Annotated in this window: 41 protein-coding genes; 16 read left to right on the top strand and 25 right to left on the bottom strand. The window is 51.3% G+C overall.

Going from position 1 to position 43,277, the window contains the following annotated elements; all coding sequences use genetic code 11:
- Positions 1 to 269: 269 nt before the first annotated feature.
- The 4 genes from AC5JLP_RS21665 to AC5JLP_RS21680 form a co-directional block, all read right to left on the bottom strand.
- A complete protein-coding gene (locus AC5JLP_RS21665) occupies positions 270 to 2,396 on the bottom strand; it encodes a hypothetical protein (protein ID WP_496070032.1) in 2,127 nt (708 codons plus the stop codon).
- Positions 2,397 to 2,459: 63 nt separating this feature from the next.
- Complete coding sequence (locus tag AC5JLP_RS21670; RefSeq protein WP_496070033.1) at positions 2,460 to 2,780, bottom strand: hypothetical protein; 321 nt, start codon at positions 2,778 to 2,780, stop codon at positions 2,460 to 2,462.
- Positions 2,777 to 3,055: a ribbon-helix-helix protein, CopG family gene (locus AC5JLP_RS21675; protein WP_496070034.1), complete on the bottom strand. Its 279-nt coding sequence runs from the start codon at positions 3,053 to 3,055 to the stop codon at positions 2,777 to 2,779. The genes AC5JLP_RS21670 and AC5JLP_RS21675 overlap by 4 nt, the downstream gene beginning before the upstream one ends.
- Before the next feature lie 580 nt (positions 3,056 to 3,635).
- A complete protein-coding gene (locus tag AC5JLP_RS21680; RefSeq protein WP_496070035.1) occupies positions 3,636 to 4,259 on the bottom strand; it encodes a hypothetical protein in 624 nt (207 codons plus the stop codon).
- A gap of 724 nt (positions 4,260 to 4,983) precedes the next feature.
- Between AC5JLP_RS21680 and AC5JLP_RS21685 the strand changes: the two genes are divergently transcribed.
- The gene (locus AC5JLP_RS21685) at positions 4,984 to 6,828 is read left to right on the top strand and encodes a bifunctional DNA primase/polymerase (RefSeq protein ID WP_496070036.1); all 1,845 of its coding nucleotides are present in this window, start codon (positions 4,984 to 4,986) and stop codon (positions 6,826 to 6,828) included.
- Here AC5JLP_RS21685 and AC5JLP_RS21690 read toward each other — a convergent pair.
- Both AC5JLP_RS21690 and AC5JLP_RS21695 read right to left on the bottom strand, forming a co-directional pair.
- On the bottom strand, positions 6,825 to 7,601 hold the full coding sequence (locus AC5JLP_RS21690; RefSeq protein WP_496070037.1) for a Uma2 family endonuclease: 777 nt from the start codon (positions 7,599 to 7,601) through the stop codon (positions 6,825 to 6,827). The genes AC5JLP_RS21685 and AC5JLP_RS21690 overlap by 4 nt on opposite strands.
- A 63-nt stretch (positions 7,602 to 7,664) precedes the next feature.
- Entirely contained in the window at positions 7,665 to 7,874 is a 210-nt protein-coding gene (locus tag AC5JLP_RS21695; protein ID WP_496070038.1) for a ribbon-helix-helix domain-containing protein, read from the bottom strand.
- 146 nt (positions 7,875 to 8,020) lie between these two features.
- Between AC5JLP_RS21695 and AC5JLP_RS21700 the strand changes: the two genes are divergently transcribed.
- The 8 genes from AC5JLP_RS21700 (at position 8,021) to AC5JLP_RS21735 (ending at position 14,691) form a co-directional block, all read left to right on the top strand.
- Positions 8,021 to 8,824 carry a hypothetical protein gene (locus tag AC5JLP_RS21700; RefSeq protein WP_496070039.1) on the top strand — a complete coding sequence of 268 codons (804 nt, stop codon included), beginning with the start codon at positions 8,021 to 8,023 and terminating at the stop codon, positions 8,822 to 8,824.
- A 167-nt stretch (positions 8,825 to 8,991) separates the two neighbouring features.
- Complete coding sequence (locus AC5JLP_RS21705) at positions 8,992 to 9,555, top strand: SH3 domain-containing protein (protein ID WP_496070040.1); 564 nt, start codon at positions 8,992 to 8,994, stop codon at positions 9,553 to 9,555.
- Entirely contained in the window at positions 9,539 to 9,919 is a 381-nt protein-coding gene (locus tag AC5JLP_RS21710; RefSeq protein ID WP_496070041.1) for a hypothetical protein, read from the top strand. Before AC5JLP_RS21705 ends, AC5JLP_RS21710 begins: the two co-directional genes overlap by 17 nt.
- Positions 9,919 to 10,572, top strand: a complete 654-nt coding sequence (locus tag AC5JLP_RS21715) for a hypothetical protein (protein ID WP_496070042.1) — start codon at positions 9,919 to 9,921, stop codon at positions 10,570 to 10,572. Before AC5JLP_RS21710 ends, AC5JLP_RS21715 begins: the two co-directional genes overlap by 1 nt.
- Positions 10,573 to 10,580: 8 nt before the next feature.
- Complete coding sequence (locus tag AC5JLP_RS21720) at positions 10,581 to 10,958, top strand: hypothetical protein (RefSeq protein WP_496070043.1); 378 nt, start codon at positions 10,581 to 10,583, stop codon at positions 10,956 to 10,958.
- A complete protein-coding gene (locus AC5JLP_RS21725; RefSeq protein WP_496070044.1) occupies positions 10,955 to 12,484 on the top strand; it encodes a P-loop NTPase family protein in 1,530 nt (509 codons plus the stop codon). Before AC5JLP_RS21720 ends, AC5JLP_RS21725 begins: the two co-directional genes overlap by 4 nt.
- 127 nt (positions 12,485 to 12,611) lie before the next feature.
- The gene (locus AC5JLP_RS21730) at positions 12,612 to 12,890 is read left to right on the top strand and encodes a hypothetical protein (protein WP_496070045.1); all 279 of its coding nucleotides are present in this window, start codon (positions 12,612 to 12,614) and stop codon (positions 12,888 to 12,890) included.
- 142 nt (positions 12,891 to 13,032) lie between these two features.
- Positions 13,033 to 14,691, top strand: a complete 1,659-nt coding sequence (locus tag AC5JLP_RS21735) for a tetratricopeptide repeat protein (protein ID WP_496070046.1) — start codon at positions 13,033 to 13,035, stop codon at positions 14,689 to 14,691.
- Between the two features lie 381 nt (positions 14,692 to 15,072).
- On the opposite strand, the gene AC5JLP_RS21740 is transcribed toward AC5JLP_RS21735, so the two are convergent.
- The 4 genes from AC5JLP_RS21740 to AC5JLP_RS21755 form a co-directional block, all read right to left on the bottom strand.
- Positions 15,073 to 15,402, bottom strand: coding sequence for a type IV secretory system conjugative DNA transfer family protein (locus AC5JLP_RS21740; RefSeq protein WP_496070047.1), 330 nt, complete (start codon positions 15,400 to 15,402; stop codon positions 15,073 to 15,075).
- A gap of 193 nt (positions 15,403 to 15,595) precedes the next feature.
- Positions 15,596 to 17,623, bottom strand: coding sequence for a glycoside hydrolase family protein (locus AC5JLP_RS21745; protein WP_496070048.1), 2,028 nt, complete (start codon positions 17,621 to 17,623; stop codon positions 15,596 to 15,598).
- 112 nt (positions 17,624 to 17,735) lie between these two features.
- Positions 17,736 to 19,346 carry an SPFH domain-containing protein gene (locus AC5JLP_RS21750; protein WP_496070049.1) on the bottom strand — a complete coding sequence of 537 codons (1,611 nt, stop codon included), beginning with the start codon at positions 19,344 to 19,346 and terminating at the stop codon, positions 17,736 to 17,738.
- A gap of 882 nt (positions 19,347 to 20,228) precedes the next feature.
- Positions 20,229 to 20,897 carry a recombinase family protein gene (locus tag AC5JLP_RS21755; protein ID WP_496070050.1) on the bottom strand — a complete coding sequence of 223 codons (669 nt, stop codon included), beginning with the start codon at positions 20,895 to 20,897 and terminating at the stop codon, positions 20,229 to 20,231.
- Between the two features lie 770 nt (positions 20,898 to 21,667).
- Between AC5JLP_RS21755 and AC5JLP_RS21760 the strand changes: the two genes are divergently transcribed.
- Both AC5JLP_RS21760 and AC5JLP_RS21765 read left to right on the top strand, forming a co-directional pair.
- On the top strand, positions 21,668 to 22,261 hold the full coding sequence (locus AC5JLP_RS21760) for a nucleotide-binding protein (RefSeq protein ID WP_496070051.1): 594 nt from the start codon (positions 21,668 to 21,670) through the stop codon (positions 22,259 to 22,261).
- Complete coding sequence (locus AC5JLP_RS21765) at positions 22,258 to 22,548, top strand: ribbon-helix-helix domain-containing protein (RefSeq protein ID WP_496070052.1); 291 nt, start codon at positions 22,258 to 22,260, stop codon at positions 22,546 to 22,548. Before AC5JLP_RS21760 ends, AC5JLP_RS21765 begins: the two co-directional genes overlap by 4 nt.
- A 214-nt stretch (positions 22,549 to 22,762) precedes the next feature.
- Here the strand turns inward: AC5JLP_RS21765 and AC5JLP_RS21770 are convergent, their stop codons facing one another.
- Positions 22,763 to 23,569 carry an Rpn family recombination-promoting nuclease/putative transposase gene (locus AC5JLP_RS21770; protein ID WP_496070053.1) on the bottom strand — a complete coding sequence of 269 codons (807 nt, stop codon included), beginning with the start codon at positions 23,567 to 23,569 and terminating at the stop codon, positions 22,763 to 22,765.
- Positions 23,570 to 23,609: 40 nt separating this feature from the next.
- Here AC5JLP_RS21770 and AC5JLP_RS21775 point away from each other — a divergent pair, with 40 nt between their 5' ends.
- The 4 genes from AC5JLP_RS21775 to AC5JLP_RS21790 all read left to right on the top strand — a co-directional run bounded on the left by AC5JLP_RS21775 (position 23,610) and on the right by AC5JLP_RS21790 (position 26,697).
- Positions 23,610 to 23,759, top strand: coding sequence for a hypothetical protein (locus AC5JLP_RS21775; RefSeq protein ID WP_496070054.1), 150 nt, complete (start codon positions 23,610 to 23,612; stop codon positions 23,757 to 23,759).
- Positions 23,760 to 23,859: 100 nt separating this feature from the next.
- A complete protein-coding gene (locus tag AC5JLP_RS21780) occupies positions 23,860 to 24,144 on the top strand; it encodes a hypothetical protein (protein WP_496070055.1) in 285 nt (94 codons plus the stop codon).
- Between the two features lie 822 nt (positions 24,145 to 24,966).
- Positions 24,967 to 26,286 carry a group II intron reverse transcriptase/maturase gene (gene ltrA, locus AC5JLP_RS21785; protein ID WP_496070056.1) on the top strand — a complete coding sequence of 440 codons (1,320 nt, stop codon included), beginning with the start codon at positions 24,967 to 24,969 and terminating at the stop codon, positions 26,284 to 26,286.
- Between the two features lie 15 nt (positions 26,287 to 26,301).
- Positions 26,302 to 26,697, top strand: a complete 396-nt coding sequence (locus AC5JLP_RS21790) for an HNH endonuclease (RefSeq protein WP_496070057.1) — start codon at positions 26,302 to 26,304, stop codon at positions 26,695 to 26,697.
- A gap of 36 nt (positions 26,698 to 26,733) precedes the next feature.
- On the opposite strand, the gene AC5JLP_RS21795 is transcribed toward AC5JLP_RS21790, so the two are convergent.
- The 5 genes from AC5JLP_RS21795 to AC5JLP_RS21815 are packed head-to-tail and all read right to left on the bottom strand — an operon-like array spanning position 26,734 to position 30,389.
- Positions 26,734 to 27,906: a hypothetical protein gene (locus tag AC5JLP_RS21795; RefSeq protein WP_496070058.1), complete on the bottom strand. Its 1,173-nt coding sequence runs from the start codon at positions 27,904 to 27,906 to the stop codon at positions 26,734 to 26,736.
- A gap of 33 nt (positions 27,907 to 27,939) precedes the next feature.
- Positions 27,940 to 28,572 (bottom strand): hypothetical protein, encoded by a 633-nt coding sequence (locus AC5JLP_RS21800; RefSeq protein ID WP_496070059.1) that lies wholly within the window; start codon positions 28,570 to 28,572, stop codon positions 27,940 to 27,942.
- Between the two features lie 4 nt (positions 28,573 to 28,576).
- Positions 28,577 to 29,548, bottom strand: coding sequence for an ImmA/IrrE family metallo-endopeptidase (locus tag AC5JLP_RS21805; RefSeq protein WP_496070060.1), 972 nt, complete (start codon positions 29,546 to 29,548; stop codon positions 28,577 to 28,579).
- On the bottom strand, positions 29,545 to 30,174 hold the full coding sequence (locus AC5JLP_RS21810; RefSeq protein WP_496070061.1) for a GNAT family N-acetyltransferase: 630 nt from the start codon (positions 30,172 to 30,174) through the stop codon (positions 29,545 to 29,547). The genes AC5JLP_RS21805 and AC5JLP_RS21810 overlap by 4 nt, the downstream gene beginning before the upstream one ends.
- The gene (locus AC5JLP_RS21815) at positions 30,171 to 30,389 is read right to left on the bottom strand and encodes a transcriptional regulator (protein WP_496070062.1); all 219 of its coding nucleotides are present in this window, start codon (positions 30,387 to 30,389) and stop codon (positions 30,171 to 30,173) included. Before AC5JLP_RS21815 ends, AC5JLP_RS21810 begins: the two co-directional genes overlap by 4 nt.
- Before the next feature lie 246 nt (positions 30,390 to 30,635).
- On the opposite strand from AC5JLP_RS21815, the gene AC5JLP_RS21820 reads away from it, so the two are divergent.
- Entirely contained in the window at positions 30,636 to 30,887 is a 252-nt protein-coding gene (locus AC5JLP_RS21820; protein ID WP_496070063.1) for a hypothetical protein, read from the top strand.
- A gap of 43 nt (positions 30,888 to 30,930) precedes the next feature.
- Here AC5JLP_RS21820 and AC5JLP_RS21825 read toward each other — a convergent pair whose 3' ends face one another.
- The 9 genes from AC5JLP_RS21825 to AC5JLP_RS21865 all read right to left on the bottom strand — a co-directional run bounded on the left by AC5JLP_RS21825 (position 30,931) and on the right by AC5JLP_RS21865 (position 43,103).
- Positions 30,931 to 31,464 carry a tyrosine-type recombinase/integrase gene (locus tag AC5JLP_RS21825; protein WP_496070064.1) on the bottom strand — a complete coding sequence of 178 codons (534 nt, stop codon included), beginning with the start codon at positions 31,462 to 31,464 and terminating at the stop codon, positions 30,931 to 30,933.
- Between the two features lie 1,041 nt (positions 31,465 to 32,505).
- Positions 32,506 to 33,780, bottom strand: a complete 1,275-nt coding sequence (locus AC5JLP_RS21830; RefSeq protein ID WP_496070065.1) for a pentapeptide repeat-containing protein — start codon at positions 33,778 to 33,780, stop codon at positions 32,506 to 32,508.
- Positions 33,781 to 34,189: 409 nt separating this feature from the next.
- Entirely contained in the window at positions 34,190 to 34,573 is a 384-nt protein-coding gene (locus tag AC5JLP_RS21835; protein WP_496070066.1) for a nuclear transport factor 2 family protein, read from the bottom strand.
- Between the two features lie 151 nt (positions 34,574 to 34,724).
- Complete coding sequence (locus AC5JLP_RS21840; RefSeq protein WP_496070067.1) at positions 34,725 to 35,246, bottom strand: hypothetical protein; 522 nt, start codon at positions 35,244 to 35,246, stop codon at positions 34,725 to 34,727.
- Positions 35,247 to 35,289: 43 nt separating this feature from the next.
- The gene (locus AC5JLP_RS21845) at positions 35,290 to 35,928 is read right to left on the bottom strand and encodes a hypothetical protein (protein ID WP_496070068.1); all 639 of its coding nucleotides are present in this window, start codon (positions 35,926 to 35,928) and stop codon (positions 35,290 to 35,292) included.
- A 321-nt stretch (positions 35,929 to 36,249) separates the two neighbouring features.
- Entirely contained in the window at positions 36,250 to 38,097 is a 1,848-nt protein-coding gene (locus AC5JLP_RS21850; protein WP_496070069.1) for an NACHT domain-containing protein, read from the bottom strand.
- Positions 38,098 to 38,178: 81 nt separating this feature from the next.
- On the bottom strand, positions 38,179 to 38,604 hold the full coding sequence (locus AC5JLP_RS21855) for a hypothetical protein (protein WP_496070070.1): 426 nt from the start codon (positions 38,602 to 38,604) through the stop codon (positions 38,179 to 38,181).
- A 597-nt stretch (positions 38,605 to 39,201) separates the two neighbouring features.
- The gene (locus AC5JLP_RS21860; RefSeq protein ID WP_496070071.1) at positions 39,202 to 39,966 is read right to left on the bottom strand and encodes a hypothetical protein; all 765 of its coding nucleotides are present in this window, start codon (positions 39,964 to 39,966) and stop codon (positions 39,202 to 39,204) included.
- Between the two features lie 353 nt (positions 39,967 to 40,319).
- A complete protein-coding gene (locus tag AC5JLP_RS21865; protein WP_496070072.1) occupies positions 40,320 to 43,103 on the bottom strand; it encodes a tetratricopeptide repeat protein in 2,784 nt (927 codons plus the stop codon).
- Positions 43,104 to 43,277 lie beyond the last annotated feature (174 nt).

Raw genomic sequence — 43,277 nt, forward strand, 5'->3', positions numbered from 1 at the left:
CTTGGTACGTACTATATTACACCGTCCGTACCCAATCCGCCTAAAAACTGCTGCCCGCGACATAGAGACTGGGGCAGCATTTTCTGAGCAGCATTTCTGCTGAACTTTTGCAAAAAAGGGTGCTATTAGCCAGTTGAACCGCTTCCTGCTGATTCGGGTAGCACTCCCAAACCCGGATCACCAAAAGTAGAAAAGAACCTGAACTTTGGGAGAAAGGGGCAATCACCTCCAATGCTGAAACACCAGCGACGATTGCCCCTACAAGGGCGTTAAGCGGCAGGATCGTCTCCTAGAAACTTTCGGAGTTCCTGTAACTCTTCCGCACTCAGTTGAGACAGATTGTCCTTGACCCGCGACAAGCGATCACCTTGCGCTGGCGATGGCGTCTGCTCGCTGAACCAAGGGAACAACTTCCGCATCGCTTTGTTGATGGGCCGGTTTTTCTCGGTCAGTGAGACTCGTTCATACATCTGCTGCATCGTCTTGACCGTGAAGCCCATACCATGGGCTAAAGACCCTAACTCGGCATAAGAGAGTTCCATCTGGAAGGCCCAGGTCGCCCACATGTAGCGGAAGGTATGCGGCGTAATGCGCTTACCCAGAATGCGATAGGAGTTACGAGCAAACAATTCAGACATTTGCACATCGGTCAACGGTGCTCCAGATCTAGGATTGAGGAACAAATAGCTCGATACCCACACCTCAGACTTTCCCTCTTGGATGACCACGGGGGTGTGCTCAGAAGCAAATGCCGCTCGCCCCTGACTCAACCATCTGCCGTAGCTGCCTCGGAGCTTAGCATCCCACCAAGCATAGCGCTGCCCCTCGCGGAAGTGACCCACATACCATTGCCCACATAAATACCGTTCGATGTAGTCATACAGGCAATGGCCGTCTTCAAACACAATATTGTCAATCACACCCGCCCGCTTGCCGTGATACCGGTGGGTCTTGTATTTGCACTTTTCCCTTACCCAAACGCCCTGGTCGTAAAACTGCCCATCATAGTGATAGACCTTGTAGAGATAGTTGTCTGCCAGTGACCCGTCGCGCCGTCGTTTTTCACGGCTCCAGTCCGGGGGTAAGGGCCAATATAAGCCATCAAGGGGGACGGTTTCGGGACGTTCTAGCGGACAACTGAGGGCAATACGGTAGGTGCGCGGCTCCTGTTGGCGACCTGGCGGTAGTAACCCGACATCAACAAACAGCAAGTAAAGCAGATGACTCTTGGCGATCGTGTGCCCCTTACAGAAATCCCCGGTGCTGTGGCGGGGACGGCACTCCAAGCGCAGGATCTCAATCAGCTGAGACTGAACGTATTCCAGTACTGTTTGTCCAGCCAAGGGTTCAGGCCACTTGCGGGCTTGATTCGCGACATAGCGGCGGTCCTTCTCCCAAACCTTCACCGCTTTTTGCTCTTTGTCCATGAGCTTGAGGAGCGTGCGAATGATGGGAATGACTTTGTAGTCCTCCTTCTGTTCGACTTCTGAAGCATACAAAAACTTTGCCAGCATCAGCAGAGCAGCCAGTTTGAGCAGGCGAGTGCGGGGGCTATCTGCCTTTTGCTTCGTCCGCAAGAACTCAAAGTAGCGATTGACACGGGCTTCTAACTCTCGCTGAGCCTTCTTCCAAACCGTTTTACAGTCCTTGACTGACAGCCCTTCCAAGTCATCCTGGGTGATTTTAGGAATGAGATGCTCCAAGGTTAAGTCGTGCGGGTTTAAGGCTGGGTTGTCGTGATAAAGATCCCACCCAAGCCACAAGTGTATGCCACTGTCATAGCCTGAAGCGGTTGATGCTTCCAGTTCATCAAAGCTGCGATCCAAATTATCAGGGTCAGACATGAAGAAACCAAGCGCCTCTAATTGCTGTTGCAAGGTGGGAGACATATCCTTCGCTTGAATCCGATACTTGAGTTGTTTGCCCTTTTCATCCATGAGGGAAAACTCTCTCCAATCCCCTCGCCCCTGCCGCATTTTCGGGCGACATTCATCCGGCGAGCGACGATTGAGCACCGCATTACCGGGGAACCAGGTCTCTGTCTCGATCAAGGTCAGCACGGATCGCAACCGCGCGCCGTAGGTAGAGCGAGAAGACTGGGGCGCATCGGCTAGATTAAAGCCTTTTTCCAAGGCCTCTGGAAATTGCAGCAAGACCTTGACTGGCAGAGTGGCTGCAAAAGCGTCGGCTGCAAGCTTTTCAGCCGCTGTCAACCTGGCTGCGTAATCAGCACGCTTCCAGCCCAAGCCAGGCAAAATATAGCGGTAGTACGCCGTCATCAGTTCATTGAGCAAGCGCTCGCGCTGGTCACGCTCATGCTTGTTTTTTGGAGCAGAGAGATTAACTTTCTCGACGAGAGCGGTAACAACTTCCGCCAAGTTTCTTGGACAATTCATGATTCAGATTCCTCTTAGAAAAAATAAAGATGTGGAAAGCATGTACAGGGTTAACCCAGCGATTCATTCAGCAATCAAATAAGGGCTAGAATAGGCAACAGCTAGCATTACGGGAATTAGGAAGTGAGCCTTCCTTTTATTGAAAAAACTTAGAAAAAGCATGGTTACATGACCTATCCATGTTGTTAAAGCGGTTGGTCTTATGAAGAGCTGAAAAGCTGTTAGAAAGCGGCTTTTAATGCTTTTTGGATTGCTCAAGTTAATAAAAAAACCACTCAGTTTCAATAAAGCGGCGCTATGCAATAAAAGCTGCGCTGGTGCAGATTCAGCTTTATTGAAACCGGGTAAAACTTGCTTTCGTAGCCGTTTGCTGAGGTGACTCATAGCTCTACCTCTTGTGTAAGAGGCAAAGCCTCTAAGTCAGCCACTGTTAGAAGTTTTCGTCCAATGCGCTCAACTAATTCGCTGCGCGAAAGTTGCATGGCTGCACTCAATTCGTCGAGACCTCGGACCGCCGTTGGAGTGAGCGCTACTGTCGTCGGTTGCTTGAGTTCGTCGTAGAGTTCGGGGCAGCCACGGCGTGATTTAACACCCTTAACAGCGCGTTTTCGCTGATGTGATTGGCGCGGTTTGTGAGCTTTGGAACGATTGCTTACCATGAGACCTCCCGGATAAAAAACAAAAAAAGGGAGGCCAAGCTTTATAAGCTTGGCCTCCCTACGAGGGTTAACCCAATAAATTTTAGGTGGCTGACAGACGTAGCTAATTCAGCATTAACTAGTCACATACCTGTCAGTCTAGAATAGCAATCATTTCGTCAAGTAATGACAGTCTAATTACATAGAGTGTCATGAGTTTTGATGACATTCAAACCAGATGTCTCCTTTTTTCCACTTTAGTAGAACTTATCAATGGCTGTTTACGAATATCTAATCTGCTTAATGCACGCCCAGATTGCCATCCTTCTTGATGGTTTATGGTGTCTTGATCACCGCTCAACTCTTGTCAGGTAAATCATTCTGGTGGAAAATCGATTGCTGAAGCTGCTTCTTAGAGGAGGTTCTAGGAGATGTGATACTTAATTTCTAGGAGCGGTTCCATACTCCGACTAGGGAAGGCTGAAGAGATTAGGCCGGATAAGGACGTGTCCTTGAATGCAAGCGTAATTGCCTGATGCGTCGCTGACAAAGTTGGATGTGGCTTAGTATATTTCAACTCCATTACCCACCCATGCTATCGTCATTCCATGGGTGAACCATCGTCAGGAAGCGCGCTTCTGGACACGAGACAACTTACGGCCCACTTACTGCGAAGCTCTAGAAAGACTACTCCACCATCATCATCAACATACAGAGAGATCGCTTCTTGTGGTGGAACCGGTAAGTCAACGACAAGCTTACCATTCTGTTTTAAGAGTACCAATTCGTGTCCAAGGTTGGATGTTGCTACTAGCGCTGGGACGGGATCCGCTACGGCACGAATCTCCAGCCTTACCTCAAACTCTTCACCCGCAGTTAAAACCTGTTCGGCATCTTCTTCGGAATCTGCAAGATTAAACGGTTGAGACTTAACCTGTGTCCTTAAGACCTCAATTTCCCCCTGAGCACCCTCCAATGTAGACCGAGAAGACTCTGGGAGTGTTTCAATCCACTCGCTCCTATTTTCTAGAGGGATATGCACTAATTCCTGTAATAGAGTTATTAACTGTCTTTGCTGCGATTCGGTCATTCGCCGCCTATCCAGTTGCTGAGCATACGCCGTCACCTCTGTGGCTAAATACTCAGGAATACGGATATTGACAGTCTTACTATTACTCCATTTGGATTTTCGACCCGCTCCAGTTCTGGCTCCACCCTTAGACATTCTCTGAATTTGATACAAAATCAATACAGCTATATTAGCCTGATTTCGGGGTTTCTAGTAGATTTTTTCAGAATTCTGCACCAAATTCAAAAAAAGCTGATACCCTTTTACTAGTATCGCTTTGGGGCTTGAAGACTATATACCCGCTCAATAACGTCACTTGCCACTAACTTGCGCAAGCTGCTTTGACACTTTCAATAGTACGCGAGGTTGAAGATTCTATAGGAATTTTTGAGAGCTATGCGTACATCAAAGTTCTCTCTTAAGTCATAACCTTATCGATAGAGTGGGCTAGATAAGGCAAATCTCCTTAAAACTGCGTCAAACTCCAGGATCTACGCTTAGATCTCAAATAGCCACTACAGCAAAGTTGCTGACCACAGCATCAGTCGCAGATGAACCACAAGTTTCCACGTTTGCACGTTACAGGAGGTAACTGGATGATGTAGAAACCCTCTAAAAGTCAGAACCCCTACTGCTGGACACAGAAGGGGCAAAAGACTTTATTCATTTTAGATAGGATTTGGGGACGCTAACAGGCTCAGGAAAAGCAAAAGTTAGGTCGCCTAGATTTGCTATGCCAATTTTAGTGGCAATTTGTCAAATGGTGCAACCTCTTGGACAAATTGCTCTAGTTTTTGCATGGCTTCCTATCCGCTGTTATTTCAGCCATAGGGAGTTAACTTGTGCATCGAAATTTTTATGAAGGTCGGGAGGTTTGCCCATGCAGCTAGCTCCTGACAAACGGGCTAAGCGCTCACAGCGAAGCCCTCAATTCCAATCCGTGCAGGAGGCGAACACCTTCTTCGTCATCTTCTCCCACCGCTATGACTTCTTGTGGGCTGAGCACCCCGACCCAGGCAATCACCCTGACTGGAAGACCGAAAGCAAATATCTACTGAGCGATCGTCACCTGCAGCAGGGTAATTCTCTGTATGGTGTTCGCTTCGGCAAACTCACGCGATACTTGGTGCTAGACATCGATCGCCACAGTGCCTACCATCCCTGTAACGATCCATTTGCTATTCAACGAATGCTGGCGGCACTAGAAGTGATCGGACTGGTTGCTTACGTCGCAGTCACGAGTAGTTACAGTGGCGGACTGCACCTCTACTTTCCCTTTGCACAAGAGCAGAAGTCATGGGCAATCGCGCAAGTGGTCAGCACGTTACTAGCGCAGGCTGGGTTTAAGCTCATGCCAGGGCAGCTTGAAAGCTTTCCCAACCCCAGACCCTATACTGTCGGCACACCGAGCCTCTACAACGGGCACAGAGTGCCCTTACAAGCTGGTTCCTACTTGCTTAATGAGCACTGGGAACCGATCTACAGCGACCAAGCAGCGTTCGTTGAACAGTGGCGCTGGGCCGAACGCCGGAATGACTTGGACCACAAGACCATTGAGCGTGTGTTGAAACAGACGCAACGCCAGCAATACAAAGCCGTCAAAGGCGGCGGTCAGAAATTTCTCAACGATTTGCACATGGAAATCGAACTCGGCTGGACGGGGGCTGGTCAAACTAATCGGCTGCTCGGTCGGATTGCCATGCGTGAATATATCTTTGGTCACATCCAACGTGGTAGCGCACCTTTAACGGGACCAGCGCTCGTAGACGCGATCGTTGAAGTGGCGGTGGCACTACCTGGCTATGAAGAGTGGTGTCGGCACCGGCACGAGATCCATAAGCTTGCTGGATATTGGGCACGCGACATTGAGGCGACATCCAAATACTACCCCTACGACCCCAGTAAGCGGGTGGCTCCCTTGGCACCACAGTCTGAATTGGAGCCAGTCAACAACATTGTGTCCTTCAACCAGCAGCAAGCACTAGACGCGAAACGACGCATCAAAGCCGCGATCGCCACACTCCAAGCAGCAAACAACCTTCCCACTGGTGTGACCGCTAGAGCGGATGCGATTGTTGGGATCGCCCGGTGCAGTAAACAAACCCTCAACAAGCACAAAGCGCTGTGGCACCCGGCGGAGCCTAATGAAACGACTGTACTAACCCTTGTAGAGCCAGCGACAGCGCCTTCAGAATCTACCTTACTGAAAACGCCAGAACCTTTACCAGAAGCGGATGTACACCCATTACACCCTAATAAGCTTGTGCCGCATCCTGCTGCCCCTTCCGGGCAAGCAGAAAGGCATCAAGAAGCTGGGGGGGCTGGGGGGTTTTCCACAGGTCAAACCTCAAAACTTGCTTTCTCAGCTATAGAGCCACATGATTCAGTCTTCAAGCCAAAGGTTTTAACTACAAGTCGAGCTGGTTTCTTGCCCACAGAGCAGACCATCGTAGTGGCACCTAGTGACTGTAACCAGCCACTCTCACCGTCTCAGAGCAGTAGTGCAGGGTGTTCAAGCCCTGTGATAGATGTTGCAACGAATATGATACCAGCGACCACTCAGGTTCAGACGGAGCAGCAACGCGAGCGACAGCGGCGACAGGAAGAGACGCTTGCCAAAAATCAGAAGTGGTTAAAGTCAGGTGATCCAGTTCTAGAGAAGGAAGCCCAGTTATGGTTTCAGGCTCAGGTGGAAAGACAGAACACCGACCGATCTGAGTCCTAGATTGTGTCTGGGTCTACGCCCATTGCCCGTAGCCGTTCTGCTAAGCGATCGGCTCGTTGTTGAGCCACTGTCTGACCTTCTGCACCAGTCGGAATCACCTGCCCTGACTGGTCACACCAGCGGAGCCAGAGCCGGGTAACGCTGTCCTCAAACTGACCTTCCCACAGAGTCAAGCCAAGCCCAATGGCTGCTAACCAAACCGACTGACCCACTGCGTTAAGGCCCTGAAATGGTGTCAGCTCGGTGTAGCCCTCTGCTGAGAAGCCCCAGACCCGAAGTAGTGCCCCATTCATTTCCTGTTGGCCTTGAATTTGTTGCAGTGGGTCAAACACCACGTAGTAGGGTATGTGGATTTGGGCATACAGGTCTTTCTTTGCGATCGTCTTGCCCTTCTGTTGTGATTTGCGGCTCAACGTCAACTCGTCGCCTTCCTGGTTCGAGACGATTTCAAGGCAAACGTCTGGCAGCTTCCCAATTTCCCAGGTCAGGTACGAACGGTTCTGTTTTTGCAAGAAGTCGTCGGGACGCTGGACTCCCAAACTCAACATGACATCGGGGACCACTGGATCACCCTTGAGTTTGTAGAACAGTCCCACGTTGGCGTCAGCAAAGAAAGGAGCAGGCAGCGCTTTCGCACTGTAAAGCGGCTCGACCAGTAGCCGTTGTTGTTGCGCCGATTGCAAATTGTCCACAGGGGTGTCGTCCTCAAGCACCAGGTGATCAATGTTGGGGGCGACGATTGCTTCGCTGTCTAGGAGCTGCTGCGGAGTCATAGGCAGAACTGGAAAGACTTGTCACGATCGTACTCTGAACGGCAGGCGAACGTCTTGGCAAAGTTATTTATTTGCTTTGCCATTTAACTCTCCTGCTTCTTTCGCCTTCTCGATCTCTTGTTGGATCAGTGTCTCAACTAAGTTGCTCACAGAACGATTACGGCGTTCTGCTAACTGCTCGAGGTCTTCTTTTAACTCTGGGTCAATATAGGCAAAGACTTTTGCCTTGTTTGTGGCCACAGACCCCAGTCCTTCAGTCGTTTCAACATTCATAAGGTTACACCCTTCGACATTTATAGTCTTTAAGTGGTAGCACTCTACTACTACTGTGCTAGTATACTCCCCAGAGCAGAAACCGGACTGATTGGCAGCAGTACCCGCACTGTCTACGGACTCAAATATTCGTCAGAGGACAACCTATGGAAACCAAAGCTGGTGCAGGTTTAGAGCCTGTGCAGGAATCGTGTGTGCAAAAAACAGAGGACTGCTTGGACACGTCACAGGACACTCATTGGCGCGAACTCGTACAACTAACGGACGTGCCCCGGACGTACACCTTTACTGAGTTGTCCGTTTTGCTCGAAGTCAACGAATCGACTCTTCGCAAGCGCTGGTGGGAGAAGCTGGAAGCGGCCTACCAACACTGCCCTGAAGTCCTCAGAGTCGAAGTGCGCACCACAAAAGCAGGTAGTCCAGTGTTTGCGTTTACTGAGTTCGGGCTACAAGCTTTTCGAGAGTTCAAAGCAGCAAACGAAGAAGGGTGTGGTGATCGCTATCTTCAAGCCGTGTCGTTGCAATATCCGCCTTCGATAGACCCAGTGCCCGCACCTGGCAGCAATCCACCTGTGACTGTTGAGGTCGGCAATCACCAGATTGTCCTGTCCCAGCCAGAGCTACCCCAGACCTATAGCCTGGAGTCGCTCCGGCAAAGCGAAGTCATTGCCTTTGATGACCCGTTAGCGATCGCCGCCCAATTCTTGCAAACGGCCGATGCACTGACCGCAGAGATGCAGCGCGATATCCGAGTGCGAGAACAGAAGTTACAGCAGACGCAGCAGGCGAAGACCGCGATCGCCGAGAAAGCCACCGAATTCAAGCTAGAAGCGCGTCTCTACCGCGAACGAACCGAGATGCTAGCCACAGCACAAAGCCAGGAGACGCAAAGTCTACAGCAGTCTCTCACCACACTGCAAAACCTGGGAAAGCCTCCAGCGGACGCCTGATACGCCTGCTGCTATCAATCATGCTCCTGGTGCTCGCCTGGGCGCTCTTAAGAGCTGACACACCGACGACTGACCCCAGCCCCTCAACAACAGAAGCCAGCGTTCACCGTCCAAAGTAAACCGCTGGCTCTGGACTCCCAACCTTCCAATCAGGAGTGACTTCGATTATGCCAAAACCCGTACCCGGTGAAGGACAGTACTTCACCCTCAATCCGGTGCCACCGCCCCAGCCGCCAAGCTCTAAAAGTTGGGGCTTGCCGATCGCGTTGGGCTTGCTGGCTATTCCACTACTCATGTTTGGCTTCGGCTTCTCGCAACAGCAGCAGCCAGCCACAACTGCCGCTACACCTTCTGTCTCGCCGCTGCCGACCCCGTCACTAGCATCCCAGCAGGATGCTATCACACAACAGCCAGAAACCTTTGCAAAACCGCCTTTAGAGCCTTTACCGCTGGTAACAGCGACACCCGTTGCAGCGTCGCCTAGCGATCCGGCTACCTTCCCGATCGCCCACATCCAGAGCCCTGGCGTGGCCGCCAACTTCCGCGCCGCGCCCAGTCTGCAGAGTCCAGTCTTAGGTGTGCTGATGCACGGTGACTTGGTGGAACTGTCGCCCGATCGCCGCGTCCAGCAAGACGGCGTGGTGTGGGTGCCTGTGCGGTGGCGCGGTCAGTCAGGCTGGCTTGCCAACATCTTTATCGACACCAGGAGGAGCGATGCCACACGACTCTAAAGCCTTGCCACTGGCGACTCAAACCGCACCCGCGAAGCTGGCAGTCTGGGCGGACCAGTCAGGAACTCCCTATCTGGTGCAACAGCAACCAGACGGTAGTACCACCTTTACCCCTCTGGAAACGGCGCTGGCTCAGGCGAAAACACCCATACCGACTGAGCGTGTGACCACCGATCGTGATCCGCTCAACACTGTGTTGCTTGCCCTTGTAGCCGTGCTGGGACTTGTCTTGGGTGGTTACTTGCTGGGCTTTTTTGCAGGTGCCGCTGGTCAGCGCATGGTGATCGTGCCTCGTTCACCCCTCTGCGACACCCACCGCAGCAGCTTCCTGTTCTGGTCTTCTGAAACTAAGGAGTGCAACTAATGTCAGTACCAAGAGCCAAAGGCTACAGCGGTAGCCCCAAGGGTATCCAGTCCCACATCCTGCCCCATGCAGGTGCACTGACCGAACGTGCCACCCGCTACTTCGGCATCGACCTGGCGCGTCTACCACAAATGAGCGACCACGAACTCGCCCTCTTTGCCGATCGCGCCAACGCCATGACCCGACTGAAGGAGATTCTGCCGATCCTGGAAAAGCATTTCACCACGCTGATTGAAGGGCAAGTGGAGTATGAGCAGTTTGTCCAGCGCGTGTTGAAGCAAGTCGAGAAAGGCTCCAAGCAGATCGATAAGAGTCTTCTGGATGCCTGGCTGTTGAGCAAAGGCTACGACAGGCATTTGCAACTGATGCATCAGAAAGCCGGACACGGGATCCAGAAGCTTGAAGCGGAATACCGCTCCGAGTATGACCTGAATCGTCTGGACTTCCAGAGCGCCATCAAGCTGATCCATCTACGACATCAGAACCGTGCCAAAGCGATCGGTGAGAAAGTCCCTCAGGCACAGCGACAGCTGCAAGTGCAGGAAGCGTTGCGGTGGCAGGCTGCCACCCGTAAAGAACTGCTGACTTATGGCACCGCTGGCAAGCCTGGGAAAGGCTTCTGGCACGGTGTCAAAGACTTCTTTCGAGTGTGAGGTAAGCCATGTTTGACCACTATGATTCACCCCTGATGCTCCCACCGTCCGACGGCTACTATGAGCCAGAGGACGCACCCGAACCGGATCACATTGATTACGCCCTGGAAGGCATCAGCCGCTTCATGGGACTGTTCGCCCTGGGCATTACCGTCACCTTGATCGCCCGCTGGCTGACAGCGCTCTTGCCGTTCTACTGGATCGGGGCGATCGCCTGCCTACTGGCTCTGATTCTCCCGGCTTACCTGTCGCGCAGTGCCCGACTGTTAGCGATTGCGATCGCTCTTGCCGTGGCCATCTTCACGGGCTGGTTTGACCAGCTTGCCCACACCAGCCAACAGGTGCAACAGCAAGTGCAGCAACAGGTAAAGGAGGTTTTGCGGTGAAAGACCCCTATCTGCCTCAGATCCTGGGGCTGCTGGCGGCGGGCATGACCAGCACGGCGCTTGCGGTCAGTGGCTACTTGCATCAGCCGGAAACGTTTCGGTTTCTGGGCACGCAGCTCACCTACCAGGCGGCTTATCGTAAAATTCCGCTATCGCTGATGGGGACTGGGCTGTGTGCGTCCGCCTGGCTGCTCACCCAAACGCGACGCGATTATCGTCGCCAGTACGAAGAGTGGGAACGCCAAACGCTACTGAAACAAGGGCAACTGCAGGCGATCGCCCATCACGCTGAGTTAGAAGGCTATCAGCAGGTGGCTCAGTTACAAGCCGCCGAACGGCTTTACCCCCAGATGGCACCGTATCTGTCAGATGTCCAAGAGGCCGACTATCAGGACGTGTCAGCACCACAACCGCAGGCTACCTCGCAGCCACAGTCAGAAACGGCTGCACCTGGGCAACCAGCCATGCCTGTAACACCCGCGTCTGCTCCAACGGCTGACACCACCGCCTACCTGCAAAACTTCCTGGAATATCCTGGGCTGTTATTCGGCGGCATGGGTGCCGGGAAGAGTTGGACCGCTCGTTACCTGGTCATGGAAAAGGTGCGCGCGGGGCATCAGGTGATTTTGCTCGATCCGCACGCGGCCAACCACGAGTGGAAGGGCATTCGGCATATCGGTGCCGGGATGGACTACCGCGCGATCGCTGAGTTCCTGCAGTGGTATCTCGACGAAATCGAGCGTCGCTACCAGGAATTTAACCGCTCTGGGTTGACCGAGGAAGACTGGCAGCAGTCGTTACGGCAGCAGCAGCGCATTACCAGTGTGGTGTCGGAAGAGATGACCAACTGGGCTGATCGCCTGCCCGGTGACATCGGCAGCAAGTTCTTCAAGTCCGCGATGAGTGATAGTCGCAAAGTGCTGATGCCACCGTTGTTTGTCGCGCACGATCGGACGTTGTCAGCGCTAGGGGATGCGAAAGGCATTGCCCGGTTGCGTGACGCGGCCCTGCTGGAATTGGAGTTGATTCCCACCATCCACCCCACGACACGCAAGCCGATCTCCAGTGGCAAGGGCAAGTTAAAGCTGCCGGGACACGCTGAATGGTTGGCAGTGGAGTTGCCCCAGATTGAGCGCAAAATTACCGACTTTACCCTCTGGTCATCACCGCAAAGTCAGACCTTTCAGCCACTCACACCGCCACAAGCGCCACCACTCGATTTCCGCACTCAGGTAAACAGCTGGTTGCAGGACTGCTGGCAGGCAGACGCATCACAGCTGGAACCCAAGGAAACGCCCAGTCAAGTAGAGGCAATGCCCGCTGGCAATCTCAAAAGTCTCGCCTTGTATCTCCGCAAGAAAGGGTCGATCGCAGTGCGGGACGTGCGGCAAAACTGGGGTCGCAATCAGGGCTTAAACGGTGAGCAGGTGCAGGCGTTACTGCTGGAATTGATAGCGTTGCACCTGATCGAAACCTTCTCACCTCTCAACTCTAAGGCGGAATGGGTGCGCTGGTCTGAAACCTAGACACAGCAGAGTTTACATCCAGTGATGTGTGATGTCACAGCCGTCACACATCACCCCAGACAGCAGCGCTCACATCGCTGACACATCACCGCTTTGCGCGGCTACACATCACTGTTTAAGGAAGCCTATGTTCACTAACACTAACCCTGCCATCATCCAGATCCGACGCGATTTAAGAGGCAAATTACCCGATGAGTGGCTCGAAGAAGTCATCGCCATTTTGGAGTATCAATTGACGTATCAAACGCTGGACGAGCTGGCTACGAATGACCTCCTGAAGCTCAAACTGGGAGTAAGCTTGAGTCCAGCGCTAAAGCAGGTGTTGTCGCAGGCGATCGCGCCTGACATCCAGGCAGTGGATGTGTCGATCTCACCGCCTCTAACCTTGCGGTTGCCTTGGCAATGAGTCTCGAGTGGTGAGAATCAATCATCTCGCATGCATACTGCTTTCAAGTTGCCTTGGCTGAACGCTTGCCATGTTTGTTAGACATGGCAGAATAGCAGTGGTTATTCTGCTGCCATAACTTAGTGTGTGAGGCAAGGAAACGGTGAGAACGGCTCAGGTTTTGTCAGTTATGCTCCTGTTGACGTTGGGCACCCTCCCCAATCTTGCGGCAGCTCAAAGTCTTGAACAGCTAGTGCAGCAGGGGCGCACGGCAGAAGCGGAGAAACAGTATAGCCAGGCGGAAGCGGTGTGGCGGCGTGTGCTTCAACAAGACCCGAAGAATATCACTGCTTACAATGGCCTGGGGAAGGCGCTGCGTGCGCAGCAAAAGTTGGATGAGGCCGTTGTGGCTTACCGGAAAGTCATTGACCTTAATCCCAATGATGCGACTGCCTATCGTACGTTATGTGACGTACTGGACGATCAGCTCAAACCTGATGCAGCTGTTGTAGCTTGCCGCAAGGCGGTGCAACTCAACCCCAAGGACGCTGAAAATCAGCTTCTTCTAGGTTATGTACTGAAGAAGCAAAAACAACTAGATGAGGCGATTGTCGCGTTTCGCAGAGCGATTGCCCTCAACCCCCAATATGCGCTTGCCTACTACAATCTGGGGAATGCGCTACGTGAACAGAAGAAGCTGGACGAAGCGGTTGCCGCCTACCGTCAGGCCATCACGCTCAACCCCAAGGATGCCGATGCCTACAACAGTTTGGGGAATGCGCTGCATGACCAGAAGAAGCTAGGGGAGGCGATTGCCGCCTACCGTCAGGCTATCAAGCTCAACCCACAGTACGCTGGTGCCTACAACAATCTGGGGAATGCGCTGAGTGACCAGAAGAAGCTAGGGGAGGCGATTGCCGCTTACCGCCAAGCATTGAGCTTCCCTGATCAACAAGGTACCTTAAGTACCGCCCATACACTCGCACACAATGGACTGGGGTGGGTCTTCCAGCAGCAAGGGCAGTTGACCGCCGCCATCCGGGAATACCAGCTGGCACGCCAAGCAGACCCCAGTTACACCTATGCGCAGTCCAATCTGCTGGAAGCGCAACGACTTCTGGCACTCAAGCCAGTGCCGCAGCGGATTGCGTTGGCTGAAACGCGCTACTTAACCAGTGACACCGTGACACCGCTGAAACGGTCCGTCGTCAAAATCATTGCGCGCTTCCCTAACAGTGCCAAAGGCTTCAGTTATGGGACCGGCTTCGTCGTCAAACGCGAGGGGAATAAAGCCTGGATTGTGACCAATCGGCATGTGGTGTTTGAACCCGATACCCAGCAACGAGGCGAGAATCTGCAAGTGGAACTGTACTATGGCAACCCACCGGACGGGATTCCAGTGGCCCGCTTGGAAAAGGCGCAGGTCCGATTGCTGCAGATGACACCGCCAAATGATCCACTGGATCTGGCTGTGCTGGAAGTGACGGACTTGCCTGCAGACATTCAACCCCTATCCGTGCGACAACAGGTGCTGGGAGACCGCTTGAATGTGCGGATTATTGGTCATTCGGGGCTCCAAACCTGGCAGGTAGATGAAACAGAAAGTCTGGGCTTTGTGAATTCACAGGCTAAAGACCGCTTGTTGCTCCGTATTGACCTGAGACAAGGGGCCTCGGGCAGCCCGATTTTGGATGCTCAGAACCAGGTTATCGGTGTGTTATTTAGTGGCGGCATTACCCTGGAAACAACTGGTCTTGGTGCGGCTTACCCGATTGATGTTGTGATGACTAAACTGGCAGCCTGGGGAGTCAAATTACCATGAACTTGAGCGGGCTTGTGTCATGAGCTTAGAGTCCATAAGGCAAAAAGAACGAAGGATTGAGTCGTGCTCTTAAAGCCATTAGCACCGATGACGCGCTCATTCATAAGCACGACTGACCACTTAATCGCCCTTTCCTTCTCTAAACTTGCTCAAACTGTCACAATTCCCAAAACCTTTACACAGCAGCCTTTTTCACCTTTCTCATTCCTATGCCCTTCTGCTGCTCTTTGCAACAGTGCAGCGGGCTAAACAACGCTAAAACAGCTTCTGCTCAGACGTTTGTAATTTTATACCAAGACCTCTGGACTGAGTTTGGACTGGGCGAATTCCGAGAATCTGCTGAAGTCTCTTTCGGGCTGTGCTTTTGAAGACTCTTGCTTGCTAACCCGGTTTTCCGTTCCACTGAGCCTCAACCCCCGGATTGAACAAGACATGGGTGCTACAAGCAGAGGCGATCGCTGCGCCCATTTTGTCTCCATAAATGTCATAGAGTTGATCTAAACTTTGAATGCCCAAGATAAAGCAGGCTTTGGAACGGTATTCATTAATCCATTGGGGAAGGCGGTCGAGTTTAATCGAGGGCAACTCATCCAAAGAGATAATCAGCGAATCTTTGCGGGGTGTGCTGAGATTGCCCACAATCATCAGGTGAGTCGCAGCAGCCAGTAGCGAACCGACCACACTGCGGCGCTCATCATCCAACTTGAACACTACAATCTCTCTTCCTTCCATCCGAGTTGGAATCGTGGATCTGCCAACAAAGGCTCGTAGCAGGTCTGCCTGAATGAACTATGAGAAGGTGCCTGCGGCAGTCGTTAGGATACCAGAATTGCCTTTTCAGCGTCCTTTGCACTGAGGAACTGCACAAAAATTGAACAACAGATTTGAAACACTACCGTATGTTTTACATTCCGGATTTTAAGCCTGTAGGAATGCCGTCGACTCCGGTCACAACCCTGGCCCAACCAGCATCAGGTCCCATATCGACAAAGCACGTTTTCATCCAGTTAATGGTAAGGTATTCGTTAGCTCCAGATCCGTCACCAATAGTAATCCACTCGTCAGAAGTACCGGCACGACTACCAAAAGGGTTATGGCAAACATACCCTTTTGGGTCACGACCTATAATGATGATGAAGTGTCCGTCAATTTTATATTTGGTTCCCACTTGCATTGGGATGCCGTTGTACAAAGAATTGTCTAACTCGTCTAGGCTAATGGTTGTAGAGAAATAGCTCTCAATCCCGATTGATCTTAACGCTCTAGTGATTGCACCAGAATCAGTCGTGTCGCCTCCAGTTTTTCTTAATACATCCTGCATTCCATTTGCAAAATCGCTATATTCTCCCCAGAGACTTGGCTTGAGATACTTTGCCAACATCGCCGCTGAGGTTAAATTACACTGCCGCGAACCCGCTCCTTGACCCTTTGAGCCGCTGTTGTCGTTCTGGTCGTTAAACGGCACATCGAGTTTGAATTCTTTGCTAGTAGGCTTCGGCTTTTGTGGGTATTTTAGGATTTCCTTAACCGCTTCGACATGTAAAGCTGGTGATGGGACTCCTAATTTACGCAGACCTTGCTGCCAAAAATCACATTCTCTACGGCGTCTCCTCCTCAAGCCTTCTGTTACATTAGAGCCAGGATTGACATACAGCATGAGTGCGTTGGGTACATCATGCCATCGCCTCTCTTTTAGGCAAGTTGTAATTGTATGAAAGTCAGTTTCATCACCGTAAAAATGTGCACCTAGGTTATAGGCAAAACTGCATAGGGCGGAGCGCATATCATCATGCATCTCATCCCAGTAAGGGATTGCTTTTTTGATGATATTCCAATAGTTCTTCTTAAGATCAGTATTCAAGTATTCATCAGCTTGCGCTTGCGTAATGCGCTCACCTCTTCTAACTTTTCTTCCATCAGGATATATTGTAGTGCCCCAACCAATTGTCCAGGGCTCGTTGCCGCTTTTTGGATCTGGATAAGCGGATAGCTCACAACCTTCAAATTCTTGAATGAGCTTAACTGCTTGCGGTGGTATTATAGTTTGAGCTTGAGGAGAAAGATTAGGATCTCTTGGTTTAAGGGTTCCTGTGATTGTTGAGGGAATGCTAGAAACCCCTGGCAACTGGTTAATGGAAGCCCGCCCTGAGCCATTTTTCACGGCAGGAGACAAGCCTACTGATGGGGCAACGTTAGATGGATCGGCAATGGGATCAGTTGGAGTGCGTGAAGCTGGTTGAACAACTCCTAGGTCCGAGCCATTCAAAGACACTGTCCCATTTGGTTGATCTGGTTGTGGAAGGATGGGAATCAGCAGAGGCGGTATAGCTGGCGGTGGTGAAGCGCTTGGAGGTTCAGGCAGATCGGAAGAAAGACTAGCAATAGTGTCGTCTTTATTGCGACTACCGGCTGACGAACCAAAATAGTAACCGAGTACAGTACTAAACCCTGCTGTCAGAGCACCAATCAGTATGTTGATAAGGCTCTGCTGAGTCTGGTAGCTCGCGTAGTTCGCGTCGTCTTTGCCAATCAGCTTGGGAGGGTGAAATATCAGCGCGCTAAGTAACACTGTGAAAGCTAAAATGACGAACGTACCAAGGACAGAAGGGTACCAATCCTTCTTGCCCGTCGCTTTGGTAATTTCTACCTCGCGGGATCGAGCACTGGCTCTGTCGGCATATTCGGCTTGATCCATCTGCAGCCTGACGCTGGCAAGGTATTGGTGATAATTAACCTCCAACTCCCTGAGTTTTAAGGCTGCATCCGGATTTGCCTGGATTTCCTTGGTGATGTCTTGCGGCGATGAATTATTCGGAAGGTTCAAGGCATGGAGGATCAAGCTTATTGGCGCAGCGGCAAGTGTAGCAGGTCCACCTATAACTGATCCTAGTAGTGGAGCACCAATTCTTACCAGATCGTCTAATAATGCCATTTCCACCTCAAAATACACGCTACGCTTGCTAGATAGTTCACTTCAACCTTGGCCACGAACTGTTGGTAAAATTCTCGTATCAAGAAATCTACACTTTAGAACGATCATTTTCTTAGCTCTTGCTATCATTTTTCAATGAGTGAAGCAGCTCAAGCAGTAAATGTCCTAGCTTCCCATCAAGTAAGGATTGAATAAGTAACAGACTACTCGTAGAAAGCATCAGCTTGCTGATATCCTCTCCATTGCCGTTTTGAAAAGTATAGATATTGGAGTCTCCCAAAACTCCGGCTTTGGGGGCTAATGCTTGGGCAATTTCAACGAATTTGGGTAATTCAGGGAGCATTTCTTGGATCAAATGTACTATTCGATCAGCATCTGTAGCTGGGATCAGATTGTGGCGAGTACCATCTGCTTTGGCTAAGCGTTCGATAATTTTGGCTTCATTCTCGACGGCATCAGCAGCTATTTCCGTTTTTAACTTTTCACGGTTGGATTTGGCTTGTTCAATCTCTGTCGTAAGCTCTTCTGCTTTTTTGGCACGATCAATTTCATGATCTAGTCTTTTTTGTTCTGCCTGAATAATCGAGATTGCAACTTCAATTTCTTCGATTTCTAGTGCTTTATGGACTTTACTTCTCAAGGACTCTACCGTTTCTTTAATCCGCAGCTCGGTAGTTTCAATAAATTCTCTAGTACTGAATTTAGAAGTTTCGATCTCATCTTGCAATTTCTTTTGTTGTTTATCTTTATGTAGTTCAATATTTAGCTCATGATCAATCTTCCCTTTTTCAAATTCTTCAAGTTTTTTTAGCCTGCCAAGATGTTTCAGTTGGCGGTTGACCTCTATTTCTTCTATAGAACTACTTATCTCCCACTCTTTTTCTCGTATATCACGACCGATACCTAACTTATATTCCTGCATTTGTTTTTCTGCATCTAATTCACGCTTGTGTATTTTCTCTTCTGTATCTAGTTCTTTTTTGCGAGTCTCAAGAATTGCATTTTGTATGACATCTGTTCGATGCTGAATTGCTTGAGCATCAAAGTAGTTAGTGGCTGTATAGTCAGAGGTTTCATCAATCTCACCGATAACAAGACCTGTAATCTTCAAGCCTAGATTCGACAAATCTTCTTTTAGTAGCTCTTTAGCTTGAGCACCAATATTTATTGCTGAAGTTTCCCCTGATGGATTTCCTTCATTATCTTGTTGAGAACGGTTAGCTTGAAGAATAATAGTTCCTCGGCTTTTTTGGAGTTCATCTAGTGTATTTATTTTACTAGTCAATCCCCGAATCACAGACTCCGCACGTTTTCTTACTGCTTTATCAACTGCTACTGCTGAAATGCGATTTCCTTCATACAAAAAATTCATAGCTTTTTGTACATCTTCAATACAGACATAAACAGTTGCTTGCACAGTAGCTCGCAGATTATCCAGAGTACGAATATTAGAGACTTCTATGTTAATAGCAAATTCTTGGGCTGGTTCTACTGAATACAATTCATTAAAAGCTTTCATGACCCGGTTTTTTGCTTTTGTGAACTGGATGTTTTTAGGCAAGAGTTTAACCACACACAAAGTGACCGCTACAGTGACCACCGCAGTCAATGCAACTGGCCATAATGGGAAATTTGTGGGAATTTTCTGTGGGGACGATACAGAAGGAGTGGCACTAGACTGAGCTACGATAAAAGGCACTGATTGATTAGTTTTCGTTATCATTGCTCTTTAGGCTGTATAACTTTATCGGATAATAAAGGAGAAAACGGCTGAAATCCTGCGCTTTATAGGCTTCGTTAAAGGCGCGGTCCCGGGGGGTGAGTAGCACCAGAATAGAAAACAACGTTAAGGCTGAAACAGCTATTGAGAAGGCATTTCAAAAAGCAATTTTCAGTCTCACTGAGACGTACCAATTAGCCCTTAGGCTAATTGGTACAGAAATCTGGAACGAGATAGCAGGGGTTTCAAGCTCTTGTTTTTCAGCAGGTTCAACTGGTACATCTCTTAACGTGACTTTCTGGTCGGATGATACTCAAACCCCGTCCCTATAGAAAGTACTTTTCAAGGATTATATTTCTTAGGGATTATATTTTAAGCATCAATATAACTCCTTGCACAGGAATTATATTGATTCTCTCTAACAATTGTTTACAAAATGGCAACTTGCTAATAGTCAGTATCGAATCTCTGAAATGATGCTCTGGACACTGAGAACGTTGAGTTTTTTGATCTGGGTCAGATCAGCTCCTACCATTTGGTGGAGAGCAGATCGGGGTAAAATGAGGAGCGAATACCGTTGGCGAAGTGTGACACGAAGTCACGGTGAGTAAGTGAGGAGCCCACTCCTCTAGAGTTGTGCCTAACTCTATCCCCACCCAAAGTAGCGTTGCTGATAACAGCAGGGTTTCAGAGCTAACGGGGAATGCCTGAGGATACATCTAGCCGAACGAAGCATCCGGGATAGGGGGAGACCGGACGAGGTAACGCAAGTGAACTCTTATCGAAGCCCCGTTACGGTAGCTCAGTGAAATGGCTGAGACACTGAATTCAAAAGGCATTGAGATGCAGTCGAGTAGGACATCACTGCCCTACCCTCATACTGGCTCAAACAGAAGCAGCCAGAGCATTCTTTACAGTTGTATGATGCCAAATCTTTCCTCTTTTAGTGGGAATATTTTGGACGTTCAACCAAGCCGCGATCGCGCTGAAAGACTTGCCGGAGCGACGATGTTTTTTCATCAGGGCAATGACTGCTGTCTCAGCAGCGTCAACCACTAGGGCTTTGGCGACGGCCCTTTGACCGAGCTTAGGCGCACCATAGGCATAGCCGCCCTGTTCTGCCTTCGCCTTCCGCCCCCCTTGGGTACGCTCGTTGATGACATCACGTTCCAGTGTGGCGACGGCTGCCATGACAGTGAGGATCATGCGGCCGGTGGGGGTGGAAGTATCAACCTGCAGGTCAAGCAGTACCAGCGCTTTGTTATGGGGTTGTAAGGTGTCCTCGACGAGTGCCAGCACATCACGGGTATTCCGGGCAATACGATCGAGCTTCAAAGCAATAATCCCGTCTGCCTGAGTCCTGACCAGTTCCAGAGCCACTTGGAACTGAGGACGATGTTCCGCGTTTTTGCCGCTGCCGACTTCCTGAAAGACTTGGACGAGTTCGTGACCAAAGGCTTCACAATAGGCGGCAATCCGTCGCCGTTGTTCCGACAGCGAGGTGTTATCGGCTTGCGATTCACTGCTGACACGAATATAACCAACTAATTTCATGTTCAAAGCCTATCTGTGATGGCTTCTTAAGCTTAACGCGCCGATAGATTATTACAATAATCTATCGGCGCGTTAAGCTTGAATCATTATCCAGAAGGATTTAGAGGCAGTTTTAGGAGGTGTTATACCGTACAATCGCTGTATGAGGGGGTTCTTTGCATGTGCGCCGAGCAAAGAACCCCAAGATGTTGTCCGCCAAGAAGACCAAGCTCCTTTGTGCGATGGTCATGCTCTCACTAATTTCGCTATTGTGCGTACGATGGTGCTCAATCTCTTGCGGCAGCATGGCTTTGACTCTATCACTCAGGGATTGCGCTGCATGGTTCAAGACATCCCCGACCTATTTTTCTATTTAGGGGTTGCGTTTAACTCAACCCCTAAGTGAGCACTTGTGCTGCTCAGGTTTACTTATGAGTCAGCAATTGAACATCTAAATGTCTGGACATTCAAGCATCTAGTTTCTTGATTGAGGGCACGTGGGACCTCTTACTCCTTACCTTGAACGACCTGGACGACTTAACCCACTACTTTAAGAGTCTAGACATCTGAACATCTGGACATTTAAGTTAGGACTAAGTGAGCCCGCTTATTTCTAACTACGCTTCTGATATCCGATAAGAGAGGCAGGAAAAGGCGTTCTGTAGGCATGGAAAACGTTCAGACATCTGAACATTCAAACATTCAAGTTTCTAAACATTCAGACATCCAGATGCTTAAGCTTCTAAATGCTTTAGGCGGTAAACTACCGTCAAGCCTCATGAAACTGACCAATGATTATCACGATCGCATCCTTTAAGGGTGGTGTGGGCAAAAGTACAACTGCTTTGCACCTAGCAGCGTTTTGCCAAATGAGAGCACCCACACTGCTGGTTGACGGCGACTTAAACCGTTCTGCCTTGCAATGGGCAAGCGCTGGGAACCTGCCTTTTAAGGTGGTTGACGAGAAGGCTGCCGTTAAGTTTGCCCGCAATTACGAGCATATTGTGGTTGATACCCCTGCTAGACCTGCACCGGACGATCTGAAAACACTGGCATCGGGGACGGATTTGCTAATTCTCCCTACATCCCCTGACGCGCTGGCAATGGGGGCAATGCTGCAAATGGTCGACGCACTGCAAGGTTTGGACGCTGACTATCGCATCTTGCTGACTCTAATTCCGCCAGCGCCCAGCAAGGTGGGGGAGGAAGCGCGATCATCGCTGGAGAGTGCAGGATTGCCCCTCTTCAAAACAGGTATTCGACGGTTGGCAGTCTTTCAGAAGGCGGCACTTGAAGGGGTGCCTGTGAATGAGGTGAAAGGCGATTCCTATGCTGGTATTGCATGGCGATGCTACCTCGAAGTGGGTAGGGAGATTATGCCATGAGCACCAAGAAAGAAGGGAGCCGCTTTGACAACCTTTTTGGCGCTGTCCGGTCCGGGCAGGCAGCAGAAACATCTGAACGTTCAGACACTCAAACATCTAATACAACTGAACATCTGGACATCCAGACATCTAAGAGCAAAGACCCTAACTATCAGCGGACGACGATTTACCTGCCGAAAGCTATGCATCGACGCCTAAAAGCAGCGGCAGCAACTGAAGGGAAGGAAATGAGCGCGATCATGGAAGAACTGCTAGAGCTGTGGTTAGACTCAAGGCTAGATACTTAAACATCTAGACATCTGGAAGCTTAGATGTTTAGATGTTTGCGTCATGCTTCCACTGCTTCTGAAGTAGAGGCTGTGTCTTACGTGCCAATGCCTACTCAAAGCTCTCGAAGATTAGCCCAAACAATACCAGTCATGAACTCCTTCCAGAGAAAGTCCTCAGAGGAAGCCTGAGAATACACCTGCTATTGATGGCGTAGGAAACTTCATTCAGAACTTAGTTCTGCTGCGATTGCTGTTGCCGGGTAATGCGCGCGATCGTTTCGACCTCCACGCCCAACTCCTCAGCAATTTGTTCGGCACTCAAACCAAGCCTCAAAAAGCTAGGAACCGCACGGGCAAGAACTTCTTCAACGCCCTCTTCCTTGACCTCTTGATAGAACCGGGTCTGCTTCAGTTCGTCTAATCCCAGCATTTGCCTGATTGCCTCCCGCTCAAGGGTTGGAAACTTATACACCAGTGTCGCTAACACCAATTCTACGACGCGCTCACGCTCTGCGCCATCCGTAACCTCATCCCTGGCTCGCTCAACCAGTTGTCTTGCACGCTCTGGAGCCACAGCATCATCCAAACCAATGAGTTGCAGTACACGCAGCTCCAACGATTGCTCAGTCAGGTTAGCTGGTAACTGATCTAAGTAGACGCGCTGGAAGCGAGCACTACTGGCATAGTCTTGAAAGTGAAGGGGTAACTGTGGGTCAAGGTTACGCTGGGTAAAGATCAGAATACCTAGCCAGTCTTGCACCGGTTGGTAATCACGCAAGTACAGAAAGATTTCAGCAAAGAAGCTGTGATAGAGAATCTTTTTCTGATCACGATAGCCCTGCACCTCCACAAAGACGAGGGGCAAGTCCACGGCATCCGGTGAGGGGGTGAGCACGCCATCAATCCGGAAGGCCAGCTGCTTCACCTCCTGAGAGCCAAACGCATAAGTGCCTGCAGGGGGAGTGGTCTCGCCAAGGAGTTGAAATACTAAGTCAGGGCGATCCTTAAATAAACGGTAGAACAACGTATCCGTCTTCACAAGTGGTTCCGGTCTTGGCACAGCAGTCTGATTGTAAGCGGTGCGTGACCAAGCGCGCTGGAGCCGTCGCCATCGGAGCGTGATCGCTCAACACAGGTTACAGCAGAAGACACAACTAGAGAAAAAGACATTTTCAGCCACTCTGTTTCACGTCACCGCTGAAGCACTCTCTACTACGGGTCTGATGTGAAACAGCGATCGCACACAGCCAAGCGACTCTAGCAACGTTCAGACATTGGCAAGCGAGCGACGCGATAGTACAGTTGTGAGAACCAGTAGAGAGTCGGCAGATGAGTGAGTTTGAGCGTGACTGGACACACACAGAGCGGGAGCAACATGCCCGACTGCTCTATCAGTTAAAACGGGAGATTGTCGCCAAACGGCAGGCAGAGCAAGCGCAGACAAGACTACAGCGCACGGCTCAGCCACCCCAAAGAACACTCATAGCCTCCTTGCCGTCAGTGGCCACACCAACGGAAACGGCCCGCCCCTCCAGCTTGGTCCCAAAGTTGGAGACGGCTACCAACTTGAGCCGTGGGCAGGCAGCACCAGGGCGTACTTCAACGCTGGACTAAAATCGGCCTAACTACGTTGTAGTACAACGGCTGAAACGCCCATTCCTTCGTAGCGGTCGATCGCCACAACGCCGATTCTATGGTGGCACTTCTGCGGTGTTATGCAACTAATCAAGCCTTTAAGGCGATTAGCAAAGCCTACGAATCAAGCCTTTCACTAGCAAGGCTGATAGTGATTTATACCCCTCCGGGGCAATGGCTCATTTTTACACGAATGGGTCTGTGCGACTTGTTTCCGCTCAAATCGAGTCCTAAAGGGCTAGAAATAAAGCGGAGTCAGGGTTCTGAACCTTGATAACTCATCTTTCGTGTGGTGCGTCCAGGTTGGACAATTCCAACTCCCCTAGTGCTGGGGTAACAGCGTAGCCCTCAAGTGTGCGACTGACCCTCAATCGCTTGAAGCAGGGCTAAAAGGCGGTCACTCAGAACCCGACTGAGAACTCCGTCGAGCAGAGCTGACCAAGGCTAACGAAAGTGAACCCACGTTTGAACCATCGTCATCGTGAACAAGCCTACGCGGGTTTAGGGGCTTGCCCAAAAGGGAAAGGCTAACTGGCAGGCAGTTACGACGCTTGACCTGCAAGCACTCAGCAAGAAACCCGGTGGAGAGTGGGAGCCTACAGTCAGCGCAAAACGGAAGATGGGAACAAAGTAACCTCCCCGACGGCTCTCTGAACGGTCGCTGTCAGAGTAGGTAGTCAGCCGCATGGGTCGGGGAGGCGGGATTGTCTCAGAAGCCAATGCCTCTGGGAAAGCCAGGGGATATGCTGACGGAGACACAGCCATTGGGAAGGTAGAGTTGTCAGTCGCAATGGACACGTCATGAGCGAGTTAACGACTACGTATGAATGGAAGTCCATCCCCTGGCGCAAGCTGGAGCGGAAGGTCTTTAAGTTGCAAAAGCAAATCTACCGAGCCGCTGGTCGTGGTCAACGAGCAAAAGTGCGCAGGCTTCAGCGACTCCTGATCCGCTCTTGGGCAGCCAGAGTTCTGGCAGTGCGACGAGTGACGCAAGATAATGCTGGCAAGAAGACAGCAGGCATCGACGGCTTAAAGTCGCTTCCACCGCCTCAACGGTTGTCCCTTGCCCAACGTCTTCAGTCTGGTTGGGGCAAGGCTTCTCCCACGCGTCGGGTCTGGATTCCCAAACCGGGTAACACCGAAGAACTCAGACCGTTGCAGATTCCAACCTTAGAGGACAGGGCAAGACAAACCCTGTTCAAACTAGCGTTGGAAGCACAATGGGAAGCCAAGTTCGAGCCAAACTCGTTCGGCTTTCGCCCAGGACGCTCCTGTCACGATGCAATCATGGCGATCTACCTCCAGGTTTGTCATCAACCGAAATGGATCTTAGATGCCGATCTGGCCAAGTGTTTCGACACGATTGCGCAAAAACCCTTGTTGAAGAAGCTGAACGCCAGTCCGTTTGTCACTCGGCAAATCCGAGCGTGGCTGCGGGCAGGGGTCATGGACAACTTCCAGTACAGTGAAACGCCACAGGGCGTGCCACAAGGCGGAAGTTTGTCACCCTTATTGGCGAATGTGGCGTTGCATGGCATGGAAACCTACCTTGAGCGCTATGGCAAAGGGGCAAGGGTGATCCGCTATGCCGATGATCTGTTGGTGATCCATCCGCAACGGCAGGTCATTGAACACGCGCAACAGCTACTAGGCAAGTGGCTGGCAAAGATGGGATTAGCCTTCAAGCCAAGTAAAACTCGCCTCTGTCACACCCTCGAAGCCGTGGATGGGCAGGTCGGGTTTGATTTCCTGGGTTTCTCGATTCGGCAATACCGAGTGAGTAAATATACATCCGGGCAGTCAATGAAAGGCTACAAAACGCTGATCCAGCCTAGCAAAGCAGCAATGCAGAGACACCTTCAGCAATTGCAGACGGTGATTAGAAGCCACAAAGCAGCCCCACAAGTTGCTTTGATTCAACACCTCAACCCGATCATTCGGGGATGGTCGGCTTACTTCTCGGCACAGTGTAGTAAGAAGGCTTACGCCAAGCTGGATTACTTGCTCTATCAAAAACTGCGAGCCTGGGCACATCGTCGTCATCCTAACAAGGGCGGACAATGGCGAGCCAGTCGCTACTGGCTAGTCAATCAAGGAGGAGGATGGGTCTTTGCTGCCTAGCAGGGAGAGAACCAGGTGCGGCTGCGTACTCACGTTCAAACTCCCATTGTCCGGCATGTCAAAGTCCAGGGCAGTCGCAGTCCTTTCGATGGGGACTGGAGTTACTGGGGCACCCGCAGGGGCAAACACCCAGAACTCTCCACACAGATTGCCAAACTGCTGAAGCGGCAACAGGGAAAATGCTCACATTGCAGACTGTACTTTAAGTCAGATGACCTGCTGGAAGTCCACCATGTGGACGGCAAGCACCAAAATCATCAATGGGGCAATCTGACACTGCTACATCAGCATTGCCACGACCAAGTTCATTCCGGTATGCATGACAAGCACCCAGTGGTTGAGGAGCCGGATGAAGCGAAAGTTTCACGTCCGGTTTTGCAGACGAGTCGGGCGGGTGACCGTCCGGCTTAGTCTAACCCGACCCCAGGTTCGCGCAAAAGGGCGAAGTTACAGGGTCTCAGGGAGCAAATCGAGCCGATGCTTCTGCGGAGGCCGCGGGGCCAACTTGGCGAGTTCTGCCAGAATGGCTGGAAGTGGATTAGCCACTACGTTCCGCAGCCGACCTGGGGTGGGAAACTGCTGATCACATTCCAAGCAGGTGTGCCTTGGCAAGGGCATGTAGGCTGCCTCCCCGAGGTCAAATTGGGAATGACTGCAGTTCGTACAGTTCATCGACCGAACACGGCTCTCTAGCGAAGGCATAACGTTCTGGGCCATCAGCACTCGGACCATGATCGGATCAAGCCGAATGCCATCGATAGTGACCTCTCGAAACGTGTCATCAAGAGTTGGCTCGACCTGGCTATCCGTCCGAAAAGCATGGACGTGGATTCCCTCTCTCTCGGGCTTGGGTTGCGTCCACAGAAACGCCGGGTTCGACCCCCAAATCTGGATGCCGCCGGGGTATTCAGACTGATTGATATCCAGGGTCTTCTCCGCCGGCACAATTTTATGCTTGCCGACGTCGAGGGCGTCAAGGACTCCGCTTATCGGGTTGCCGATTCCAGTCATGCGGTCGTAGAAGTACTTCCCGCAGCCGGCGCACAAGTGCCGGCGGTGCGGGTGTACGGAGAACCAATCCTTGTCCAGGTGCGGCCAGCCGCAGTAAGTGCAGGTGACGAAGGTCATCGGGAAGCCGAAGATTGAGCTGGTCATGTAGTAGATTGAGTCGATCTCGCTGACCACGATGCCCTCTTCCGGCAGACCCCGCCCGACGAGCTGCACAGCCCGGTACGTCCAATCTGTGTCCTTTGAAGACTCCATTGTCAGCCGGGTGTGGACGTGAATGCCGCGGTCCATCTTCTGCCGCGTCGTGTCGTACACGGCCGGGACAGCGCCCCAGAGCGCGACGCCGCCGAGGTACTTGTCTAGATCAAGTGTCAGGGTCTCATCAGCATGGATGGGGACCGTGTCTGCCCTGCGACACCGGGCTGCCATCGTGCCGCCCTTCGCCGTGGCGTCGGCACGATGGGCGCGGCACCAGTAACGTGTGCCACCATCGCGACGTTTTTCGAGCGCGATCACATCGCACGACACGTTGGGGCCGGCGACATCGAGTGTGGAAGGTATGCTTGGACCAAAAAGCGTCAGCTGCTTGGGAGGCTGGAGTTGAGATGTCATGTTATCAGTTCCTTGAACCGTCAATTCCGTTCCTTAGTTCGCCAAGGGAAATGCTCTGTCCAACCCATAAAGCAGCTCCTCCGGTCGGGTTTGAGCGGCCGAGTCCTTCACTTCATCCAGCAGCGTTCGCAGCTTGTAAACCTGCCTTTCCGTCATGTTGTGATGACGCCCGATGATTTCGCGGACCGAGTTACCCTGCTTCCCAAATACCTCCTGGAGGATCTCTAAGGTCCACAAGCGTCCCTCGTCGATCTCTTCCGGCGTCAGGAGCGCGATTGGGTTCATACCGACGAGGTAGTTCTCAATCCGCTGGTTGAACGTGTCCTTCTCGTGGTGATCCAGTCTGTGCTGATTGCCCTTGGCGTTCACAATCACGTTCCCGATCACTTGTCCATCGGGGAGCAGCCGCAGACGCTGCTCCGGAAACCGTTCATATGCCTCGATCGCGCTGATCTTTTCCGCGACCTCGAAGCCACCCAGCACGACTTGAGAGAAGCCCCGCACCTTCCCAGACACCACGAAGACGTGGTCGCCCTTCTGGACCTGTCTGCGAATATCGGGGCGGCACGCCCCGAGCGACGGCTTCGGCCCCAGGTATGGGTCCTTTATGTGCTTGCCCTTTACCGGGTCGCAGCCGCTCCCGGTGACGAAGATCTTCCCAATCATAGTGCTACTCCTCGGGGATGAAACCCCACTCCAGTTTCTGCTTCAGCGTGTTGCCCTGCCAGTGTCCGAGAACCTTATCGTGTTGAAGGCGGTGGATCACGATACCCGGGTGGATTTCAATCGACTCGGCGAAATCCTGAATAAGCTCGCTCGTCAACTCATCCGGCTTGTGAAGAGGGAGCTTAGCCAGTTCCGCTGGCGGGATGAGTATGTCGGCTGCGAACCGATCCGCTTCTTCCTCATACTTTGCCATGACAGGATCGACCACCTCATCACCCATCTCATCGGCCGCGTTATCCACCACGAACAACTGCTGGTTACCGTGCAACAGGATGTGGCCCAGTTCGTGGAAGAAGGTAAACCACAACTGTTCACCCGACTTATATCGCGGGGTTAGCCCCACCATCGCCTGGCTGTCAGTGAGCCACCGGGAGCACCCACTGATCCGCGTACCAGGCAGTTCGGCAACGAGAACAAGCGCCACCCCACAATGCGAGCAGATCACCTGAGCTTGATCCAGGGCAGGCATGGCATCCTCACGCGTCAACCGCCGCAATACGTTCAGCGACGACCGCAGCTTCGCTTCATCGAATTCCGCAAGCGGAATTTGGCTGGCGGTGATTTCCGCCTCTCGGACCCACGCTGTGAGTGCTTCCCTATGAAAGTCGAACTTCTGCGTCTGCCGGAACGCAACTTCATAGTTACCCCACTTCGCTCGCCATGCATCGGGTGATTGCACGCCGAAGAACTTCAGAAGAACTTCAGCGTCGGACCCGCCCTCCGGCAGCGAGAACTGAAACTTCCGCATAGCTTTCAGCGGGAAAATCCGGCTCCACTCAGACGGTCTCATGTCCGGCTGAATCTCCACGCCCATGTTCATTTCCACTCGCGTGACGAGCCCGCCAACAGAGACGATCCTGTTGTCCTCCTTCTCCGCCATCCGGAGAAGCCAATTTGGATCAATATTCAGTTTCATACCGGCCCCCCGTTGAAGTTTGACGTAAAGCTCGCCGCAATCTCGCGGGTCATCTCGTAGTACGGCAGGTTTTGATAGGACGCATCAGGTCCGCAACCGTGCATCCCACAATCGTCTCGATAGAAATCCTCTGCTTGGTGAAGCGCGTGCAGTCCGATCCGTCCATAAAATCCCTCGTCATGACTCAGTTGTACTGCCGTCCGCATGAGCACCGGGCCTACACCGCCGTAAAGCGGCGTGTCCACCATCGCACGAAGATTCCAGGGAGCCGACTCCAGGTAGTCGATGTACACGAGCGGTTTGCCTTTATCAGGCTCGAGCCTAGCCTCCATGCCCGTGAGCTTGACCATCAGCAGTCCTTGCCACTTGCCGTCGCACTTGATGCCGAGGCACCGGTAGGCAAGGAACCGCAGATCAAGGCTCTTCGTCCCCCAATTCCAGTGAAAGTGCTGCGGAATTTCCCCGCCCTTGCCTGCGTCGTGGAGCTTCTGGGCAGCGTCCAAGCGAATCGGACCCCATTCCTTCTCGGCTTCGACCAATACCGTTGGTACTAGCTCGGTATGAAGGACGGCATCCACCAACGCCTTATCTTGGCGGCGGACGATCTGAACAGGGATGGTGCTCACAGAACCATCAACTCCGCTTTCTTCTGGGCCTTCTCATCCTCGAAAACAAGCTTTTCACCGGCTGACAATCGTGCCTCAACCATCTGGTAAAGGCGTAGCGCCTGCCGGAGCACCGCTGTCTTCGAGAGGTCCTTCTTATTGGCCAACTCCTCAAGAACCAGCATCTCGGCCTCAGAGAGGTTCAGGGTCATCGTCTTCTTGATATCAGGGGTCATCGTCTTCCTGGAATCATTATTTATCTGTAGCCTCCCATCAAGTATAGGAAGAGATAGCCAATATTTCAAGTAAATTTAGCTACTTTTTAATTATTTTTTATGTATGACAAGCATGGAGCGAGGGTTTGACCCTGATGGGGATTGAGCTGACATACGGAAAAAAAGTGCAACATGAGCTGAAATCCTTAGCCAGATTGAGTTTCAGAGAATCTGTCGAAGTGAGGCTGAGTATCGGGACTGCTGCTCGTGTGGCAAAAATGTGAACCACAACTCGCGCAGTACTGTGCTGAACTCAGCTTGCCTGCTCAGGCGCACCAGTTTGTGGCCGCCTTGCGCACGCAATTGACCACAACCGCGCGGCAGATAGACCAGGCTTGCCAAGCTTTAGAACAGTTCAACCTTTCACCCCAAGGTGTCCCCGTCTTACAACGAATCAATGCACAACCCAGACCACCTGGAGCGAACACGCTGGAAGCGGCCATCTGGGAGCTGGTTTAGCAGCTTAACGGTACTCTCTGTTCGGATGATACTCAAACCCCTCTCATAGCAATTCCGCCACTGCATCCACTTCGTCCTTACCGATCGCCAGATACTTCGCCAAATTCCCCAGGTCAACATGACCTGTTCGCTCCTGGAGCGTCTTCAAGGGCACTCCCTGCTTATAAAGCTTCGTCAGCCCAGTACGGCGGAAGCTGTGAGTGGATATGCCTCGAATGCCCAGGTAATCACAGGCTTTCCGCAGTGCCAGGTCTGCTGCTTGCCGGGTCAGATGTCCTTCCTGCTTTCCAGGGAAGAGATAGCCAGTGGTGAGTAGGTCAGCCTGGTCCAGGATGGCTTGTAGCTTAGTGGGGACTTTTACATCACGAGTCATCTTCGTTTTAGTCGTTCGAGCACGGAACACGATGCGATCGCGAATGATGTCCGATCGTTGCAACTTCAATGCTTCACTCACCCGACAGGACGTGTAGTAGCAAATGGCAAAGAGCAAGCGATGGTTATCCGGCAAGACCTGCATCAGCTCCTCTAACTGCTGCTCTGTTAAAACTTCCGCCTGTCCATTACGGTTATTTTTCATACCCTACAATGCCTCGGGACATGAACCAAATTGAGCAAGTAAGGCTTCCACAACGGCGTCATTTCCATACTTGTAAGAAGGAGTTTTCACTCCCTTTCCCATCTGGTTAAAATCCACCGTTTCTACATACCGCTGGGTAAGCACTCTGTCCAATGGGGGTTCGATATCTTCCCCGTGACCAAAATCATCTCTACAACTACCTTTGACCCAGCCTCTAAGGGTTAGATGATATTCTTGCCACTCCTTACGCTGGGCCATCCAAGTAATTCCTGTTCAGACTTGCTCTTTCGGTATTTTAGCAAGTGCAAAACCCAATACTTTCGCAGGTTTTGGGAAAGGTCACCGCCAGCGGTCTCAAAAATTGCGGTCTGTTGCAGAAAAAGCCGTCTTATTGAGAATCACTCGACAGCGAGAGCGGAACTGAAGACTGGGGCGTAACGGAACTGTGACTGACACAAGGAAATGTAGCGATCGGCAACCAACGAGAGCCGTGAGCATTACATGCGCTCCTACTCTCTAGTGGGTTTGTGCTGGTTGTTGGGTCCTGTTCCAGCAGTCTTTAGGGGAACGAGATTGTCTGTAGGCCTGACAACACGATCGCTCCTCACCTTAAAGATGCGACGCTGCACCGAACACAGCACTGGGTAGAGGTGTTGAAGTACGGTCAAAGGTCTCTAGGCTGTACCCCACTTTGCGGGTCGCAAGCAGGGCTGTCAGACCGAGCAGAGCGTGAATCACCTGACCTAACCTCTTGTGGGAGGGCTGGACTGATGGGATGACTGACTGGTGGGATTAGGTTTGTGGGACAGGGCTGTCGAGTCCAGCCTTTAGGGTCATAAGAGGGGCTGGACTGCCCATCAAACCGCGTCTCACTTTACCCCTAAACATCACAACTCCCTGCTAGTGGGATACTTTGTCTCTCTTGCTTTCTGGTAGGGATCTTGGTTGTGGGTGGTGACTGGACAGTCGGTTTTTAGGGTAACCGTGCAGCCCTCTCGACAGACGTTTCAGCCCTTCTCCGTACCCTAAACTGAGGCGTCGCTAGGCATCAGGGGCAGGGGGTGGAGGGGATTCAGGTGGGGAAGGTGGGAGAGTGGGTGCGTCAGGGGGAGTGATGCCCATCGCTGCACAGTCGCGATCGCTGATGGTGCTGTCAGAAAGGGTTGTATGGCAGAGGTTAGCATGGCTGAGTTGCTCGTCTGTCATGCCTTTGGCACCAAAGAGGTTGACACCTTTGAACTTGGCACCCTTAAGGACGGCGCCATCGAGTTTTGTAGCTCTGAGGTCGGCTTCACTGAGGTTGGCACGGTAGAAGTTGGCACCTTCAAGGTTGGCACCTTCAAGGTTGGCACCAGTGAGGTTGGCACCGCTGAGGTTAGCAAAGGTGAGGTTGGCATTGGTGAGGTTGGCACCGCTGAGGTTGGCATTGATGAGGTTGGCAAGGGTGAGGTTGGCTTTCCTGAGGTCGGCTTTAATGAGGTTGGCAAGGGTGAGGTAGGCATCACTGAGGAAGACACCACTGAGGAAGGCACCTTCGAGGAAGGCTTCTCGAAGGTTGGCACGGTAGAGGTTGGCACCTCTGAGGTTGGCACGGTAGAGGTTGACACCTTTGAACTTGGCACCCCGGAGATTGGCACCCCGGAGATTGGCACCTCTGAGGTCGGCTTCACTGAGGTTGGCACCTCGGAGGTAGGAGCCGCTCAGATTACTCCTGCTTAAGTCCAACCGCTTGCCTTCGGAGTCATACTTGTACCGTCGTCTGCCAATCACCGTCAACGCTGCCTGCACATCCTTCGTCACGGGTGTGAACTTCACTCCTGACGCAGGCACCTCTAGCGCTGCTGCCACAAAGGTCTTCGGCACTGAAGGCTTAGGAGCCTCTAACGGTGACTTATCCCGCACAAACGCCGTTAGCACCTCCATAATCGTCCAGTGGTCACGCCGGGAGTCCTGAGCAATGCGTTCCAGGGCATAGATCCCACCCAGACGCACTTCAATCTTGTCACTCCCCAACTGTTCCACAGCCTTAGAGAAGCGCTCTGTGATTAGACGCGAAGCTGTGAGGCGCACATTCCAGAACACAAAGACACCACCGACGATCGTGGCCAGTGTCCCCGCACCACTAATCGCCACCTTGACCCACTCCAATGTGTTGTCAGGGGGAGGAGTAGAGGGTTTCGTGGTCTCTTGTGCCTGAAGGGGTCGTGTGCTGCCCCACTGCACTGCACCGACCAGGAGTGCTATGCCGATCAGCCGTCGCACCATACTGATTCCCACCGTCTGCTGTTGTGTCTGAGCATCCCACGGCTTCATCATGCCTGCGATCGCATAAACGGGGTTTGAGTATTATCCGACCAGAAAGTTACGCTAAGGGGTGTACCAGTTGAAACTGCTGAAAAACAGGAGCCTGAAACCCCTGATATTCTGTTCTAGATTTCTGTACCAGATGACTTAGAGTTTAACTGGTACGTCTCAATGAGACTGGAGATTACTTTTTGAAGTGACTAATGGGAAAGCATTTCAGCCTTAGCGTAATTTTCTGTTCCGTTGCTACTCGATCCCCTATTAGAAAAGGGGTAGAGAAGAAAAACTTTGCCTAAGTAAACGCATTTTCGGCAAAGATACGAGCATTAACGGCCCTAAGCTCAGCGACAGAGGTTGGCGAGGTCAAGCGTGGAGTGCAGAAAGGGGCTGAACGCCAGCTTCTGTGCGCTGAAGCGCGTGGTTAGGCACCGAGACCGGACGATACAAGTGGGCAGACTTCCATCGCTTGAATCAAACCATGCTCAAGGGTGAAACGGTGACCAACGTGTTCATCAGCAAGCACGGCTCCGGCCAGATCGCGCACGACCTGATGCACCTCGACCAAGACCTGCCCATCATCTTCTGGGTGAAAGGCAATCGGCTCGACGTGTGGATCGATCTCGCTCCACTGTTCCGTCCAGTAAGCGCGGACGGCTTCAGTCCCACGGACAAAACCGCCTTTGAACGCCCTCGCCCAAGCCACGTTGGGAGCCATGAGGGCGAGGGCGGCATCAATGTCACGCGCGTTGAAGGCCGCGTAGGCGGCGCGTAGCAGCTCGATTTTTGGTGCAGGTTGATCTAGCATAAGAGGTCAGTGAAGGAGATGGAACAGTGCCGAGCGCCCGGCACCCCACCCGACCCCAAGAATGCGTTTGATGACAGGCAGAGTGTCACGTGTCGGATGCATGCTGTTGTTGGGCGGCGGCGATAAGGAGACCTACGACCCTGATTTCTAGCTATATCCTTACAACCCATACATCATGGTAAGGAAAAGCCTTGCCTATTTTACGCAACCCGTTAAGAAATGATAAACGGCGATGTCCTTCGAGCAAATGAAACGGCCGCTTGAGAGGTTCGCCGCCAGGAAATGTATGCTGCCCCCGCTCATTCTGAAGAAGAATTATAGGTGTATTCCATGTACCTTGCTCTAGCATATGCTGGGCAAGCCAGTCGTATGGATCGCTCGCCCTTTCCTCAACGTTCGAGAAGGCATCACAAAATTCCTCATCGTCAAACGCTTCTCGACTGGGAATTTTTTCCAGCGGCCAACGCTCATTAGAAAAAGAGAATGTCTCAAATCCGAGATAGACATATTTCCATATGAAATCTGCATGCCTATGTAGCCATTCGATCAAGACCTCTTTGGGCCAATCAGGTAAAACGTCGGCTTTCATCCTTCGAGCATAGCTTTCTTCATCCTCAATGACACGCTCATCGCTGTCTCGGAAAGGTTGGTACTTGCTCGTTTCTCCCCACATATCCATCTCACATCAAGAGTCTCCGCCACAAGCGGACAGCGTATCACTTCACATTTAGATTGGCTGATCCTATATATTCTAAACAGATAGCTCGATATTGTTTGGGATCGAGTTTAGTACTTGAATTTTGCAATTCTTGCTCTACTTCACAATCACTATTTTTAACAGATTTAACATTAAATAGACCCATATATCTTAAATGGTTAGAGTTGCTAAGATACTCAAAATAAGGGATTGACCCACGATATTCTACAGAAGGAGATACCTTAAATATCTCATTACCTTTTCTTGAATTATTATAGCCTCGGTCAGTTGAAACTAAAGAAGGTAGAGAACCTAGGCATTGAAATATCCTTATTCCATCTTTATATGAGGTGAAATTGTAGAAGAGTAAACCCAAATAAAAGCCTTCTAATATACGCCCTTTAGTAGTTTTCAAATCATCTCTTGATCCGAATAAGTAAGGGATATTGATTTTCTCCTGATTGTCTTGTCCTGTAAGGAGAAACATAATATTTTCAACGTTATTTCGTGAACGCTCCTCTTCAAAAATGTCATTTAGGGAGTATCTATTTTGGGTTTTAAGTAGAGCGTTACGGACATCGTTCCGCGAATATTTCTCCTCAATTTCAAATGCTTGAATAAACTCAAACATTGCTCTATTGAACAGCGTATTTTCCATATTTATGTTCACGAACTAACGAAGATTTGCAATTCAAGGATTTAATCACAGCATTTTTAAGGAGGCGAACGTCAAGAGACGGCTGAAACTGTACTGTTAATTGTAATGTATGCGCTTCTGTGCCTTCAGCGGAGGGTTGCTAGGCCTCTGGTCAAACTAAGCCGGATGGGTGCCCGTTCGGCTTAGTTTGACCAGACCCCAGTATTCAGCAGGGATCGAATCTGGTTGACTTCAATCTGGAAGAACGGGAGTGTAGCGTCAATTGTGTTTGAGACAGGTGCGCTGAGCGATCGCCTGCCCTTTCGATATTCAAGACTTAGGTTACTCTGGTGGCAACTGAGCGATGTGTTCCATCAACAGCCGATGGATGAAGATGTAACCACCTCCGACTTTTTGCAGGAAGAGGCGATCGGCTGCGGTATCTAAAAAGCGGGCATAGTTCCAAGGAATATGTCCGTTGAAGTAGAGAATGAGGCGGAGGGTAAGGTGTTGGATAGAAGCAGCACCTCCAAAAAACAGACCACCAATCAGCCCAAAAAACAGCCCAAAAGTCAGCCCAACAATCAGACCGCCATGCAGATCATCATGCAGCCCATCGATTAGACCAACAATCAGCCCAACAATCAGACCACTAATCAGACTAACCGATGCAAAGTTTTTAACTGAGCTCCAGATTCCTTGATTAGGCATCGTTGTCTTCTCAAGTTCAATCCCAATCAGCCCACCAGTCAGACCACCAATCAGCCCAAAAGTCAGCCCCAGAAACAGACCAAAAAACAGCCCAAAAAACAGCCCAACAATCAGACTACCGTTCAGCATGCCGCTCAGTCCAAAAGTCAGACCAAGAATTAGCCCAAAAATCAGACCACCATTCAGCCCGCTCCTAGCTTCTTGCCAAGACCACTTCAGTCTGAGTTTTTCAATAGCCCTTATTTCCTCACGCATTCCAAAAAATAACCCGCAACTCAGACCAACAAACAGACCAAAAATCAGACCAAAAATCAGCCTATCAATCACCATACTAATCAGTCCACCGGTCAGCCTATCAATTAGCCTACCAAACAGCCCAAAAATCAGATAATTCATCGAACCCAAAATCAGCGCAAAAATCAGCCCGCAGACGAGGGCTAGCAACAGAAGGGAGCCAACTCTATAGATTCTTTGGTCTCCAAACGGTAACAAGTAAGGTTGCATTCGCTCAATCAGAAACACCGTTTGAGACTCCCGCACCATCTGTAGCGCCAACCATCTCAACCAGCCCAAAAACCGCTCTTGTGGATACTTGAGGGCTTGCCCCCGATGCTTCAGCATTTGCTGGATGTAAGTATTAAAGAGTTGCCTGCGTCGGTCTGCAATCACTAGCGTTTGAGGCAGGTCAGCAACAATAACACCTCCGTAAGCAAAGACCATGATATTCAGCAATAGGGGAGATTGGGCGAGATCTGGCAGCGCGGAATCGGTTGCCAGCAACCTGATGAGTCCGGTTAGATTGGCAGTCAGGCGATTAAGGTAGCCTTTGATTTGCGGCAGGGTGAGTGGCTGGATATAAATGGCTTGTTGAACCTGAAGCCGATTACTTAACGCTTCATAGTCTCTAGCCCGACAGCAAACCACTAGTTCGGTACTTGCCTCCTGCTGAAAGGCATTGAGCGCGTTTACGCAGGCATCTCGATCCGCTGCCTTCACCTCATCCAAGCCATCCAAAAGCAGCAGGAGTTGTTGCTTTTTTACCCAGTCTTTGCCCAAGTGCCTCGGCACTTGGTATTTACTGCTTAGTTCTTCCACCACCCAATCGGCAATAGATTGGGGCGCGGTGCGCCTGCCCCGCCGTCGAGTGGGTGTCCAGGAAGAAAGATTCACCACTACCGGAATCAGGTAATCGACATCCTGTTCTGCCCGTGCAATCAAATCTCTTGCCAGTTGCAAGAGGGTAATTGTCTTGCCGGAACCCGGTTCCCCCAAGATCAGCAAGGTGCGACCCGCTCCCAATTCATCAAATACAGAGAGGATAGAGGTGTTGGCTGGCAGTTCCCGCTCTGATCCTTCTGTTTCCACGATTAAATTCCAGGGACGCTCAATCGCATCGGGGCGTTCTTCCATGCCCAGCGTGATAAGTACCTGCTCATGTAGCGACTTCTCCAGCACTCCTTTTACCCAAAAGTGCTTCACTTTGGTTAGGAGCGCCTGTCGATTCTGATATTCCTGTCGCGTGAGGGGATGGGACGTGACCCGTGAATCGGGCGAATCCTTTCAGTTAAACGTAACAGGCGCATTGAAGGTGTTCCCTTGAAACAGGTTCTTAATCTCTTCCGCTAGCTTTCCGTAGTTCTTAATCGTGGTCGGTCGAGCCGTTTGCAGTGCCTCTGCATACGCTGGCATGAGTTGAGACAGCCTGGGGTCAGCCTTAACACTCTCTGCCAACTGAGTTACCGCTTGAGCCAGTTCCGGGTCTGTAGCGCTAACGGTCTCAACTTCCAGCACTGCTTGCCCCATATCTACAGGCTGATCTGCTTGTTCAATTTGTGCCGTTTTCAGTAAAGACTTGCGCTGGATGAGCTGCACGAACTGTGATAACTGCACACTAACCGCTTCACCGAGTTTCTCACCCGTTTTCTCGAAAGCCTTCTTGAGGATAAGCGTAGTAACCGCAATGAGAGCAGGGGTTAAGGGTTCCATAAGTACCTTTTGGAGGGAGGAGGCAAGACACTGCTATTTTATAAGTTCAAAAGAATATTTACCAACCGCTGATCTTTCATCGCAAACGCAAACCTTCGTAGATGGGCAGCGCCTAGCTCAATTCCCTGAGACACGTATCTCTGCTGGAATATTAACTCGAACGCTATAACCTGAAGCACTCTTGCTAATTGCAATAGGACCATTTATCACTCCTGCACCACCAGTAGGAATCTTGACTGTACATCTTCCATCCGAGGTTAAGTTGAAGTAACCAACACTCAAATTCCAAGTTCCTTCTAAATTCCACTCTTCACTTCGAGTAGCTGTTTGGACACTGGCTGACCCCATAAAAACCGACAGAAGTACACTAACTGCAAAACTTCTCAAGCAAACCTAGATTCACAACTCCTCTTGATTAGACTAAAAAATCTTGCCCAATAGCTAAGACGCTTCTACTATTTATCTTTAGATTAGGCAGTTTCGCTCCCTTTTTAGGTAAGTTTCAAACTACTGCTCCCACCGATGCCTTGCGTCACTACGTCCGTATCACTACTTGGGGACGGAGAGGGAAAACCTCCCTGTTACCCGATTAGGCAATCACGATACATCGCTACTAGAGGTAAGTCGCTTTTGCTCAACTTCTTTGTTGGCAAGGATCAACTGTCGCGCAAATCGCTCCTCTTGACGAGACACATCCAGCGTATGAGCGACCTTCGAGACTAGCGCACTTGAGTTTGCAATCAATGAACTGCGTGACGCAGAGTTGAGGTCAAGTCCAAGTTCATGCAGATCGATACCAAGCCCTTCAGCACCTGTCACAATGCGAGAGTCAGGCGTGAAATACGACCAGACGAAGTAGGAACTCACTCTGAGATCATGCGCCTTTGCAAATTCGGCACGCACGGTACTTGCTCCTAGTCGCCTCACACACTTTACTTCCACGACTCTGAGTATATTTGCTGGCGTCGGAACATCAGCATTAGATGTAACGATCAGATCAGGACGCCCACCAAACTCGCTGAAATGACCTTGAACTGTGTACTGAGACCACAAATATCGAATCTGTCCGTTCTCTATGATTTCTAAAGGTCCTTCTTTCATAAATAAGGTCACCTTTCCCGTGCGTACATCATCGGCACGCAGCAACATCGTCAATAGACTTAAACCTTCAACAAGTTGCCATGTTCGCACGTCAGGGATTGGTTGACCCAGCAAGGCTTGCGGAATTGCCTCGGCACCGAGACGCATCAGAATCTGGCATCGTGACAGAAGTTGCTCTGCGACCGAGCAGATTCCTCTCCAAATCGCCTCACGACCCTGAGTATCTGCATCAGCGTTTACTTCTCCACTCTCAAGTTCCATAAAATCTGCTGCAATGAGATCCGCTTAACTTTTGATTAGACATATTCCGTCCGTTATCTACTCTAAATGAGGGATATAGGCGGACTCTCGCAGTCTATGTGCCCTGATTCGAGTCTTTAGAAAGGATCTTAGGTTGCGCGGTCTCTGCATCAGAATAAGGACGCTTCGATCACTTCTACTAAGACTCACTTTCTTCATGTTTAGTTGCCCCCTGAGCAGAAGTGCAAGACAGCATAAGGCTTTTAGCCGGTTTGAGCGGCTAAATTGGCCTCTGTACTACCCCTTTCCCTTTCGAAATAGTCCAAGGTTAGGCCAAAGCCACTAGTACACCGCCTGAGTGCGATGGCCCTCTCCTACTCCCCACTCTCCTCTCGCAATTCTTGCAACACCAACCGCGTCATTGGATCATCCGAAAGTTTATCCGTGCGCTGCTCCTGGATAGCTTTTTGGAGTAGAGCGCGAAAGCTAGTTGCCCCTTCCTGCATCCAGGGATGATTGTCCCCCAACTTTGTTGCAAAGATCAGGAGTGCTTGCAGGTAAAGGGTTTCTGCCTCACGATAACGTCCTTGCAAAGTGTAGAGATTGGCCAAATTACTCACGATCCTAGCGACATGAGGATGATCAGCAGGAAGCCGGCTTTGCAAAATGGAGAGTGAGCGTAGAAAAAGCGTTTCCGCATCGCTGTAGCGCGCTTGCGAACAGTAAAGCCTTGCTAAATTGCTGAGACTCTTGGCCACATCAGGATGGTCATCGCCCAACTGCCGTTGCCAGATTTCCAGCGATCGTACAAACAGCGGTTCCGCGTCTCCATAACGTCCTTGAGAATCGTATAAGTGCCCCAAATTGTTCAGGCTCTGAGCGACATCAGGATGGTTATCGCCTAACTGCCGTTGCCGAATTTCCAGTGAGCGCAGGTAGAAAGTTTCCGCGTCCCCATACCGTCCTTGTAACTCATACAATTCTGCCAAACCATTGAGGCTTGTTGTTATGGCTGGATGGTCACTGCCTATCTGCTGTTGATAGATTTCCAACGACTGCAGGTAGAGCGGTTCTGCTTCTCCGTATCGCCCCTGGGCGTAGTACAAGGCTGCTAAATTGTTCAAGCTCGTTGCAACACGGGGATGATCATCGCCCAACTGTCGTTGCCGAATTTCTAGCGACTGCACAAACAGCCGTTCCGCGTCTCCATAACGCCCTTGGGCTTTGTACAAGAATGCTAAATTATTCAAGCTCTGCGTGACATCAAGATGGTCGTTCCCTAACTGCTGTTGCCGAATTTCTAACGATCGCACAAACAACAGTTCTGCGTCTCCATAACGCCCTTGGGCATCGTACAATCCTGCCAAATCGTTTAGGCTCTCTGCGACACTAGGATGGTTTTGTCCTAGCTGCTGCTCCCGCATTGCGAGTGAGCGGCGATACGGCGGTTCGGCTTCACCATAGCGCCCTTGTGCGTAGTAGAAGTTTGCTATCAACTGTAGACAGGTTGCTAAATCCAGTGGTTGCTCAGCGTTGGTGAACCGCTCGATTACGGCTTGCAAATGAGCGATCATTACCGTCGATTCCTGGAGCAGCGATCGCTGTGGCTTCTCATAAACTCTTTCTGCTGCTGCAACCACCACTTGATAAAACTGCTGCTGCAAGGCTGAGTCATCTGCCCGTTGCGATCGCTTCACCGCAAAGAATTCTCGCAGCAGTTGATGCAGTTGGTACAGCCCCTGATCGACGCGCTTCAGCAGATAGGTGCCCAAGAGCTGCTCATCGCGGATTTCCTCCAACTCTTCTGCATCCAGCGTTGGCAAACACTGTTCCACCAGCGTCCAGGGAATTTCCACCAGGGCAAACAGGCTCAACATCGCGGCGACTTGCTGCGCGGACTCGTCCAATGCCTGCCAGCTCAACTCAAAGGCCGCTGCTACGCCCAGGGATGCGGTCATGCCCGGTTCGGCTTGCTTGAAGGCGAGCGCGTCCAAGCGTTTGTCCTGCAACCGTTGCCACAAGACCGCGAGGGAGAGATCTGGCTTGCGGGCTAAATATCGCCCCACCAGTTCCACTCCCAACGGCAAATAGCCTAGCCATTCGCAGAGTTGTTTGGCTTGCACTAATGCTTGTTCCACGCGCTTGTCGTTCACCAACGATCGCAACAATGCCAAGGCTTTTGCATCCGACAGCACATCCAGTGGCAAAGACTGCACGGGCGAGCCAAAGTGCGAGCGCGTCGTTAGCAAGACCTTAAAGCGCGACTCCTGCGGCGGCAGGAAGTGGGCAATCGCGTCATACTGCTGCACATCATCAAAGATCAGCAGAGCGGCTCCTTCGCGCCACCGTCCCCAACACCACCGCACCTTTTCCACTAATTCCAGGTCGTCTGGTGGCATTAACTCCAGGCACGAGCGCACAAAGCTGATGATTTGCGTGCCCACATCTTCCCGTGCCCGTATCCAGCAGAGTCCACCGGGATAGTCACCCTTGCGACCATGTTGGCGGGCATATTGCAGCGCAAGCTCGGTCTTGCCAATGCCACCCATCCCCGAAAGAGCGAAAATGGAGACGGTTGAACCTTGCTGCAACTGTTGATGGATCTGCTCTAGTTCCGCGTCTCGTCCCACAAAGTTGGTGCTGCCGTAGGGGAGATTCTGGAGGATGTTGGGCGGATAGATGGGCTTGGCTCGATCAGTCAGTGGGTGAGATCGTCCTGGAAAGCGTGGCTTTTGCTCTGGTTTGGTGCGCCCCGTTTGTACCGCCTGCAACACAAGCTCCTGCGCGGCTATTTCCTCAACCCCGACTACATCCACGTAGACGATCGTCGCCAACATTCCCGTCAGCGCACACTCCCCGACGCGGATTGGCAGCAGCAATCGCTTTTCCCCTGTTGGATCTTGGGCAAAGGCGGCTGCCCATTCTGGGTGCGTAAATTTCCCATCCAAATAGTGCTGTGACAACACCGCGATCGTCCGTTCTGCCTGCGTTGCTGCCTGTTGCATATAAACAACGAAATTTCCTCCTGGACGGAAATCCCATGCTTCAATGACAACCGTATAGCCTGCTGCTTCCAGAGTCCACGCAATCCACTCTGCCCAGGTTTTGTCATGGCGGTTGTAGCTGATGAAAAAATCTGGCTTTGCTTCAGCATCCATAGGGCAACTCAGACGCAGGGCTGCTTTTTTCTACCCCAGCATTCTAACCTGGCCTTCCCATCGCGTTTGAACAAGCACGGCCATCGGACATGAGCGGCGTTTGACCAGGCGTGGTCTCCTGCCGGGCCCGCAGCCCTACTGCGGTCAGTGCAGCTTCCCCTTCGACTACTTTAG

The sequence above is a fragment of the Stenomitos rutilans genome, assembly GCF_059505485.1.

What these genes read in the sequence shown, in the direction of transcription:
- AC5JLP_RS21690 (WP_496070037.1), bottom strand. Translation starts at nt 7,601, where the DNA reads ATGACTCCGCAGCAGCTCCTAGACAGCGAAGCAATCGTCGCCCCCAAC.
- AC5JLP_RS21765 (WP_496070052.1), top strand. Translation starts at nt 22,258, where the DNA reads ATGAGCACCAAGAAAGAAGGGAGCCGCTTTGACAACCTTTTTGGCGCT.
- AC5JLP_RS21675 (WP_496070034.1), bottom strand. Translation starts at nt 3,055, where the DNA reads ATGGTAAGCAATCGTTCCAAAGCTCACAAACCGCGCCAATCACATCAG.
- AC5JLP_RS21670 (WP_496070033.1), bottom strand. Translation starts at nt 2,780, where the DNA reads ATGAGTCACCTCAGCAAACGGCTACGAAAGCAAGTTTTACCCGGTTTC.
- AC5JLP_RS21815 (WP_496070062.1), bottom strand. Translation starts at nt 30,389, where the DNA reads ATGACCCCTGATATCAAGAAGACGATGACCCTGAACCTCTCTGAGGCC.
- AC5JLP_RS21685 (WP_496070036.1), top strand. Translation starts at nt 4,984, where the DNA reads ATGCAGCTAGCTCCTGACAAACGGGCTAAGCGCTCACAGCGAAGCCCT.
- AC5JLP_RS21825 (WP_496070064.1), bottom strand. Translation starts at nt 31,464, where the DNA reads ATGAAAAATAACCGTAATGGACAGGCGGAAGTTTTAACAGAGCAGCAG.
- AC5JLP_RS21755 (WP_496070050.1), bottom strand. Translation starts at nt 20,897, where the DNA reads ATGAAATTAGTTGGTTATATTCGTGTCAGCAGTGAATCGCAAGCCGAT.
- AC5JLP_RS21665 (WP_496070032.1), bottom strand. Translation starts at nt 2,396, where the DNA reads ATGAATTGTCCAAGAAACTTGGCGGAAGTTGTTACCGCTCTCGTCGAG.
- AC5JLP_RS21855 (WP_496070070.1), bottom strand. Translation starts at nt 38,604, where the DNA reads ATGGAACCCTTAACCCCTGCTCTCATTGCGGTTACTACGCTTATCCTC.
- AC5JLP_RS21860 (WP_496070071.1), bottom strand. Translation starts at nt 39,966, where the DNA reads ATGGAACTTGAGAGTGGAGAAGTAAACGCTGATGCAGATACTCAGGGT.
- AC5JLP_RS21700 (WP_496070039.1), top strand. Translation starts at nt 8,021, where the DNA reads ATGGAAACCAAAGCTGGTGCAGGTTTAGAGCCTGTGCAGGAATCGTGT.
- AC5JLP_RS21720 (WP_496070043.1), top strand. Translation starts at nt 10,581, where the DNA reads ATGTTTGACCACTATGATTCACCCCTGATGCTCCCACCGTCCGACGGC.
- AC5JLP_RS21710 (WP_496070041.1), top strand. Translation starts at nt 9,539, where the DNA reads ATGCCACACGACTCTAAAGCCTTGCCACTGGCGACTCAAACCGCACCC.
- AC5JLP_RS21750 (WP_496070049.1), bottom strand. Translation starts at nt 19,346, where the DNA reads ATGATAACGAAAACTAATCAATCAGTGCCTTTTATCGTAGCTCAGTCT.
- AC5JLP_RS21780 (WP_496070055.1), top strand. Translation starts at nt 23,860, where the DNA reads ATGAGTGAGTTTGAGCGTGACTGGACACACACAGAGCGGGAGCAACAT.
- AC5JLP_RS21680 (WP_496070035.1), bottom strand. Translation starts at nt 4,259, where the DNA reads ATGTCTAAGGGTGGAGCCAGAACTGGAGCGGGTCGAAAATCCAAATGG.
- AC5JLP_RS21715 (WP_496070042.1), top strand. Translation starts at nt 9,919, where the DNA reads ATGTCAGTACCAAGAGCCAAAGGCTACAGCGGTAGCCCCAAGGGTATC.
- AC5JLP_RS21730 (WP_496070045.1), top strand. Translation starts at nt 12,612, where the DNA reads ATGTTCACTAACACTAACCCTGCCATCATCCAGATCCGACGCGATTTA.
- AC5JLP_RS21830 (WP_496070065.1), bottom strand. Translation starts at nt 33,780, where the DNA reads ATGATGAAGCCGTGGGATGCTCAGACACAACAGCAGACGGTGGGAATC.
- AC5JLP_RS21695 (WP_496070038.1), bottom strand. Translation starts at nt 7,874, where the DNA reads ATGAATGTTGAAACGACTGAAGGACTGGGGTCTGTGGCCACAAACAAG.
- AC5JLP_RS21745 (WP_496070048.1), bottom strand. Translation starts at nt 17,623, where the DNA reads ATGGCATTATTAGACGATCTGGTAAGAATTGGTGCTCCACTACTAGGA.
- AC5JLP_RS21795 (WP_496070058.1), bottom strand. Translation starts at nt 27,906, where the DNA reads ATGACATCTCAACTCCAGCCTCCCAAGCAGCTGACGCTTTTTGGTCCA.
- ltrA (WP_496070056.1), top strand. Translation starts at nt 24,967, where the DNA reads ATGAGCGAGTTAACGACTACGTATGAATGGAAGTCCATCCCCTGGCGC.
- AC5JLP_RS21835 (WP_496070066.1), bottom strand. Translation starts at nt 34,573, where the DNA reads ATGCTAGATCAACCTGCACCAAAAATCGAGCTGCTACGCGCCGCCTAC.
- AC5JLP_RS21760 (WP_496070051.1), top strand. Translation starts at nt 21,668, where the DNA reads ATGATTATCACGATCGCATCCTTTAAGGGTGGTGTGGGCAAAAGTACA.
- AC5JLP_RS21840 (WP_496070067.1), bottom strand. Translation starts at nt 35,246, where the DNA reads ATGTGGGGAGAAACGAGCAAGTACCAACCTTTCCGAGACAGCGATGAG.
- AC5JLP_RS21865 (WP_496070072.1), bottom strand. Translation starts at nt 43,103, where the DNA reads ATGGATGCTGAAGCAAAGCCAGATTTTTTCATCAGCTACAACCGCCAT.
- AC5JLP_RS21705 (WP_496070040.1), top strand. Translation starts at nt 8,992, where the DNA reads ATGCCAAAACCCGTACCCGGTGAAGGACAGTACTTCACCCTCAATCCG.
- AC5JLP_RS21800 (WP_496070059.1), bottom strand. Translation starts at nt 28,572, where the DNA reads ATGATTGGGAAGATCTTCGTCACCGGGAGCGGCTGCGACCCGGTAAAG.
- AC5JLP_RS21845 (WP_496070068.1), bottom strand. Translation starts at nt 35,928, where the DNA reads ATGGAAAATACGCTGTTCAATAGAGCAATGTTTGAGTTTATTCAAGCA.
- AC5JLP_RS21805 (WP_496070060.1), bottom strand. Translation starts at nt 29,548, where the DNA reads ATGAAACTGAATATTGATCCAAATTGGCTTCTCCGGATGGCGGAGAAG.